This window comes from Streptomyces sp. NPDC054834 (genome assembly GCF_053611185.1).
The window spans coordinates 56,581-111,808 of the sequence record NZ_JBSGZV010000019.1 but is presented as its reverse complement, the minus strand read 5'-3'; the positions used below and the strand labels follow the sequence as shown (position 1 = coordinate 111,808).

General features: G+C 72.4%; 49 protein-coding genes and 1 pseudogene (2 of these 50 running past the window's edge). 23 read left to right on the top strand and 27 right to left on the bottom strand.

Features of this window, described 5'->3' with window-relative positions; genetic code table 11:
- Together ACWGJM_RS25190 and ACWGJM_RS25185 are read right to left on the bottom strand one after the other, a co-directional pair.
- Positions 1-258, bottom strand: partial view of a lysylphosphatidylglycerol synthase domain-containing protein gene (locus ACWGJM_RS25190; RefSeq protein ID WP_453413954.1) — the 5' portion only. The gene continues 690 nt to the left of window position 1, outside the view; only the first 258 of its 948 coding nucleotides appear in the window; the start codon lies at positions 256-258; its stop codon lies off the left edge, out of view.
- Positions 255-1,742: a hypothetical protein gene (locus tag ACWGJM_RS25185; protein WP_453413953.1), complete on the bottom strand. Its 1,488-nt coding sequence runs from the start codon at positions 1,740-1,742 to the stop codon at positions 255-257. Before ACWGJM_RS25185 ends, ACWGJM_RS25190 begins: the two co-directional genes overlap by 4 nt.
- A 176-nt stretch (positions 1,743-1,918) precedes the next feature.
- On the opposite strand from ACWGJM_RS25185, the gene ACWGJM_RS25180 reads away from it, so the two are divergent.
- Positions 1,919-2,302, top strand: coding sequence for a BlaI/MecI/CopY family transcriptional regulator (locus tag ACWGJM_RS25180; RefSeq protein ID WP_453413952.1), 384 nt, complete (start codon positions 1,919-1,921; stop codon positions 2,300-2,302).
- A complete protein-coding gene (locus ACWGJM_RS25175; protein WP_453413951.1) occupies positions 2,299-3,192 on the top strand; it encodes a M48 family metalloprotease in 894 nt (297 codons plus the stop codon). The genes ACWGJM_RS25180 and ACWGJM_RS25175 overlap by 4 nt, the downstream gene beginning before the upstream one ends.
- A gap of 12 nt (positions 3,193-3,204) precedes the next feature.
- On the opposite strand, the gene ACWGJM_RS25170 is transcribed toward ACWGJM_RS25175, so the two are convergent.
- Both ACWGJM_RS25170 and ACWGJM_RS25165 read right to left on the bottom strand, forming a co-directional pair.
- Entirely contained in the window at positions 3,205-5,547 is a 2,343-nt protein-coding gene (locus ACWGJM_RS25170) for a glycoside hydrolase family 65 protein (RefSeq protein ID WP_453413950.1), read from the bottom strand.
- The gene (locus ACWGJM_RS25165) at positions 5,544-6,284 is read right to left on the bottom strand and encodes an HAD family hydrolase (RefSeq protein ID WP_453413949.1); all 741 of its coding nucleotides are present in this window, start codon (positions 6,282-6,284) and stop codon (positions 5,544-5,546) included. Before ACWGJM_RS25165 ends, ACWGJM_RS25170 begins: the two co-directional genes overlap by 4 nt.
- Positions 6,285-6,369: 85 nt before the next feature.
- Between ACWGJM_RS25165 and ACWGJM_RS25160 the strand changes: the two genes are divergently transcribed.
- Complete coding sequence (locus ACWGJM_RS25160; protein WP_453413948.1) at positions 6,370-7,029, top strand: nucleoside/nucleotide kinase family protein; 660 nt, start codon at positions 6,370-6,372, stop codon at positions 7,027-7,029.
- A gap of 79 nt (positions 7,030-7,108) precedes the next feature.
- On the opposite strand, the gene ACWGJM_RS25155 is transcribed toward ACWGJM_RS25160, so the two are convergent.
- The 5 genes from ACWGJM_RS25155 to ACWGJM_RS25135 form a co-directional block, all read right to left on the bottom strand.
- Positions 7,109-8,833 (bottom strand): hypothetical protein, encoded by a 1,725-nt coding sequence (locus tag ACWGJM_RS25155; RefSeq protein WP_453413947.1) that lies wholly within the window; start codon positions 8,831-8,833, stop codon positions 7,109-7,111.
- Positions 8,834-8,835: 2 nt separating this feature from the next.
- Complete coding sequence (locus tag ACWGJM_RS25150; RefSeq protein WP_453413946.1) at positions 8,836-9,738, bottom strand: carbohydrate ABC transporter permease; 903 nt, start codon at positions 9,736-9,738, stop codon at positions 8,836-8,838.
- A complete protein-coding gene (locus ACWGJM_RS25145; RefSeq protein WP_453413945.1) occupies positions 9,735-10,646 on the bottom strand; it encodes a carbohydrate ABC transporter permease in 912 nt (303 codons plus the stop codon). The genes ACWGJM_RS25150 and ACWGJM_RS25145 overlap by 4 nt, the downstream gene beginning before the upstream one ends.
- A gap of 124 nt (positions 10,647-10,770) precedes the next feature.
- Positions 10,771-12,093 carry an ABC transporter substrate-binding protein gene (locus ACWGJM_RS25140; protein WP_453413944.1) on the bottom strand — a complete coding sequence of 441 codons (1,323 nt, stop codon included), beginning with the start codon at positions 12,091-12,093 and terminating at the stop codon, positions 10,771-10,773.
- A 275-nt stretch (positions 12,094-12,368) separates the two neighbouring features.
- Entirely contained in the window at positions 12,369-13,490 is a 1,122-nt protein-coding gene (locus ACWGJM_RS25135; RefSeq protein WP_453413943.1) for an ROK family protein, read from the bottom strand.
- A 235-nt stretch (positions 13,491-13,725) separates the two neighbouring features.
- Between ACWGJM_RS25135 and ACWGJM_RS25130 the strand changes: the two genes are divergently transcribed.
- The 6 genes from ACWGJM_RS25130 (at position 13,726) to ACWGJM_RS25105 (ending at position 23,087) form a co-directional block, all read left to right on the top strand.
- Positions 13,726-14,634 carry an N-acetylglucosamine kinase gene (locus ACWGJM_RS25130; RefSeq protein WP_453413942.1) on the top strand — a complete coding sequence of 303 codons (909 nt, stop codon included), beginning with the start codon at positions 13,726-13,728 and terminating at the stop codon, positions 14,632-14,634.
- A gap of 229 nt (positions 14,635-14,863) precedes the next feature.
- Positions 14,864-16,798: a phosphatase PAP2 family protein gene (locus ACWGJM_RS25125; protein ID WP_453413941.1), complete on the top strand. Its 1,935-nt coding sequence runs from the start codon at positions 14,864-14,866 to the stop codon at positions 16,796-16,798.
- 96 nt (positions 16,799-16,894) lie between these two features.
- Complete coding sequence (locus tag ACWGJM_RS25120; protein WP_453413940.1) at positions 16,895-18,598, top strand: phospholipid carrier-dependent glycosyltransferase; 1,704 nt, start codon at positions 16,895-16,897, stop codon at positions 18,596-18,598.
- A 134-nt stretch (positions 18,599-18,732) separates the two neighbouring features.
- Positions 18,733-19,656 (top strand): MurR/RpiR family transcriptional regulator, encoded by a 924-nt coding sequence (locus ACWGJM_RS25115; protein WP_453413939.1) that lies wholly within the window; start codon positions 18,733-18,735, stop codon positions 19,654-19,656.
- Between the two features lie 407 nt (positions 19,657-20,063).
- A complete protein-coding gene (locus ACWGJM_RS25110) occupies positions 20,064-20,444 on the top strand; it encodes a hypothetical protein (protein ID WP_453413938.1) in 381 nt (126 codons plus the stop codon).
- Between the two features lie 192 nt (positions 20,445-20,636).
- The gene (locus tag ACWGJM_RS25105) at positions 20,637-23,087 is read left to right on the top strand and encodes a SpoIIE family protein phosphatase (RefSeq protein WP_453413937.1); all 2,451 of its coding nucleotides are present in this window, start codon (positions 20,637-20,639) and stop codon (positions 23,085-23,087) included.
- 204 nt (positions 23,088-23,291) lie between these two features.
- Here the strand turns inward: ACWGJM_RS25105 and ACWGJM_RS25100 are convergent, their stop codons facing one another.
- The 3 genes from ACWGJM_RS25100 to ACWGJM_RS25090 form a co-directional block, all read right to left on the bottom strand.
- The gene (locus ACWGJM_RS25100; RefSeq protein WP_453413936.1) at positions 23,292-23,927 is read right to left on the bottom strand and encodes a LuxR C-terminal-related transcriptional regulator; all 636 of its coding nucleotides are present in this window, start codon (positions 23,925-23,927) and stop codon (positions 23,292-23,294) included.
- Between the two features lie 371 nt (positions 23,928-24,298).
- A complete protein-coding gene (locus ACWGJM_RS25095; RefSeq protein ID WP_453413935.1) occupies positions 24,299-24,781 on the bottom strand; it encodes a flavin reductase family protein in 483 nt (160 codons plus the stop codon).
- Between the two features lie 75 nt (positions 24,782-24,856).
- Positions 24,857-25,645 (bottom strand): peptidoglycan-binding protein, encoded by a 789-nt coding sequence (locus tag ACWGJM_RS25090; RefSeq protein WP_453413934.1) that lies wholly within the window; start codon positions 25,643-25,645, stop codon positions 24,857-24,859.
- Positions 25,646-25,769: 124 nt separating this feature from the next.
- Between ACWGJM_RS25090 and ACWGJM_RS25085 the strand changes: the two genes are divergently transcribed.
- The 3 genes from ACWGJM_RS25085 to ACWGJM_RS25075 all read left to right on the top strand — a co-directional run bounded on the left by ACWGJM_RS25085 (position 25,770) and on the right by ACWGJM_RS25075 (position 29,990).
- Positions 25,770-26,480 (top strand): TetR family transcriptional regulator, encoded by a 711-nt coding sequence (locus tag ACWGJM_RS25085; RefSeq protein WP_453413933.1) that lies wholly within the window; start codon positions 25,770-25,772, stop codon positions 26,478-26,480.
- A gap of 173 nt (positions 26,481-26,653) precedes the next feature.
- A complete protein-coding gene (locus tag ACWGJM_RS25080) occupies positions 26,654-27,067 on the top strand; it encodes a Zn-ribbon domain-containing OB-fold protein (protein ID WP_453413932.1) in 414 nt (137 codons plus the stop codon).
- 148 nt (positions 27,068-27,215) lie between these two features.
- Positions 27,216-29,990, top strand: coding sequence for a hypothetical protein (locus ACWGJM_RS25075; protein ID WP_453413931.1), 2,775 nt, complete (start codon positions 27,216-27,218; stop codon positions 29,988-29,990).
- Between the two features lie 83 nt (positions 29,991-30,073).
- Here ACWGJM_RS25075 and ACWGJM_RS25070 read toward each other — a convergent pair whose 3' ends face one another.
- From ACWGJM_RS25070 to ACWGJM_RS25060, 3 genes are read right to left on the bottom strand one after another with little or no spacing between them, the layout of a single operon-like run.
- Entirely contained in the window at positions 30,074-30,460 is a 387-nt protein-coding gene (locus ACWGJM_RS25070; RefSeq protein ID WP_453413930.1) for a PPOX class F420-dependent oxidoreductase, read from the bottom strand.
- Positions 30,461-30,469: 9 nt separating this feature from the next.
- Positions 30,470-31,228: a type 1 glutamine amidotransferase domain-containing protein gene (locus ACWGJM_RS25065; RefSeq protein WP_453413929.1), complete on the bottom strand. Its 759-nt coding sequence runs from the start codon at positions 31,226-31,228 to the stop codon at positions 30,470-30,472.
- 59 nt (positions 31,229-31,287) lie between these two features.
- A complete protein-coding gene (locus ACWGJM_RS25060; RefSeq protein WP_453413928.1) occupies positions 31,288-32,466 on the bottom strand; it encodes a MalY/PatB family protein in 1,179 nt (392 codons plus the stop codon).
- Positions 32,467-32,619: 153 nt separating this feature from the next.
- Here ACWGJM_RS25060 and ACWGJM_RS25055 point away from each other — a divergent pair, with 153 nt between their 5' ends.
- Entirely contained in the window at positions 32,620-33,450 is an 831-nt protein-coding gene (locus ACWGJM_RS25055; RefSeq protein ID WP_453413927.1) for an SAM-dependent methyltransferase, read from the top strand.
- A gap of 128 nt (positions 33,451-33,578) precedes the next feature.
- Positions 33,579-34,955, top strand: coding sequence for a S1 family peptidase (locus ACWGJM_RS25050; RefSeq protein ID WP_453413926.1), 1,377 nt, complete (start codon positions 33,579-33,581; stop codon positions 34,953-34,955).
- A 97-nt stretch (positions 34,956-35,052) separates the two neighbouring features.
- On the opposite strand, the gene ACWGJM_RS25045 is transcribed toward ACWGJM_RS25050, so the two are convergent.
- Together ACWGJM_RS25045 and ACWGJM_RS25040 are read right to left on the bottom strand one after the other, a co-directional pair.
- Positions 35,053-35,238, bottom strand: coding sequence for a hypothetical protein (locus tag ACWGJM_RS25045; RefSeq protein ID WP_453413925.1), 186 nt, complete (start codon positions 35,236-35,238; stop codon positions 35,053-35,055).
- A gap of 110 nt (positions 35,239-35,348) precedes the next feature.
- Entirely contained in the window at positions 35,349-36,515 is a 1,167-nt protein-coding gene (locus ACWGJM_RS25040; RefSeq protein WP_453413924.1) for an ROK family transcriptional regulator, read from the bottom strand.
- 99 nt (positions 36,516-36,614) lie between these two features.
- Between ACWGJM_RS25040 and ACWGJM_RS25035 the strand changes: the two genes are divergently transcribed.
- Positions 36,615-37,826 (top strand): Gfo/Idh/MocA family protein, encoded by a 1,212-nt coding sequence (locus ACWGJM_RS25035; RefSeq protein WP_453413923.1) that lies wholly within the window; start codon positions 36,615-36,617, stop codon positions 37,824-37,826.
- 4 nt (positions 37,827-37,830) lie between these two features.
- Here the strand turns inward: ACWGJM_RS25035 and ACWGJM_RS25030 are convergent, their stop codons facing one another.
- Positions 37,831-38,526 carry a L,D-transpeptidase gene (locus tag ACWGJM_RS25030; RefSeq protein ID WP_453413922.1) on the bottom strand — a complete coding sequence of 232 codons (696 nt, stop codon included), beginning with the start codon at positions 38,524-38,526 and terminating at the stop codon, positions 37,831-37,833.
- 189 nt (positions 38,527-38,715) lie between these two features.
- Here ACWGJM_RS25030 and ACWGJM_RS25025 point away from each other — a divergent pair, with 189 nt between their 5' ends.
- Positions 38,716-40,104, top strand: a complete 1,389-nt coding sequence (locus ACWGJM_RS25025; protein WP_453413921.1) for a pyridoxal phosphate-dependent decarboxylase family protein — start codon at positions 38,716-38,718, stop codon at positions 40,102-40,104.
- A gap of 4 nt (positions 40,105-40,108) precedes the next feature.
- Here ACWGJM_RS25025 and ACWGJM_RS25020 read toward each other — a convergent pair whose 3' ends face one another.
- Positions 40,109-40,897: an SDR family NAD(P)-dependent oxidoreductase gene (locus tag ACWGJM_RS25020; RefSeq protein ID WP_453413920.1), complete on the bottom strand. Its 789-nt coding sequence runs from the start codon at positions 40,895-40,897 to the stop codon at positions 40,109-40,111.
- 50 nt (positions 40,898-40,947) lie between these two features.
- Between ACWGJM_RS25020 and ACWGJM_RS25015 the strand changes: the two genes are divergently transcribed.
- Positions 40,948-41,487, top strand: coding sequence for a hypothetical protein (locus ACWGJM_RS25015; protein ID WP_453413919.1), 540 nt, complete (start codon positions 40,948-40,950; stop codon positions 41,485-41,487).
- A 162-nt stretch (positions 41,488-41,649) separates the two neighbouring features.
- On the opposite strand, the gene ACWGJM_RS25010 is transcribed toward ACWGJM_RS25015, so the two are convergent.
- The 4 genes from ACWGJM_RS25010 to ACWGJM_RS24995 all read right to left on the bottom strand — a co-directional run bounded on the left by ACWGJM_RS25010 (position 41,650) and on the right by ACWGJM_RS24995 (position 44,776).
- Positions 41,650-42,564: an SDR family oxidoreductase gene (locus tag ACWGJM_RS25010; protein ID WP_453413918.1), complete on the bottom strand. Its 915-nt coding sequence runs from the start codon at positions 42,562-42,564 to the stop codon at positions 41,650-41,652.
- A 100-nt stretch (positions 42,565-42,664) separates the two neighbouring features.
- A complete protein-coding gene (locus ACWGJM_RS25005; protein ID WP_453413917.1) occupies positions 42,665-43,033 on the bottom strand; it encodes a DUF4180 domain-containing protein in 369 nt (122 codons plus the stop codon).
- A 28-nt stretch (positions 43,034-43,061) separates the two neighbouring features.
- A complete protein-coding gene (locus ACWGJM_RS25000) occupies positions 43,062-43,691 on the bottom strand; it encodes an MBL fold metallo-hydrolase (RefSeq protein ID WP_453413916.1) in 630 nt (209 codons plus the stop codon).
- On the bottom strand, positions 43,691-44,776 hold the full coding sequence (locus ACWGJM_RS24995; RefSeq protein WP_453413915.1) for an S-(hydroxymethyl)mycothiol dehydrogenase: 1,086 nt from the start codon (positions 44,774-44,776) through the stop codon (positions 43,691-43,693). Before ACWGJM_RS24995 ends, ACWGJM_RS25000 begins: the two co-directional genes overlap by 1 nt.
- A 157-nt stretch (positions 44,777-44,933) precedes the next feature.
- On the opposite strand from ACWGJM_RS24995, the pseudogene ACWGJM_RS24990 reads away from it, so the two are divergent.
- The 3 genes and pseudogenes from ACWGJM_RS24990 to ACWGJM_RS24980 all read left to right on the top strand — a co-directional run bounded on the left by ACWGJM_RS24990 (position 44,934) and on the right by ACWGJM_RS24980 (position 47,735).
- A pseudogene (locus ACWGJM_RS24990) lies at positions 44,934-46,718 on the top strand (ABC transporter ATP-binding protein).
- Positions 46,719-46,836: 118 nt separating this feature from the next.
- A complete protein-coding gene (locus ACWGJM_RS24985) occupies positions 46,837-47,199 on the top strand; it encodes a nuclear transport factor 2 family protein (protein ID WP_453413914.1) in 363 nt (120 codons plus the stop codon).
- Positions 47,200-47,591: 392 nt separating this feature from the next.
- Entirely contained in the window at positions 47,592-47,735 is a 144-nt protein-coding gene (locus tag ACWGJM_RS24980; protein ID WP_453413913.1) for a hypothetical protein, read from the top strand.
- Between the two features lie 30 nt (positions 47,736-47,765).
- On the opposite strand, the gene ACWGJM_RS24975 is transcribed toward ACWGJM_RS24980, so the two are convergent.
- A complete protein-coding gene (locus tag ACWGJM_RS24975; protein WP_453413912.1) occupies positions 47,766-48,740 on the bottom strand; it encodes a CU044_5270 family protein in 975 nt (324 codons plus the stop codon).
- On the bottom strand, positions 48,733-49,281 hold the full coding sequence (locus ACWGJM_RS24970) for an RNA polymerase sigma factor (RefSeq protein ID WP_453413911.1): 549 nt from the start codon (positions 49,279-49,281) through the stop codon (positions 48,733-48,735). Before ACWGJM_RS24970 ends, ACWGJM_RS24975 begins: the two co-directional genes overlap by 8 nt.
- Positions 49,282-49,387: 106 nt before the next feature.
- Here ACWGJM_RS24970 and ctaD point away from each other — a divergent pair, with 106 nt between their 5' ends.
- Entirely contained in the window at positions 49,388-51,013 is a 1,626-nt protein-coding gene (gene ctaD, locus ACWGJM_RS24965) for an aa3-type cytochrome oxidase subunit I (protein ID WP_453413910.1), read from the top strand.
- A gap of 5 nt (positions 51,014-51,018) precedes the next feature.
- Positions 51,019-51,339: a hypothetical protein gene (locus ACWGJM_RS24960; protein WP_453414004.1), complete on the top strand. Its 321-nt coding sequence runs from the start codon at positions 51,019-51,021 to the stop codon at positions 51,337-51,339.
- Positions 51,340-51,346: 7 nt separating this feature from the next.
- Here the strand turns inward: ACWGJM_RS24960 and ACWGJM_RS24955 are convergent, their stop codons facing one another.
- Positions 51,347-53,314: a ricin-type beta-trefoil lectin domain protein gene (locus ACWGJM_RS24955; protein ID WP_453413909.1), complete on the bottom strand. Its 1,968-nt coding sequence runs from the start codon at positions 53,312-53,314 to the stop codon at positions 51,347-51,349.
- A 228-nt stretch (positions 53,315-53,542) separates the two neighbouring features.
- Here ACWGJM_RS24955 and ACWGJM_RS24950 point away from each other — a divergent pair, with 228 nt between their 5' ends.
- The gene (locus ACWGJM_RS24950) at positions 53,543-54,772 is read left to right on the top strand and encodes a glycosyltransferase (RefSeq protein WP_453414003.1); all 1,230 of its coding nucleotides are present in this window, start codon (positions 53,543-53,545) and stop codon (positions 54,770-54,772) included.
- Between the two features lie 251 nt (positions 54,773-55,023).
- On the opposite strand, the gene ACWGJM_RS24945 is transcribed toward ACWGJM_RS24950, so the two are convergent.
- Positions 55,024-55,228 carry the final stretch of a TetR/AcrR family transcriptional regulator gene (locus ACWGJM_RS24945; protein ID WP_453413908.1) on the bottom strand. Its footprint extends 455 nt past the window's final position, so only the last 205 of its 660 coding nucleotides appear in the window; the start codon falls outside the window, past its right edge; the stop codon is at positions 55,024-55,026.

Genomic DNA, 55,228 nt, shown 5'->3' with positions numbered 1-55,228 from the left:
ACGCCCGCCGGGCAGCCGCCGGATGACCGCGCCCTGCTGGGCGAGCGCCGAGGCCGCCCAGGTCCCGACCGCCGCCGTCGCGCCCACCAGCAGCCAGCCCTGGTCGGCGACGGCGAGCCGCAGCGCGCCCGTCTCGAGGAGCGGCCAGTGCCGGCGGGCCAGATAGGCCGCACAGGTCAGGACGGCGAGGCAGACGGCGGTGTGCCCGTACGCCCGTCGGCGGCCGGCACCGGTGGCGAGGCCCGCCGGGGACGTCATCGGCGGCCGGCCGGTACGGCGTAGTGGATGCGCAGCCCGCCGAAGGGTACGGACGGCCAGTGCCGGGCGTACGCGGGTGGCCGGGATCCGGCGGTGACGAGCGTGGCGACCGGTGTGCGGTCGGCGGTCCGGGCGATGCCCTGCGCGGTGCTGTTGGCGTTGTGCCCGGCGGTCGCCGCGGAGGAGCAGCCGGCGTAGAACGCGACCGGGACGGACTCGTGCCCGGTGAGCAGACAGGGCGGGCGGACGCCGAGGCGGTGCAGCTCGGCGGCGGTACCGGACCAGGCTCGGTGGGAGGCGGTGGTGCGGTCGACGGTGTGCACCAGGACGGCCATCTGGACGGCGAGGTGCGCGGCCAGGCCGAGCGTCACCAGCGTCACGGCCACGGTCCGCCGGGTGCGGCCGGGGACGGTCACCAGGTGGACCAGCGCGCCGGCCACCGGGAGCGCCAGCAGGGCGTAGGCGGGCAGCAGGAACCGGGGCGCCGCGTATCCGATCATGAACAGGTACGGGAAGGCGGCCGTAGCCCCGCACATCAGCGGCACCAGGGTCGCCGACGTGCGCCGGGCCCGGAAAGCGGCGACGAGGCCGAGCACCGCGAGCAGCGGCAGGGCGAACCACCAGACGGTGAGCAGCGGGTCGGGCAGCGCGCCCGTACAGGGCCGGCACAGGGCCCGCCCGCCCAGGCTGCGCAACTGGTCGACGACGGCGACATGCCAGCCCAGGCCGCCCTGGATCGCGGAGCCGTCGGCCAGCCGCCGGGCGAGACCGCCGTAGCCGGCGTACGCCTCGATCACCCACTCCGCCGCCCCGGCCGCCAGTCCGGCCAGGAGCACTCCGAGGAGGCGCCAGTGGCGGCGCGACAGGGCGAGGAGCAGCAGGGGAAGGGTCGCCCAGACCGCGTCGGTGGGCCGCATCCAGGCCATCAGCGCCCCGCTCGCGGCCAGCCCCCACAGGGCGGCCCGGTCCGAGCGGTCGGCGCCGGCGCGCAGGAAGCAGGCGACGGCGGAGAGCGCGCCCACGGCGACCCAGTAGTTGGGCATGGCCTGCGGGCCGTAGAAGAGGGTCACCCACAGCGATGCGAACAGGGCGCCCGCCAGGGCCAGGACACGGACCGGGAAGAGCCCCCGCCAGGCGCGCAGCGCCAGGAACAGTGCCAGGCCGGACAGTACGGCCAGGTAGATCCGCAGCAGCGGGGTGGACGACGACCAGGCCGCGACGGGTGCGACGAGCAGGGAGACACCGCGGGCCCGGGGTGCGCTGAAGAAGGCCGCGGGGGCATGGGGACTGACCTGGCTGACGTACACGGTCTCGTCCCAGCCGAGGCCCATGCCGGGCCGGACGAGGAGGAGCTGGGCCAGGGTGAAGACGGCCGCGACAACCGCGAGGGGACCGTCGGCGCGGGCGCGCCGGGTGCCGCGGGGCACGGTCCACGGACCGCCGCGGCGGGTCCCGCCGAGTGTGGCGTGCGCGCTGCCTGACATCGTCCACCCTTCACCCCTACAGGTTGTAGGGTTCGTGTCACCCTACAACCTGTAGGGCCGTAGGTGCGAAAGCATGCAAAAACGGCTAAACAGAGCTAAATTAACCGGCCACAAGCCCGGCCGCAGGGCAAACACGGCCATCCGTTTGACGGCCCTACGCGCTGTAAGGTTGGGGCATGGCTGGCACAGGGTCCCCCGACAGAGCGGAGCGGCGCGGCGCGGGGGCGCTGGAGAGCGAGGTGCTGGCCACGCTGTGGGCCACGGAGCGACCGCTGACTCCGGCCGAGATCCAGACCGAGATCGGCGGCGGGCTGGCGTACAACACCGTGCACACCATCCTCAAGCGGCTGTTCGACAAGGGGCTCGTCCTGCGCGACGCGAACGGGCGGCGCGGCGCCTACCGGCCCGCGAAGAACGCGGCCGAGCTGACCGCCGAGGCGATGCACGACGCCCTCGACCGCGGTCCGGACCCCATCGCCGCGTTGCAGCAGTTCGTGTCCGGACTGAGCCCCGAGGAGGAGCGGGTCCTGCGCGATCTGCTCGGCGGAGGCGGCGCATGAGGATCGACGTCTACACCCCGCTGCTGCTGTCGCTGCTGCTGCGACTGGTAGGTCCGGTGCTCGGCCGGCGGGTGGCACCGGCGCTCGCCGCACGGGTGCTGACCTCCGCGGCCGTGCTCACCGCGGCGGCCACCACCTGGTCCCTGATACTGCTGGCGGCCGCGTTGGTGGGCGACGCTCCCCCCGTGGTCGCCGAGGCCCGGCAGGACGGGCACCGGCTGGCCGATCCGGTGCCGGGCGTCATCGGGATCGCCGCGTGCCTGGCCCTCGCCGTCGTCGCCCGTCGCGTGCACCGTGCGGTGCGCGCCGAGCGCGGCATCCGGCGGGCGCTGCGGCGGCTGTCGGCGGGGCATCCGGGGGACACCGAACTGATCGTCGCGGCCTCCGATGTGCCGCAGGCGTTCGCCATTCCCGGCCGGCCGGGCCGGATCCTGGTCACCTCCGCCATGCTGGGCGCCCTCGGACCGGCCGAGCGCCGGGTGCTGCTCGCCCACGAGCGGGCCCATCTCGCGCACCGGCACGGCCTCCTGGTGACCGCGGCCTCGCTCGCCGCGGCGGCCGACCCGTTGCTGATCCCGGTCCGCTCGACGGTGGGCTTCCTGGTGGAGCGCTGGGCGGACGAGCAGGCGGCGACCGCCGTCGGGGACCGTGCCACCACGGCCCGGGCCCTGGCCCGCGCCGCGCTCACCGCGGGCGGCGCCCGTACCGGCTGCGCGCTCACCTTCACGGACCGCGCCGTCACCCGCCGGATCGCGGCCCTGCAAACGGCCCCTCCCCCGCGCCTGCGGACCGCCGCCGCGGCCGTCCTCGCCCTCGGCGCCCTCCCCGCACTGGGCGCCGCCGACGCGACCGGCGACCTGCTCGGACTGCTGACCGGCGTGCTGAGCTGAGGCGGCCCCCGGTCAGCGGCTTTCGGGCCTGCGGTGTGGTGGTTGGTCCGGGGCCGGCCGCGGTTTCACCGGGGGTACGGCGCGGACGGCCGGCTCGTCGGGGTGCAGGGTGAGCCGATCGCCGTGGTGACCGATGGTCAGCGGGGGGCCGTCCAGCAAGGAGTACGTGGCCTTGTCGGCGTGCACCTCCACCCGCAGTCGGCGGTCGAGGTACCGCACGGTGAAGGCCAGGCGGCGGATCTTCTCCGGCAGCCGCGGCGCGAACCGCAGCCCGTCGTCGTCCCGGCGCATCCCGCCGAAGCCCGCCACCAGCGCCATCCAGGTGCCGGCCAGCGACGCGATGTGCAGTCCGTCGCGGGTGTTGTGCTCCAGGTCGGCCAGGTCCATCAGCGCGGCCTCGGCCGCGTAGTCGTAGGCGAGCGGCAGATGGCCCGCCTGGGCGGCGATGACGGCCTGGCAGCATGCCGACAGGGAGGAGTCCCGGACGGTGAGCGGCTCGTAGTAGGCGAAGTTGCGGGCGATCTGCTCGTCGTCGAAGTAGCCGTCGCAGGTGTACATCGCCAGCACCACGTCGGCCTGCTTGACGACCTGTTTGCGGTAGAGGTCGAAGTAGGGGAAGTTCAGCAGCAGCGGGTACTGGTCGGGGCGGGTGTTCGCGAAGTCCCACTGCTGGTAGCGGGTGAAGCCCGCGTGCTGCTCGTGCACGCCGAGTTCGTGGTTGTAGGGGATGTGCATGGCCTCGGCGGCGTCCCGCCAGGCGGCGCTCTCCTCGTCGTCGACGCCGAGCCGGGCCGCCGCGCGCGGATGGCGCTCGACGGCGTCCGCGGCGGCCAGCAGGTTCTCCCGGGCCATCAGGTTGGTGTACGTGTTGTCGTCGGCGACGGCGCTGTACTCGTCGGGTCCGGTGACCCCGTCGATGTGGAAGGCGCCGTGGTGGTCGTGGTGGCCGAGGGAGCGCCACAGGCGGGCGGTCTCCACCAGCAGTTCGACGCCGGTGTCCTGTTCGAAGCCGGTGTCCCCGGTGGCGGCGACGTAGCGCACCACGGCACTGGCTATGTCGGCGTTCACATGGAAGGCCGCGGTGCCGGCGGGCCAGTACGCCGAGCCCTCCGAGCCCTCGATGGTGCGCCACGGGAACGCGGCCCCCTCCAGGCCGAGTTGGGCCGCGCGTTCCCGTGCGGAGTCCAGTGTGTTGTACCGCCAGCGCAGCGCCTCGGCGACGGCCTCGGGCGCGGTGTAGGTCAGGAGGGGCAGCACGAACATCTCGGTGTCCCAGAACGCGTGCCCGTCGTAGCCGGAGCCGGTCAGCCCCTTCGCCGGGATCGCCCGCTGCTCGGCGCGGGCGCCGGCCTGGAGGACGTGGAAGAGGGCGAAGCGGACGGCCTGCTGGATCTCCTCGTCGCCGTCCACCTCGACGTCCGCGCACGCCCAGAAGTCGTCCAGGTAGGCGCGCTGTTCGTCGAGCAGGCCCTGCCAGCCGTCGTGCGCCGCGGCGGCCAGGGCCGCGTCGACCTGGTCGCTCATCGCGGGCAGCGAACGGGTGCCGGACCAGCCGTGGGCGACGAGCTTCTCCACCCGCAGCCGCTGGCCCGGCTCCAGGACGGAGGTGACCGTCAGACGGGCCACGTCCGGCCGGCTCTCGCTGCTCGTGATGGTCCGTTCGGGGCCGCTGACGACGTGGTCGGCGGCCGCGGCGACGCGCAGCCCGCTGCGGCGGGTGCGGTGCACCAGGCGCAGCCGCCCTCCCGAGGCGAAGTCCTCCTCCGGCTCCAGGGGCGACTGGAGGGCCATCGCCGCGCGCGGGTCGCCATTGGACCCCGGCAGCTGCTCGTTGGCGACCAGCTCGGACTGGATCACCACCCGGGCCCGCTTGCCGACGGGCTCCACCTCGTAGGCGACGGCGGCCACCGCGCGCTGCGTGAGCGAGACGAGCCGTGTCGAACGCACCCGTACCGTGGATCCGGTGGGCGAGGTCCACTCGCAGGTCCGCTCCAGCACGCCGCGCCGCAGGTCCAAAGTGCGCTCGTGGTGTACGAGCCTGCCGTAGCGCAGGTCGAACGGCTCGTCGTCGACCAGCAGCCTGAGGATCTTGCCGTTGGTGACGTTGATGACCGTCTGGCCCGACTCCGGATAGCCGTAGCCCGCCTCGGCGTACGGCAGCGGGTGCACCTCGTGCACGCCGTTGAGGTAGCTGCCGGGCAGGCCGTGCGGTTCGCCCTCGTCGAGGTTGCCGCGCCAGCCGACGTGGCCGTTGGACAGCGCGAACACGGACTCGCTCTGGGCCAGCACGTCGAGGCCCAGGTCGGTCTCGCGCACGGTCCACGGCTCGACGGCGTACGACCGCTGGGTGATCACTCCTTGCCTCCCAGTTCGGCGAGGTCCTCGACGACGATGTCGGCGCCGTGCGCGTACAGGGCATCGCTCTGCCCGACCCGGTCGACGCCGACGACGTACCCGAAGCCGCCGGAGCGGCCCGCGTCCATGCCGGCCAGCGCGTCCTCGAAGACGGCGGCCCGCCGGTACTCGACGCCGAGATCACGGGCGGCGGCCTGGAAGGTGTCGGGGTTGGGCTTGCCCGGCAGCCCCCGCTCGGCGGCGACCACGCCGTCCATCCGGACGTCGAAGAGCTGCTCGGCGTCGATGGAGCGCAGCACGTCGCGGGTGTTGGCGCTGGAGGAGACGATCGCTGTCTTCAGTCCGCTGGACCGGACCGCCTCGATGTAGCGCAGCGTGCCCTCGTAGGCCTCCACACCCTCGGTACGGATCTTCTCCAGGAGCAGTTCGTTCTTGCGGTTGCCCAGCCCCTGCACGGTCGGGGCGTCCGGCGGGTCGTCGGGGTCGCCCTCGGGCAGATCGATGCCCCGGGAGGCGAGGAAGGTGCGCACCCCGTCCGCGCGCGGCCGGCCGTCCACGTACTCGTCGTAGTCGGCGACCGCGTCGAACGGCCGGGCACGCTCGCCCTCGTATCCGCGCAGGAAGTCGTCGAACGTCTCCTTCCAGGCGGCCGCGTGCACGACGGCCGTCCTGGTGACGACCCCGTCGAGGTCGAAGAGACAGGCCTGGATGGTGTCGGGCAGACCGAGCTCACTCATACCCAGCACACTTCCCCACACGACGGATTCCAGTGGGTGGTACGCGCCACACTCCGCATGAACGGCAGATGACAGACTCTCCCCCGTGCACCTGACTTTCGACGACCTTCTCACCCGCGCCCGCGCCCTCGCCGAGAGCGGCCCGCGCGCCCTCCTCGGCATCACCGGCAGCCCCGGCGCCGGCAAGTCGACGCTCGCCGAGCACCTGGTGAGGGCGCTCAACGGCGCCGGGGAGCCCTGGGTGGCGCACGTCCCGATGGACGGCTTCCACCTCGCCGACGTCGAACTGGACCGTCTGGGCCGCCGGGACCGCAAGGGCGCGCCCGACACCTTCGACGCGGCCGGGTACGCGGCACTGCTCGGGCGGCTGCGCGAGGAGCGGGACGAGGTGGTGTACGCGCCGGGTTTTGAACGGGAGCTGGAGCAGCCGATCGCGGGCGCGGTCCCGGTGCCGCGGACGGCCCGGCTGGTGGTGACCGAGGGCAACTACCTGCTGCTCGGCACCGGCCCCTGGGCCCGGGTACGGCAGCAGTTGGACGAGGTGTGGTTCTGCGAACTCGACGAGCCGGAACGCGTCCGCCGGCTCGTCGCCCGCCACGAGGAGTTCGGCAAGGACCACGACACGGCGGTGGCGTGGGTCCTGGGCAGCGACCAGCGCAACGCGGACCTGGTGGCGGCGACCCGGGACCGGGCGGACCTGATCGTGCCGGTGACCGCGCTGCCGCCGGGCGCGTCCGCGGCGTGAGCCACGCGTGCGGGGTCCCGTCGAGCCGTTCCACGGCGAGCGTCACCCACACAAAGCGCTCCGTCGGTGACGTACCGCGTCACTCCGCGACACGCTCACGGGTCCGGCGAGCGCGCAGAGTGACACTCAGCGTGTGCGGGCCGAATCCCCCGAGGCGGACACGTGGCCCTGTCGTCGCGTCGGTCCCCCGCAGCAACGTGTAGTCCTGACCGGGGTCGTACCGCAGCAGGTCGCCTTGGTCCGGCCCCGCCAGCGGTTCGCCGCAGTGGACGCCGGCCTCGACCCGAATCTCGTCCTCGCCCACCCGGTACGCCATCGCCCTGGAATTGAGGCACCAGCGTCCTTCGCCCAGCGGTTCGGCGCCGTGCACGACGCCTCCCGGCCGGAAGGTCAGTTCGAGTGCCCACGGCACCCGCGGACCGGCCATGTCGAACCGGATGTCGGCACCGTCGTCCCGGAGTTCCACATCGACGCGGGTCGTCAGCGCGACATCGTCCCGCGGCCGCTGCCCGAACGACATCGCGGCCGAGAAGCGTCCCTCGTCCGCCATTTCATAGGCGCCGTCCGCCCGGTGCTCGGCCGGCGGAAGCGGCTGGTAGTAGGCGGCCGTGAGGGTTTCGGTGAGCCGGTACCGGCCGTCCCCGAGACTTGCCATGTCCGTGGCACGGAAGGGGCCCAGGTCGAAGAAGCCCCGCGACAGCCGCACGGCGTCGAGGACCGCGTCGCCGGCGAAGAGCCGCAGGAAGGTCGGATTGCAGGCGAGGCCCGAGCGGATGCGCCGGTGCTCGGGCACGTCCGAGCCGCCGTACACGACGGTGTGCGCGGTGGCGGAGGCACGTGAGGCAAGGCGCGCCGTGGCGATGTACCGGTCGCGGGGAAGAGTTTCCGGCGCCGGTGCCGGCAGCTCGCGGCACAGGTCGGGGGTCAGGATGGTCTCGGCGAGCAGATTCGCGTCGTCGATGCCGCAGGCTGCCGCCAGCCGCGCCGCCCGGCTGAAGTCGCCCCGGCCGGTACGGATCGCGAGCAGCCGGTAGGACGGCAGGTAGGGCGCCAAGGAGAACGTATGGTTCTGGTCCTGCCGCCGCGAGTGGACGGTCTCCACCGTGCCGTCCGGCCTGATGAGGTCCAGGGTCGCGGTGAGGTTGCGTTCGACGGCGTCCCGCAGATCGGTGCGGCCGAGGACGTCGGCCAGCAGCAGCAGCGACGGGTTGGACACGTGGGCCGCGTAGTTGGCGCTCCGCTCCGAGTACAGGCCCTCCGCGTCGATGTCGACGCCCTCGGCGAGCCACGCGTCGATACGGTCGAGCAGCCGGCCGTCCGGGAACGACCGGTGCAGCCGGGCCAGCGCCGCGCACAGTTCCCACCGGTGGTTCGGCGTGTGCACCCCGCCTGTCCGGAGGCTTTCCGAAGCCGCACCGGCGATCTCGGCGAGGGCTGCGGCGACCTCGCGCAGTTCCGGCCCCGCGCTCGCGGCAAGGACGTGTGCGTCGCACACGTCGTTGATGGTGAACGCGGAATCCGGGGGTGACTGCACGTTGTCGCCGCCGGCGAAGAGGCCGGAGGGGGTCTGCACGGCACGGAGAGCGGCGAGGTGGGTCATCGCGGCGGCGACGGCCGGCCCGCTGCCGTGCAGCGCCGAGTCCTGTGAACGGTACGCCGCGAGCAGTGTCTTCACCCGGTGCGCCAGACCGCGATGGGGCACGCCGGCTGGTTCTTCGTCCGGGCGGGGCGTCAGCGGGACAGCCAGCCGGTCGGCGGCGCTGGCCACCTCGCGGACGAATTCGTGGTCGAGCGGGGTGGGCATGGTCAGTCCTTCAGTCCTGCGTTGATGTCGGCGCCCATGACGTAGCGCTGGAAGACCAGGAAGATGACGATCAGGGGGATCATGGAGATGACCGATGCGCCGAGCAGTACCGACCAGTTGATGTTCTGCGCGCCGACGATGCTCTGGATGCCGATCTGCACGGTGAACTTGTCGGGGTCGTTGAGCATCAGAAGCGGCCAGATGTAGTCGTTCCACCGCCACTGGAAGGACAGGATGGCGAGGGTCAGCATGATGGGCCGGGAGAGCGGCACCATGATCCGCAGGAAGATCGACAGTTCGCGGGCGCCGTCGATGCGTGCGGCTTCCACGAGTTCGTCGGGAACCGTCAGGAAGAACTGGCGGAACATGAAGCATCCGGTCGCGGTGAGCACGGCCGGGAGGATGATGCCGCCGAACGAGTTGTAGAGGCCGAGGTTGCGGACCACCAGGAACTCGGGGGCGAGCATGACCTCGCTGGGCAGCATGGTGGTGGCCAGGATGCAGATGAAGAACGCCTTGAGCCACTTGTTGTCGTACTTGGCCAGCGCGTAGCCGGTGCAGCAGCTGGCTCCCACGGTGAGGATCGTCGTGATCACGCACACGATGGTCGTGTTGATGAAGTACTGGGAGAAGTTGGCACTGCGCCACGCCGTCAGGTAACCCGACAGGGTGGGGTGGTGCGGAACCAGCGTCAGCGGATAGGAGAACAGATCCCCGGCCGGTTTGAGGGAGCTGCAGATGAACCACAGCACCGGCAACCCGTAGAGGCAGGCCAGGATCCACAGGAGTGTCGTCGCGGGTACTGCCCGCCGGAGCCCACCAGTGGCCGCACCGCGGGGCCGCTTTTTGGCAACGGCTCTTCCGGGACCGGCGTCGACCGGGCGTGGCGTGTCTGTGGTTGTCATCGGTTCTCCACCCGCCGGTTGACGATCAGCTGGATGATCGCGACGGCCATCAGGATGAGCATGAGCACGAACGACGCAGCGCTCGCGTAGCCGATCTGGCCCCGTTTGAAGCCGGTCTCATAGATGTACTGGACAAGCAGGTTGTTCGACGTTCCGGGTCCGCCGTTGTTCAGGGCGACGAACAGCGGGTATTCCTTCATCGCGTTGATCGTGTTGAGCAGGATGACGATGAACGACGTGGGCGCGATGCTCGGCAGCGTGATGCTGATGAACTGGCGCCACGGACCGGCGCCGTCGAGCGAGGCCGCCTCGTAGTACGACACCGGTACGTTCTTGATCGCCGCGATGAACAACAGCATCGAGAAGCCCGTCCAGGCCCAGGATGCCGCGACCACCACCACCGCCAGCGACAGGTCCGCGTTCGACTGCCACGGAACGGCGTGCCCGCCGAACTTCTCGATGACGTAGTTGACCAGTCCGAAGTTCTCACCGAACAGCCACCGCCACAGGACACCCACGACGATGGGCGACAGCAGCCACGGAATGAAGAAGATGACTCGGGCGACGGACGCGCCCTTGGCGTGCTTGCTCACCAGCAGGTTGGCGGCGAGCAGCGAGAGCACGAAGTTCAGGGGAACGAAGAACACCGCGTACAGCAGCGTCCGGGTCAGCGCGTCGTAGAAGGCGGAGTCCCCGAACAGGTTGTGGTAGTTGTCCAGTCCGATGAACTGGAACGCCCCCACTCCCGTGTAGTTCGTGAAGGAGTAGACGAGCCCGATCACCGCAGGCCACGCGAAGAACAGCGCGAAGAGCACGACATTGGCCGCGATGAGGACGAGCGGCGCGATGGTGTAGGTGCTGCGTCTCCTGGGTGGCCTCACGGACACGTCCGCGGCGCTTTTTGTCATCTTCCTGACTTCCGTGCTGGTGGAGTGGATTGCTGTGGGCTCACGCCATGAGGCCGGCATCACGTGGACGCCCAGGGCCGGGCGGCGGGGTCGAGACACCGCCGCCCGGCCCACTGGCCTACGATCAGCCGCCGACCGCCTGGTTGTAGCCGTCCACGATGTTCTGCAGGGCCTTGTCGGCCGACTGCTGGCCGTTGATCGCCTTGCCGAGCTCCGTCTTGGTCGGGTCCTCGGTGAGGCTCTTGCCCTTCAGCACCCAGTTCGTCTGCGCGGTGTTGAAGTAGCCGGAGATCGGGGCGTAGAGCGGGATCTCCTCGTTGTACAGCTTGAACGCCGCCTGCGCCGCCTCGGAGGTGAAGGGGTACTTCGGGCTCAGGCCGCTCTCGACCGGGAGGAACCCGGAGGTCTCGACCAGCTCGGTGTACTGCTTCGGGTCGTACACCCAGGACATGAACTTCTTGGCGGCGGTGGCCGCGGCGCCGTTGTTGTTGAAGCCCACCATCATGCCGCCGCTGTTGACGTCACTGGCCTGCACCGGCTGGGCGGGGGTCGGGACGCTCGCCCAGCCGAACTTCTTGATGCTGTCCGAGAAGGCGGCTACCTGCCACACGCCGGACCAGTAGGCGACCACGTCACCGCTCTGGAACATGGCCGACGGGTCGGCGCCGCTGGTCCACACCGACTTCGGCATGACCTTGTCGTCGTTCAGGCCGACGAAGTACTTCACGGCCTTCTTGGTCGCGGCGTCCGCCGAGAACTTGCCGGAGGAGTCCGCGTGGACGTACTTCCCGCCCATCTCGTACACCATGGCGCGGAGCCGGGACGGCGACTGGTCGAACGTCAGGGAGTACTTGGCGCCGGTCTTCTGGCGGACCTTGTTCGCCGCCTTGATGAAGTCGGTCCACGTCCAGGTCTTCTGCGGCGAGGCCGGGAAGGAGACGCCGGCCTTCTTGAACAGCGTCTTGTTGATGAACAGGCCGGACGCGGTGACGTCCGAGGGTATGGACAGCACCTTCCCGGACGAGTCCTTGGCGAGGAAGTTGGCGTTGATGTGGTAGCTCTTGTTGTTGGCGATGGAGCTCAGGTCGATCAGCTTGTTCGACCAGATCGGGTCCAGCGCCGGCACGTCCGCGACGTCGGGCAGAGAGTTCGCCTGCGCGGCGTTGTGCAGCTTCGTCGGGTAGCCGTCGTAGGGGATGTTGACGAGCTTGACGTTGACGCCCGTTTCCTTCTTGTACTGCGCCACCAGCTTCTTCCAGCCCGCGTCCTGCCCCGGCACCGTGGAGATCCAGAACGTCAGCGACTTGGCGTTCCCGCCCGAGCCGGAGCCCGACCCGCAGGCGGAGAGCAGCAGGGCACCTGCCGAGGCCACGGCAGCGAGGGGAACCAGGCGGCGCATACCGCCGCGGCCGAGTCGGCGGGAGCGCCGCACACCCACAGTGGTCATCTTCGATCCCATTTCGTCGTAGGGACGGAGCACGGCGCCGGCTGAGGCGGCACGGGTGCATTTTGAAGGAAGGGTCACTTTCCGGAGGCGCGGCCTCGCCCGGCCACATCGTCCACGTGGGGCGAGATCCCCGGCCGTCCTGGCCGTCACCGCACGGGCACGCCCTCGTGCGGTTGCCGTACGTCGTGTACGGGCTGGGACGCTCACCCCAAGCCGGCGTCCCGGCCGACTTAGAAAGCGCTTGTCCGGACATTGGCAGACCAAGTCGGAGGCCGTCAATCCTTCGCCGCCGCGCGCCCGGTCACGTTTTGGACTCCCCGGGCGACCGCGAGCCGGGCGGCGCCCACGACGGTCCCGGAGTCCCCGACCGTACTGCTGACCACCTCGGTCGGCCAGCTCAGCCGGTCCAGTTCCGCCCGCACTCCGGGCACGACCTGCGGGTCCGCACCCGTGCTGCCGCCCAGCACGATCAGCCCCGGATCCAGCACGGCGGTCACCGCGGCGGCGATCCGGCCCACGTCGGCGGCGTGGTGGGCGACCACGGCGGCGGCCGTGGCGTGGCCTTCGCCGGCGAGGGCGAAGAGCCGGTCGGCGGTCCGGGGGCAGGGGCCGTCGGTGTCCCGCCAGGCCCGTCTGGTACGGCGCAGCAGGGAGCGCGCGCCGATCTGTTCCTCCAGCGCCTCGTAGCGCGGCTCGCGGCCCTCGTCCCAGGGGTAGGGCAGCCGTGCCACCTCTCCGGCGGCGCCGTTCGCGCCGCGCAGGACCTCGCCGCCGACGACGATGCCGAGGCCGACACCCACTCCGATCCGCAGATAGCCGAAGGTGCGGCGGCCGCGGGCGGCGCCCTCGTGCAGCTCCGCGAGGGCCGCGCAGTTGACGTTGTTCTCGAGGTGGACGGGAACACCGGGCGGCAGCGCGACGGCGATGGCGTCGAAGACGGGGCCGGCCTTGGCGGTCGCGGGGCGCATGCCGACGCCCTCCCGGTCCCGGGTGGTGACGTCGCCGACGGCGACGACGATGCTGCGCAACGGGGCGTCCGCGGGCAGCGCGGCGAGGGCCTTGCGCACGGCGGCGACGGCGTCCGCCCGGGAGCTGGTGGCCTCGGCGAGCAGGGTGCCGTCCAGGGCACAGCCGTGGACCCGGGTGAGCGCGGGGCCCAGATCGACGGCGAGCACGGCCCCGGCGGCCGGTCCGAGACGGTAGACGGCGGCGTTGCGGCCGGTGCCGCTGGAGGCGGTGCCGGAGTGGGCGGCGAGCCCGGCGGCCTCGAGTTCGGCCACGGCCGAGGAGACGGTCGGCTTGGACAGGCCCGCGCCGGCCGCCAGCTGGGGGCGGGTCGCGGTTCCCGCCGCGGCCAGTACGGCGAACACCGCGCGGGCACTTTCGCTCAGGTTCATGCTCTCCCCCAGATCGTGCCGCAGCGGTCTGCTCACAAGGGCCGGTCGGCACCGGGATTCCGTGCCTCTTGACGCACTCTACTTCGTTAGTAAACTTCCTAACGAATTCTGCGGCACACGCCCGCCGCATTCCGTTCAGAAGCCCGTCCCGGGGCTTCCCGAGGCCTTCAACTCCCTTTCCCTCAGGCACGGTTCGCCCGCCGTCGCAGCACAGCGCAACGACGAAAGAGGTTCCGTGCAGGACACCCCCTTCTCACGCCCTGTCGTGGTCGGCATCGACGTGGGCGGCACCAAGACCCATCTGCGCGCCTTCACGGGCGGGGGTCTGGTCGCCGACCACGTGCGCACCAGCGGCGGCTGGCGGCCGCACGACCCCGTGGCCGCCGCCGGCTGGCTGGCCGCACTGATCACGGACGCGCTGCCGACGGGCGCGCGCCCGTCCGCCGTGGCCGTGGGCGGGCACGCCTGCGAGACACCACGGCAGTGCGACCTGATACGTATCGCGCTGCACCGCCACTTCGACGCGCCCGCGCTGGTCGTCGGCGACGCCGCACTGCTCCCCCCGGCCGCCGGGCTGGACAAGGGTGTCGGCCTGGTCGCCGGCACCGGCTCGGTGGCCGTGGGTCGGCGCGCCGACGGCTCCGTCGTCCAGGTCGGCGGCTGGGGCGCGGTGCTCGGCGACGAGGGCGGATCGGCCGGGCTCGTGCGCGAGGCCGCGCGGGCCGTCTGGGCCGCGCACGATCGTGGCGAGGCCCCGGACGCACTGGCGTCGGCACTGGTCGAGGCGTTCGGCGTCGCGGAAGTACCGGCGCTCGGAGCGGCCCTGGAAGCCGCCTCCGACGTCTCCGCGGAGTGGGGCCGGCACGCCCCGGCCCTCTTCGCCGCCGCCGACGCGGGATCGCTCCTCGCCCAGGACGTGATCGCGGCCGGTGGCCGCTCTCTCGCCTCGCTCGTCGTCCGGCTCTCCGCACGCGGGGTCGCCGCCGACGACGTGGTGATCGCGGGCAGCACCGTCCTCGCGCAGCCCCGGCTGTACGACGCCTTCACCGCCGCACTCGCCGAAGCCCTCCCCGGTGCCCGGCCGCGCCCCCTCCAGGTGTCCCCGGTCGAGGGCGCGGTGGCCTTGGCGCGCTCGATCCTGTGAACCGCGCGGCCCGCGTTCACCCGCGGGCCATGTCCCGGTCGCCGGGCCCTCGCCGACGGGACACGGCTCCCTCATAGATCTTCGCTTGTTCAACTTTCTCCACGCGACCGGCACGTCCCACCCGCATCCGAGGCCGCCGGTCGTCAGGTCTCCCCGGCCGCAGGGCCGAACAACAGGCCACAGGCCGAACAACGGCCGCAGGGTCGCACAACACAAGAGAGGCACACGCATGCCGTCAACAGCCGGGCACCGCTCCCCCTCGCCGGTCCGCGAACGCGCCGTCGGCCGACGCGAGTTCCTCAAGACCTCGCTCGGCGCGTCGGCGGGCGTACTGGCGGCGCCGACGTTCGCCGGCTGGCTGGCCGCGGCCGACGCCAAGGCCGCGACCGCCCCCGCCGCGTTCGTCGACGACTACAAGAGCAACGTCCCGGGGAACCTCACCGCCGACACCAACGCGGTGGTCCGGATCCTCGGCGGCTTCGCCCAGGTGTGGAAGACCGGCTCGGCCTGGAACACCGGCACCGTGCTGCGCCCCGAGGTGCTGCGCGCCAACATGCGCTACTGCGCCCTGATCACCGCCACGCGTACGGACGCCGAGGCGAAGGAGGCGTTCGTCTACGACCGGCAGCACCAGAGCTACGCGATGATCGCGGGCCTCGGACCGCTCGCCGGCCTGTACAAGGCGGGCGCCAAGGCGGTCACCTCGATCACTTCCGCCCCCGACGGGACCCCGCCGGCCAAGGTCGACGACGCCGTGCCCGCCGACGCCCCGGCCGGCTCGGCGCTCGGCGCCGGCTCGCACGACTCCGCGCTGGGCAAGGTGGCCGAACTGGTCGACACCGTGCGCGGCCCGTACGCCTCGGGCAACCAGGGCAAGTACGCCTACCAGTACCCGCGCCCGTGGCGCATGAACGAGGACAGCGAGGTCGTCGACACGGGGAAGACCGATCCGCTCGGCTACCCCGTCTACGACTCCGAGGTGGTCGTCGCCCCGCAGCTGCTGCGCCAGCGCAGCACCTCCCCCACCGACGACGGCGGCTTCCCCAGCGGCCACACCAACGCCTTCCACCTGGCGGGCCTCGCGCTGGCGTACGCGGTCCCGGAACGCTTCCAGGAGCTGGTGACCCGTGCCTTCGAGCTGAGCCACACCCGGATCGTGGCGGGCATGCACTCCACCGTCGACGTGATCGGCGGCCGGATCATGGCCACCGCGCTGGCGGCCGCGACCCTCGCCGACCCGGCCAACGCGGCCCTCAAGCAGGCCGCCCGGGCCCAGGCGCTGGCCTGGTTCGAGCAGGGCACCGGGGCCACCGCCGACACCCTGTACGCCTACGCCCACGCGGCCGGCCCCGACACCGACCCGTACGCCGACCGGGGCGCCAACGCCCGCGCGGTCACGCCCCGGCTGACGTACGTCCTGACCCGGCAGGGCCACAGCGCGCCGCTGACCGTGCCCAAGGGCGCGGAGGTACTGCTGGAGACCCGGCTGCCGTACCTGGACGCGGCGCAGCGGCGCGAGGTGCTGCGCACCACCGGGCTGCCCGCCGGATACGTCCTGCTCGACGGTTTCGAGCAGTGGGGCCGGCTGAACCTGTTCGCGGCGGCGGACGGCTACGGCGCCTTCGACTCCGACGTGACCGTCACCCTCGACGCGGCCGCCGGGGGCTTCTCGGCAGCCGACAGCTGGCGCAACGACATAGACGGGCGCGGCGGTCTGACCAAGCGGGGCACCGGCACGCTCACCCTGACCGGCCGCAACCGGTACTCGGGCGGGACCGTGCTGGCGGCGGGCACGCTGGTCGCGGGGTCGCAGGACGCCCTCGGGCACGGTGACGTGCGGGTCGCCGACGGCACGCTGCGGGTGGACGGGCGGGTCCGGGTACGCGGGCAGTACGGCCAGGACGCCGGCACCCTCGAGGTCACCCTGCGCGCGGGCCGCAAGGCGCCGCTGACGGTGCAACGGCGCGCGGCGCTCGGCCGGGGCAGCGTGCTGTCGCTGCGGCTGGACGCCGAGCGGCCGCCCGCCGCGGGCAGCACGGTGCCGGTGATCGACGTATGCCGCCTGCGCGGCCAGTTCGACCGCGTCGAGGTGAACTCCGACCGGCTGCGCGCCGTACCGGTGTATACGGCAGACGGACTGTCGGTACGACTCGTGAGGCGGTGACGCGCCCGGTGGCGGGGGCGATGCGACAGTAGGGCCATGAGGCGGCCCTCCGATCGCTGCCGCCACCGGCCGGCGCGGGACACCGCGGGGCGGACGATGACACGCGAACAGCACTCGGTCCTCGAACCCGAGGTCCCCGACGCGGACGGCCCGGCGCCGCGGGCGGTACTGCCCGTCCGGGCGCGCCTGACCGCCGGGCTGCGCCGCCACCGACGGTGGCTGGTGCCGCTGCTGGTGGCGCTGCTGCTCGCGCAGATGGCCGGCGCGATGGTGACGACGGCCGCGCGGCAGACGCCCACGATCGACGAGCCGGTGTACGTGGCCACCGCCACCGACTACCTGCGCGAGCACCGCGTGCGCTACAACCCCGAGCACCCGCCGCTGGGCAAGCTGGTGATCATGGCGGGGATCGCGGTCGCCGGCCCGCGCTACGACGCCTCGTACCACGGCGACCAGGGCGAGGTGGGCCGCCATCTGCTCTACGAGTCTGGCAACGACCCCTGGCGGCTGATGCTGTGGGCCCGGCTGCCGGTGATCGTGCTGACCTTGCTGTTCGGGCTGGTCGTGTACGCCTTCGCCCGCGAGGTCGTCGGCACGGTGGGGGGCCTGGCGGCCCTCGCGCTGTATGCCTTCTCCCCCGACGTGATAGCGCACGGCTCGCTGGCCACACTCGATGTGCCGACCGCCGGGTTCGTGCTGACTTCGGCGTGGCTGGTGTGGCGGGCGCGGCGTAGGCCCCGGTTGTACCTGCCCCTCGCGGGGGCGGCGCTCGGAGCGGCCGTGGCGACCAAGATGAGCGCGCTGCCCGCGATACCGGTGCTGATGCTGCTGGCCGTCCTGTCCGTGTACCGGCGGGCCGGCACCGATCGCCGCCGGGCACTGGTGCGCGGACTGGCCGGAGCGGCCGTCGTGGCGCTCGCCGCGATCGCCGTCGTATGGGTGAGCTATCTGGCCGTCGATCCGCGGCTGCGCTTCTCGCCCGCCGACCCCGTACCGGTCGTCCACGGGCTGCGCGGGCGCCTGGCCGGGCTGCTGCCGTTCCCGCGCGCGTACCGGGACGGGATGCTCGTGCAGTTCGCCTTCGAGGACCGTCCGTGGCAGGGCTATCTGTTCGGGCGGCTCTACACCGGTTCACTGTGGTACTACCTCCCGGCCGCCCTGCTGGTGAAGACCCCGCTCGGCATGCTGGCGCTGTGGGCGGCCGGGACGGTGGCCGTCGTGCGGGTGCCCAGGCTGCGGCCCGCGGCGCCGTACCTGCTGCTCCCGCCGGCCGTGCTGCTGGCCGCGGCGATGACCGGCTCACGGGACTTCGGCACCCGCTACGCCGTGTTCGTGCCGATGTTCCTGGCGGTCGGCGCGGCCTGTCTGCTCGCGGTGCGATGGCGGTGGGCGCCCGTGGTGACGGGGGCGCTGGTGCTGTTCGTCGCGGTGAGTTCCGTCCGGACGTTCCCGTACTACCTGCCGTACTCCAACGAGGCGTTCGGCGGGCCGGCGAAGACGCATCTGCGGCTGCACGACTCCAACGTGGACTGGGGGCAGGACCTGGGCCGGCTCGCCGACCGGCTGGCGGACCGTTACCGGGGCGAGCGGGTCTGGCTCGTCTACAAGGGAGCCGCTGTGCCCTCGTACTACGGCATCCACGCCGCCGATCCGCGCCGGGTGCCGCCGAGCGAGGTGCACGGGCTGCTCGTGGTGTCCGACTCGTCGGTGGCCAAGGCACGCGGGCAACTGGCCGAACTGATCGACAGCAGCCGTCCCGTCGACGACGTCGGTCATTCGATCACCATCTACCGGCGGTGACCGCCGCCGGCGCCGGTCGTCCCGCGGGAGTTGTGTACTCACCGTGCGGGAGGGGCCGTTGTTCCCGCACAAGCCCTGGTCACCACGGTCCGTGAGCTATGTTGAGCTTCGTGGGAGACAAAGGAGGCGCACCGGTGCCATCGCCCCAGCAGGCACGCGCGCAGGCATCCGCGATCACCTCGGGCAAGGCCGTCCCGGAGGCCGACGCGTCCCCGACCTCCCGGCTCCGCGAACTCTTCGACGGCCCCCGGCTGTCGCCCGGGCAGCGCCGTATCGCCCAGTACCTCATCGAGAACATCACCGAAGCCGCGTTCCTGTCGATCACCGACCTCGCCGACCGGGTCGGCGTGAGCCAGCCGTCCGTGACGCGGTTCGCCGCCGCGGTCGGCTTCAGCGGCTACCCGGCGCTGCGGGAGAAGCTCCAGTCGATCGCGCTGGGCACCCTCGCCGGCGGCCCCGGCGCGGCCGAGGAGAACCGCAGCAACGAACTCCAGGCGGCCGTCGACGCCGAGATCCAGAACCTGGAGAACCTGCGGCGGGACTTCGCCGACCCCGGCCGGGTCATCCAGGTCGGGCGCGAGCTGTCCCGGTCCACGCCGCTGACCGTGGTGGGCATGCGCATCTCCGTCTCCCTGGCCGAGTACTTCGCCTACGCCGCACGCCGTATCCATCCCGACGTACGGCTGGTGACCCGGGGCGGCAGCGTCGCCTTCGACGCACTGCTCCAGTCACGCGAGGCCGGTGGGACATGGGTACTGGCCTTCGGCATGCCCCGGCACGCGCAGGAGACGCTGACGGCGATCCGGGTGGCGCGCGGTGCCGGCCTGAAGGTCGCCCTGATCACGGACCTCGCGCTCGGTCCGCTGGCCGACGAGGCCGACGTCGCCTTCGCCACCGGCACCGGCTCCCGGCTGGTCTTCGACTCCTACGCCGCCCCAGGTCTGCTGGCCGCCGCGCTGCTCCAGGCCATGACCGACGCCGATCCCGAGCGCACCCAGGCGCGGCTGGACGAGTACGAGCAGGTCGCCGACCAGCACCAGTTCTTCCTCAAGGACTGACGGGGGGTCCCCGCGACCGGGAATCGTAGAGGGATCATTCACCCCAAAGCGCGCATGAATGTTTTCATACGTCTTGCAAAGCCGTCGGCATATATAAATACTGCTCACGGACCGCACCCGGCCGACTCCGGGGACCGTTCCGTACCCAAGGACTCACCTCGCACGTGCCCCGAGAAAGCCGACGGACCGCCCATGCGCACGCAGCACCGCACGCCGCGCCGGCGGACCGACGCCCGGGGCCCCTGCACGGACACCCCCAGCCGCCGTCCCCTACCCGCGTCGGCGCCCGGGGGGTGTTCGATCGGGCGTCTCCTGCACGAGCGCCCCTGGCGGCCCCGGTCATCCCCTAGGCCGGGGCCGCCCACCCCCGTCGGACCACCCCTCACGACGCCGCACACCCGGAAGCGATGACCATGACCCTAACGACCACGCGCACCCGCCCGGACTGGCCCTGCCAGGTCAAGACGCCCGGCAGCTACGACTGGGAGCGCTCGGCGGCCAGGTGGCTGCGCGAGCTGGTCCCGGCCCGCTACGGCAGCTACCCGGCGCTGATCCGCCATCCCGTGCTGCTCGCCCGGCACGCCCAGATCCAGGTGCAGCACGAGATCCGGGTGGCCCGGACCGCACTCCAGACCGCGCGGGCCGAACTGCCCACGCTGGGCCTGCCCGAGTCGGTCATCGAGCACACGATCAAGATGTACGCGGCCGAGGTGCTCCAGCTCCAGCACATCGCCCGCAGCGTCCGGGCGGTCACCGAGGCGCTGGTCGGGCACAGCACCGGCCGCTGACCGGGCACAGCACCGGCCGCTGACCAGGCACAACGGCCGCGCCGACCCGTGCCGTGCCCTCGATCGCCCCCTCGATGCGCGGGTCACCGTCCGCCCCGGCACACCACCGCGCCCCAGCAGGCGCACAGGCGGAGGAAGTCCGGTCCGCCTCAGGTGTGATCGGACCGGCCCTGGTGTGCAATGCTCGTTCGCGTGACGAGCGAGCCCGCGCCTTCCCCGCAGACCGGCGGCGTCCCCGACCTGGCGGCGCTGGCCAGGGTCGTGGCGAGGCAGCGCGCGGAAATGGACCGGCTCCAGGAACTGGCGGCGACGTCGGCCGTCGTGGAGCGGGCCAAGGGCGCCCTGATGGCGCTCACCGGCTGCTCGCCGGACCATGCCCACGAGGAGCTCCTCCAGCGCGCCAAGGCCGGGAGCCGGACGCTCATCGAGGAGTGCTGGCTGACCCTGGGCGCCTTGATGCCGCCGCTGGACGACTTCGACGACGCGGCGCGCTCGGCCGGGCACACGGGGCCGCGCGCGGTGGCGGCCGAGGAGGACACGGCCCCCGTGGTCCGCGCGGTCACCGCGCCCCCCGTCCGGACCGGCACCGCCTTGCAGGCCGCCGGGCCCGACGACCATTCCGAGGCGCTGGGACGGCTCGGCAAGGCGCTGGTGCGGGTGGGCTCGCCGCAGGAGCTCGCGGTGTGCCTGCTCGACGGGCTCGGGCCGGAGGTGGGGGCCGACGCCGTTCTGCTCTTCAAGCGCCTGCCGGAGGGCGGGCTCGAACTGATCGGGCACGCCGGTGTGGGCGACCAGCTGGCCGCCCAGTGGCACCGGGTCCCGCCGCTCGCCGGAGTCGCCCCGCTGGACACCCTGGAGAACCGGGAGCCGTGCTGGCTGGAGGATCTGCCCGCGGACCGGTCGCGGTACCTGCTGATGGGGGATCCGCCCGAGCGGTGGCGGTCGCGTGCCTGGCTGCCCGTGTCGACCGGGCAGACGGCAGATGTGGCGCTCGGGGTGCTGCGCGGACGCGCCGGACCGTTCGCGCCCCGCACGCGCGCGTTCCTGCTGGCCGTGGCCCGGCTCTGCGCCGGCCGGCTGCGCACCTTCGACGCACCTCGGGAGCACCCCACCCCGAGCGTCGCCGAGGCCGTGCAGGCCGTGTTCGACGTGCTCCCGGGCACGGCGATCCTGCTCACCCCGCTGCGTTCCCCGTCGGGCGAGGTGGAGGACTACCGCATCGACGCCGCGACCCCGGACTCGATCGACGTCCTGGACCGCACCGGACGCGAGCTGATCGGCCTGCGCATCCTGGAGTGCTACCCCTCCGTCGCGGGCGAGCCCCTGTGGCAGGGGTACCTGACGGCGCTCACGACCGGGGAACCGTACGAGGGTGAGCCGTTCGCGTACCAGGAGATGACCGCCGAGGCGCCGCAGACGGTGACCTACTCGGTGCGGGCCGCGCGGCTGGGCGACGGGCTGGTGGTCAGCTGGATCCGGCACGACCCCTCCGACCGCCAGGAGCAGCGACTGGCGGACGTGCAGCGGCTCGGCAACCTCGGCTGGGCGAACTGGAACCTGGTGACGTCCGAGGCCCTGTGGTCGGTCCAGGCGTACTCCGTCCTCGGCCGGGATCCCGCGCGTGGCCCCGTCGCCCTGGAACACCTGCCGGATCTGGTGCTGCCGGACGACGCCCCCGCCGTCTCACGTGCCATCACCGACCTCGTCCGCTCCGGGCGGCCGTTCGACGTGCCGTTCCGGATCAGGACCGCGTTGGGAGTACGGCACCTGCGGGCGGTCGCGGAGGCGGTGGCGGACCAGGACGGCACGCCCGTCGAGGTGCACGGGTTCGTACAGGACCTCACCGCCCAGCGCAGCGCCGAACTGGCGCTGGTGGAGAGCGAGCGGGCAGTGCTGATGCAGCACGGCACCCTTCAGGCGGAGCGGGCGATGGCCGCCCGGCTCCAGCACGCGCTGCTGCCGCTGCCGAGCAAGCCGGTCCAGCTGGCCGGGCTGTGGGTCGACGTGGCCTATATGCCCGCCCAGTCGGAGATCCACGTCAGCGGCGACTGGTTCAGCGCCATCGAACTGCCCGACCACAACGCGCTGTTCGTGGTCGGCGACGTGGCGGGGCACGGCATCGGCGCCGTCGCCACCATGGCCCAGCTCCGCTTCACCGCGAAGGGCATGGTCAGCACGGGTTCGTCGCTGACCGGTGCGCTGGCCCGGCTGAACATGCTGCTGCTGCACTCACGGGACAGCCACGGCACCGCGACCATGGTCCTGGCCCGCTATGAGCCCGAGGGGCGCCGGCTGGCCTGGGCCCAGGCGGGTCATCCGCCGCCGCTCCTGCTGCGCGGGGGCGAGGCACGCTTCCTCGACCGGCCCGCCGGCATGCTGCTCGGGGCGTCCGCTTCGCCCGTCTACCACGCCGCCGAGTGCCGTCTGGAACCCGGCGACCGGCTGCTGCTGTACACCGACGGCCTGGTCGAACGCCCCGGCGAGGGTATCGACGCGGGCCTCGCCCGGCTGGCCGCGGCCGTCCTCGCCCAGAACACCGACGGACCCGGCGCCCTGGAGTCCCTGCTCACCGCGATGCTGGAGGGCGAACGGCGCGACGACGTGTGCGTACTGGACATACGGGTGCCGACCGACACAGCCTGAGGCTTGACGGACGGCGAGCCCGGCGTCAGCCCCGGACGCCCGAAGCGGGTCAGCCCCGGTCGCCCAGGCCGCGTCCGGGCGCCGGCCGGGCCAGGGCCGAACGGCCCGGGGAGAGCCTCGACACGGGCCTCGCCCGGCCGGCCGCGGCCGGCCTCGCCCAGGACACCCACGAGCCCGGCGCCCTGGGACGACCGGCATCGCGGGTCAGCCCCGGTCGGTCAGGCCGTGTTCGATCGCCAGGCGGGTCAGATCGAATCTGCGCCGGGACCCCGCCTTCTCGCCGATGCGGTCGAGGTGCGAGTGGACCGTGTGGGTGCTGATGGAGAGCCGGCGGGCGATCTCCTGGTCCGTCGCGCCGCCCGCGAGGAGGCCGAGCACCTCCCGCTCCCGGTCGGTGAAATGGGGGGACGGCCTGAGCAGGTGGCCGGCGGGCACGGACACATAGCCGCGGCCCGAGCCCACGCGCCGGATCGCCGTCAGCAGTTCCTCCCCCTCGGCCTGCCGGCTCAGATAGCCGCTGGCGCCGGCCCGGATCACCCGGACGGCGTCGATCTGCGGCGACGAGGACACGACGATGACGGCGTGCCCCCGCTCCCGCAGCTCCGCCACGGCCGCGGTGAGCGCCGCGGGGGGCTCCTGGAGGTCCATGAGGACCACTTCCGCGCCCCGCAGATCACCCTTCGCGACCTCGATCGAGGGCACGGTGACGACGAGCCGGAGATCGGGGGCGGTCGCCACCAGGTGGGAGACTCCGTGCCGGAAGACAGGACAGTCTCCGATGACCGCGATGCGCACGCGCGTGACCCGGCCTGCCCCCGCGGCCCGGAGGCCACCGCTCATGGGCATCTCCGATCTCGGCGCGGACGTCCTGCCCTCAGCGTGGGGCGGGACCGCGGAGCAGGCGCGCCGGACTGACCCGTCGGAGGGACGGGGACAGGCCCTAGCTAGTCGTCGTTGCGGTGACGCCAGTACCAGCACAGGCCGACGACAGCGGCCAGCAGGAACACGGCGGGCAGCACCAGGCCCGGGATGCGGGAGCCGGTCATGGGCATGGCCTTCGATCGTTCGGTGGTTCGGTGGTTCGACTGCGGGTGCGGGTGCGGGCGGCGGGAGCCGACCGCGAGGGGCTGCCATGGTGACCCAGGTCACCCCCGCACCGCCGGTTCTTTTCCCTGCCCCATGCCGGGCGTTCGACCGAGTACCGGGCCGGGTCAGTCCACCGGATGACCCGGTTCGATGGCAAGCGCGTCGCCGAGTCGCAGCAGGGTCCCCGCGCGCCGCTCGCCCCACTGCACGGGGTCGAGGAGGAAGCCGACGTGGTCCCCGCCGTCGACGCGCCCCACCACGGTGCCGACGAACCAGGCCGCCGCGTCCTGAAGGACGACCGACCCGCCGTGGCCCCGCGTCCAGGGCACGCGGGCGAACTTGTCGATCCGGTCGCCGGTCTCCCCGCCGAACAGGGCCGCCACCTCGTACTGCTCGCGGGTCAGCAGGTGGACGGCGAGGTACTCGGCGTCGAGGGCGACCCGGTAGGTGTGGTTGACCTTGGACAGCCACACCACGAACCGCACGGGCTCGAGGGAGCACTGCGAGGCGAACCCGACCAGACAGCCCGAGCGCTCCTCGCCCGCCGCGGCCGTGACCACGTACATGTCCGGGTCGAGCCGACGCGTGAACACATCGGGGTCGGCCATTCCCGCCTCACCTCCGTCGGCACGCCCGCCGCTCGGTGTCGTGTCACCCCACGGGTGCCCCCGGTCGCCCCCGCCTCACCCGGTGGCGAGGCTGGTACGGGACTCCAGGGAGCGGCGGGTGTCGTCGCCGTAGACGCCGGTCTCGTCGCCGCTGATGCCGTACCAGAGCTGGAAGCGGGCCACCGCCGCGGTGAGTTCGGCGTCGTAGCTGCCGCTGGTGGAGCCGTCGCGGTAGACGTCCGGGATGCGCAGCAGGCGCTCCTCCAGTTCGGTGACCTCGGGGCCGCTGTCGCCCTCGCGGAGCGTGCCGGCACCGTCGGGATCGGCGGTGGCGGCGGCGGTGGGCGCGGTGCCGGCCGACTTGGTGGGGGTGGCGGAGGTGGCCGGTGCGGAGGGCTGCGCGGCGGAGGCGGTGTCCTGGCGGCCGGGCAGCAGCAGGGCGCAGGCGAAGCCGACCAGTGCGGCCGCGGTGACGGCGACCACGACGGCTGCGCGGCGCAGCCCCGGGCCGAATCCGAAGGCGCCGGTGCGGCGCGCGGCGGGACGCGACCGCCCGGGCGGGCCATCGGAGACGCGCGGCAGTTCCTGGGTGTCGTCCTCGGCGGGCGGCCCAGCCCAGTCCTCCGGGCCGGACGGATCGGCGAAGGCGTCCGCGGCGGACGGGCGCGCGGAGGCATCGGTGGCCGACGGATCCGCGAAGGCATCCGAGCCGGACGGCCCCGGGGAAGTGTCCGGCCGGGCCGCGTCCTGCTCCATCTCCCGCATCAGCTCGGCGAGCGCGTCGAGGCGGCGGGGTCGCAGGACGCGGATGGGTTCGAGGACCGGGCCACGGCTCGGCCCACCCTGATCGTGCGGTGTCGACACAACGCTCTCCTTCCGTCCCCGAGCAGAGATACGCGAGCACCGCCCCCGGAGTTCAGAAAGCACTCAGTTCCCCTTAAGCCGCACTGAGTGCCATGAGATCCGGACGAGTGCTACGTTCACGTCCATGAGCTCCAGCAGCGCGGCGGCGGCCGCGAAGCCGCCCATGCGGGACGCCCTGGTGGCGGCGGCCTTCCGGCTGTTCCTGGAACGCGGCTACGAACAGACCACGGTGGACGACATCGTGGCCCTCGCGGGGGTCGGCCGGCGCTCGTTCTTCCGCTACTTCCCCTCCAAGGAGGACGTGGTCTTCCCCGACCACGAGCGCTGCCTGGCCGACATGACCGCCTTCCTCGCCGTCGGCGGCGAGGAGCACGAGCCGGTGCGGCGGGTCTGCGACGCGGCCCGGCTGGTGCTGCGGATGTACGCGGAGAACCCCGATTTCTCCGTGCAGCGCTACCGGCTCACCAAGAGGGTGCCGGGGCTGCGCGCGTACGAACTGTCGGTCGTCTGGCGCTACGAGCGGGCTCTCGTCGAGTACCTGCGCGGCCGCTTCGCCGGCCGGCCCGAGGGTGCGCTGCGGGCCGACGTGATCGCGGCGGCGGTGGTCGCGGCGCACAACAACGCGCTGCGCTCCTGGCTGCGTTCGGGCGGCGAGGGCGATGCGGGCGCGGCGGTGGACCATGCGCTGGGGTATGTGCAGTCCGCCTTCGGCCGTCCCTCCGTGCTGGTGCCGGGCGAGCAGCGGGCCGAGGACGTGATCGTGCTGGTCTCCCGGCGCGGGGCACCGCTGTGGCGGGTGGTGCAGGAGCTCGAGTCCGTGCTCGGCCGCGGCTGATCCGGCCCGTGCCGCGGATCGGCTGACGCAGATTTGGGGTACGGAGTGCCTTTACGAGTGGCACTGAGTGCCATACTCTGTCGGCGTGCACGGTGGCACGGTGAACCGGGCACGCGTCTGCGCGGCCCGTGCCGGGCACGCTGATTCCGTCCGAACGCAGGGAGTTGACCAGCGTGTACCACCTTTCAGGAAGCTCCGCTCGTCCGGCGGGCGGCTCCGCGACAGGCGTCCTCGACCCCCAGACCGCGGACTCGGGCGCCCTTGTCTTCCAGCGCTGCAACTGGTGCGGCACCGCCATGTACCACCGGCTGCTGTGTCCGGTCTGCCAGGGCAGCGACCTGCGCACCGAGCGCAGCGAGGGCGTGGGCACGGTCCGCCACTCCACCGTGGTGCACCGCAACACGCCCGCCGCGCGCAATGTGTCGCTGATCGAGATGGCCGAGGGCTTCGTCGTCCGCGGGCGGGTGATGGGACCGCCCGTCGGCATCCACAGCGGGGACCGGGTGCGGCTGTCCACGGCGAAGGACCCGGTACGCGGCGAACCCGTCTTCCAGCTGCTCGACGAGCCGTACCGCGCCTGGAGCTGACGGCTCCCCTCCAGGAACCAGGAATCCCCGCCGCGGGATTCGCCTCCGCCTCACAGGCAACCCGCAGTCGCCTCTTCCCGTCCTCCGGAACGCGAGGGGCCCCCGGGACGGCCGGGGTGTCCTAACTCGGCGTCGGAGGAGGGGAACAGTGGTCCGTGCCCGGCGAATATGGGTCACCGCCACGGTGTTACTCGCGGTGGCGGGAGGATCTCCAGGGCTGGCACAGGCGCAACAGCGGTCAGGCGCGCAGTCGTCGGTGAACGCGGCCGGCGAGAGGCTGCCACCGGGCTGGCACATCGCCGGCGCCCGCTCGGCACCGGAGCTGGTGTGGCGGTCGGCCGCGCGGGTGCCCATGGGCGATGCGCGCGTGGAGTTCCGAACGGCGGGGCGGTTGCTGGGCGTTCCGGCGCCGGGGAAGGACGGGCACAGCTTCCGGCTCGGCCTCGACGGTGCCCGGCCGGCCGATCTGAAGAATCTCCAAGTGTGGTCGGGAGGGCGGCGGCTGGACGCCGGGTCGGCCACCGCGTCACAGGACCGCGGCACGGCGGCGGCCCGGCTCCCGGCCCCGCTGCCCGCGAACGGCGTCGACCCCGGCAAGCCCGGCCGGTACCGGACAGTGACCGGCGAGTACACGCTCAAGTCGGTACGGCTCCCCGGCTTTTCGGAGCCGGTCGAGATGAAGGGCGTGGTCGTGGCGCCGTCCGGGGCCACCGGGCGCCGGCCGCTGGCGCTGTTCCTGCACGGACGTCACTACACCTGCTACGCCCCGAACGGCGACATCACCGACGACTGGCCCTGCAAGACGGGCGCCAAGCCGGTGCCCAGCCACCGCGGCTACCTGCGCGACCAGAAGCTGCTGGCCTCCCAGGGCTATGTGACGGTGTCGATCTCCGCCAACGGCGTCAACGCCCAGGACTCGGACGCCGAGGACGGGGGCGCGCAGGCCCGTTCCTCGCTGGTGCGGCTGCACCTGGCGCAGTGGGCCGACTGGGCCGAACACCCCGGTACCGCGCCGGCGGTGGTCCGTGACGCGCCGCGCGCCGATCTGTCCCGCGTCCTGCTGGTCGGGCACTCCCGGGGCGGCGAGGGCGTCAACCGGGCCGCGATGGACAGCCTCTACCCGCCGCCCGCGGACCAGGACGGCTACCACGGCCCGGTGCGCTGGCACATCAGCGGCACCGTACTGATCGGCCCCACCGTCTTCGGCCAGAACCCGGTGGCCGACGTGCCGTCGGTGTCGATCCTGCCCGGCTGCGACGGCGACGTCTCCGACCTCCAGGGCGAGGTGTACGTCGACGGCACCCGGAGCGTCAGCCGGGGCACCGCCCTGCACAGCGCCGTCTACGTGATCGGCGCCGACCACAACTTCTTCAACACCGAGTGGACGCCGGGGCAGGCGCAGGCTCCGGCCGAGGACGACTTCTGGGACGATCCGGACCACCCGGACCCGGTGTGCAAGAAGGGCGCGGCCACCCGGCTGACCGCGAACCAGCAGCACAAGGCGGGCTCCACCTACATCGCGGCCGCCGCCCGGCTGTTCGTCGCCGGGGACGACCGGGTGCGTCCGCTGCTCGACGGTTCGGGCCGGCGGGCCCCGTCGGCGGATCCGGCGCGGGTGCTCAGCCACGCGGTCGGCGCCAACCGGGGTGCCCGGTTCCTGCCGGACGACCCGGCCGGCAAGGTGTCCGTCTCCGGCGCCCGGCTGTGCGCCGCGGTCGACCCCGATCCGTCCGTCGCCTGCCTCGGCCGGAACGCCAAGGGCAGCTCGCCGCACTTCGCCACGTGGGAGACGGACAAGGAGGCCGGCCGGCACGCGATCGCGCTGCGCTGGACGTCGTCCGGTTCCCCGGCGCGGATCAGCACCGCCCGGCCCGTCTCCCTCGGCGGCGCCAAGGCGCTCGCACTGCGCGTCATCGTCCCGCCGAACACCTCCGGGACGCAGTTGGACGTGGCCCTCACCGACGCCTCCGGCCGCACCGCGACCCTCGGCCGGGTGCGGGTGGACGGACTGCCCGGCAGTGACCGGACCGCGTCGTACTGGGCGCGCGAACTGCACGTGCCGCTGGCGGCGGCCGGCCGGACCGGGCTCGACCTGCACCACGTCAAGTCCCTGCGGCTGACACCGCGTTCACGGTCGGGGCAGGCCTGGCTGATGGACGCCTGGGGCTGGCGGCCCGGAACCCCGGCGGCGGGCACGGCGAAGCTGCCGCGCGTGGACGTCGGCCGGACCACGGTCGACGAGGGCGACTCGGGCGTGCGCGCCTATCGGGTGCCGGTCCAGGTGTCCGGGCAGGGCAGCGGCCAGGTGCGCGTGTACGTCGTCGACCCGGCCACCGGGCAGGCGAAGGACCGGCTGGTGACGGTCCGGCCCGGCGGTCACGACATCGACGTACAGGTCAAGGTCGAGGGGAACACGCGGTACAGCGCCGACGTGCCGCACGACATCCTGGTCAAGGCGGTGAAGGGCACGGTCGTCGGCTCCTACCGCGGCGGGATCACCGTCCACAACGACGACCCCGCGCCCACGATCACCGTGACCCCGGTGGCCGGCCGGGTCGCCGAGGGACAGGCCCTGAAGTGGCGGGTCTCCCTGTCGGAGGCCGCCGACATGAACCTCGGGACGGCGTTCGCCGCGGTCCCGGTCTCCGGGACGGAGCTGTCCACCAAGGACGTCGACCCGGCGTGGCTCAGGGACACCGCGGGCGCGTCACCGGACCCGGAGCGGCCGCTGTCCACGGTGGACGGCCTCTACCTGTGGCTGGACATCCCGGCGGGCGCGCTGAGCACCGACGTGACCGTGCCCACGGTCAAGGACCGGGTCACCGAGTCCGAGGAGTCGGTGCGCTTCCAGCAGCTCGACGAGCAGGGCGACCCGCAGTCCGGCGGGCTGGTCCTGGACGGCACCGTGCTGGACGCCTCGTAGCGGCGTACGGCGCACGTACGGCACACCGGCGGGGTCGCGGCGCACGAGCCGCGGCCCCGCCGGGCCTTTTCCGGCCCTCGCCGTCAGGGTCCGAGGGTCACCGTGATGCCGACGGTCCCCTCCCGCCCCCGGCGCAGCCGGCTGCCCAGCAGCGTCAGGCGGCCGACGATGCCGTACTTGCGGGCGATGAGACCCCGGTAGCGCTCGGTCGTGGCCGCGTCGCCGATCTCCGCGGTGGCGGGAACCTGGTCGCCGCTCGGCCGGCCGCGCACGTCGCAGGGCCCGACGAGGACGTCCGGGCGGCGGCGGATGCGCTTGACCTTCCAGGATTCGGCGGCCGTCCAGACGCCGAGCGCGGCCCCGTCCCGTACCACCCAGACCGGGGTGGCGACCGGGGTGTCGTCCTTGCGGTAGCTGGTGACGAGCAGGTACTTGCCCGCGGAGAGCCGCTCCAGCGACGAGTCGTCCATACCCGCAGTCTAGGAGGACGCCCTCTGGCCGAGCAGGGCGAGGTAGCGGCGGGCGAAGAGGTAGGCGTCGCCCGGCCAGCGCGCCGACAGGTAGGTGCCGTCCTGGACGGCGAAGGCGTGCGTGTCGTCGTCCGCGGTGCCACGCCGGGTGAGCTCCCGGGGTCCGCGCTCGAACTGCCGGGCCGGGTCGTCGAGGGCGGAGCGTACCTCGTCCTCGACGTAGGCGGGATAGGTGCGGTAGTAGCGGCCCAGCCGCCAGGCGGTGGTCCAGTAGGCGGTGCGTTCCATGTACTTGGGCAGGCAGGTCGTGCGCCGGCCCGCGAGCACGCTGCGGCCGGTCGCCGGGTCCTCGGTGCGGGCCAGCACCAGGACGCCGTGGCAGATCGCCCCGACGGGACGGCCCAGCGCCCAGAACCGGGCGACCTGGGAACGCAGTCCGGCCGAGCCGAGGTACTGCCGCATGCCGGGTGCGTGTCCGCCTGGGAGCAGCAGGCCGTCGAAGCCGGCCACGTCCACGTCCGCCCAGCCCTGTGTGGCGGTGAACTCCGGTGCCGCGCACAGCTCTTCGTAGTGGCGTTTCGGCTCGTCCGCCGCGCCCAGCTGCCCGAACAGTACGCCGGTGAGCAGCCGGGGGTCGGCGGCGGGCCGGGTCCCGGCGTGCTCGGTGGCGAAGACGACCTCGTGCCCTGCGTGGGTCAGCAGCCGCCAGGGCACGGCCACCTCGGTCACGTCGAAGTCCCGGTCGGGGAGCGGCATCAGCACGCGCATGGCCCCATCATGTCAGGGCCGCGTCACCCGAGCGCCACCGGTCACCCGAACGCCACCCGTCACCCGAGCGCCGCCGCCATCCGCCGCACCCCCTCCGCGATCACCTCCGGTGAGGTGGCCAGGTTCAGCCGTACGTGCCCGGCACCGCCCGTGCCGAAGGGGATGCCGGAGCTGAGGGCGACCCGGCCGCGTTCCAGGAAGACCTCCGCCGGGTCGTCCCCCAGGCCGAGGGCCCGGCAGTCGAGCCAGGCCAGGTAGGTGGCCTCGGCGGGGCGGTGCCGGATCGCGGGCAGGTGCTCGGCCAGCAGCCGGGCGAGCAGCCGCCGGTTGTCGTCGAGGCCGGCCAGCAGGGCGTCCAGCCAGCCCGTGCCGTCCCGCAGGGCGGCCGTGTGGCCGATGACGCCGACATGGCTCGGGCCGTGGCTCACCTCCTCGGGCAGCCGGGCCAGGTCGGCGGCGGCCGACGGTCCGGCGACGGCCAGCGCGGCCTTGATCCCGGCCAGGTTCCAGGCCTTGGACGCCGACATCAGCGACAGTCCGTCCTCCCCGCCCGGCACACTCAGATACGGCACGAAGGCGGCGCCGGCGGCGACCACCGGGGCGTGGATCTCGTCGGCCACGACCCGCACGCCGTAGCGTCCGGCGAGCGCGGCGACGGCGGCCAGTTCCTCGGCGGTGTGCACGGTGCCGGTCGGATTGTGTGGGCTGCACAGCAGATACGCGGCCCGCCTGCCGCCCGCGACCGCCGCACGGAAGGCCTCCTCCAGGACACCGAGGTCGATCCGCAGCCCCGCACCGAGCGGGGCCTCGACCACGCGCCGGTCCATGTGCGTGACGAACTGGAAGAACGGCGGATAGACCGGCGGGTTGACCACCACCGGATCACCGGGCCCGGTGACCAGCTTGAGCATCTCGACGACGCCCAGCATCACGTCGGGCACGATCGCGGTGCGCTCCACGGCGAGCCCGCCCCAGCCCCACCGCTCGGCGGCGAACGCGGCCAGCGCCTCGGCGTAGGCGGTGCCCGCCGGATAGCCGGTGTCACCGCGTTCCAGCGCGTCCGTCACGGCGCGGACCACGGCCGGGGCGAGCGGCACGTCCATCTCGGCGACCCACATCGGCAGCACGTCCTCGGGATAGGTGCGCCATTTCATGCTCGTACGACGTCGGAGGCGGTCGAGGGTGAGCACGCGCAGGGGATCCGGTTCACCTGGTGTGCCGTGCGAGGTGCTGGTCATGGGGCCAAGATAGGCGCCGGGGGTGTGACCCGGTACGGGGCGGGGCCGCCGCGCGCCGTGGAAAACGCCGGACGACCGGCGGAGATCAACTCCGGCGTCTAGATTGCCTTTTGACCCCTGTACCACTCATCAGGCCCCCAGGAGCTGACCGAAGTGACCGAGAATCCGGCAGTCATCGACGACGTCGCCGTGTCGCTGCGCGCCCGCATCAACACCGACCAGCCGCACACGGCCAGGATCTGGAACTACTGGCTCGGCGGCAAGGACAACTACGAGGTCGACCGCGCGGCCGGCGACCAGATCCGCGCGCTGCACCCGGGGATCGGGGAGTACGCCCGCGCGGACCGGTTGTTCCTGGGGCGGGCCGTGCGCCACCTGGCCGGTGACGTCGGCATCCGCCAGTTCCTGGACATCGGCACCGGCCTGCCCACCGCCGACAACACGCACGAGGTCGCCCAGCGTGTCGCCCCCGAGAGCCGGATCGTGTACGTCGACAACGACCCGCTGGTACTCGCCCACGCGCGGGCCCTGCTCACCAGCACACCAGAGGGCCGCACCGACTATCTCGACGAGGACCTGCGCAACGTCGACGCGATCTTCGAGCACGCCGCGAAGGCCCTGGACTTCAGCGAGCCGGTCGCGCTGATGCTGCTCGGCGTGGTCATCTTCGTCGGCGACGACGAGGACCCGTACGGCCTGGTCCGGCGGCTGGTGGACCGGCTGCCCGCCGGCAGCCACCTGGTGCTGTCGCACACCGTCACCAGCCCGGCGATGCCGGACGTGGACGAGGCGGTGAAGTTCTGGAACGAGCACGGCACGCCGAAGCTCACCCAGCGCACCCCCGAGGACGTCGCCCGCTTCTTCGACGGCCTCGACCTGCTGGAGCCGGGCGTGGTGTCCTGCTCGCGCTGGCGCCCGGAGCACGCCCACGGGGCCGAGCCGGAGGAGGTGGCCATGTTCGGCGGGGTGGGCCGCAAGCGCTGAGCGAAGAAGATCACCGGTGCGGTGAACGCCCTCGCCCCGGGCCACGTATGAAGGACAGGGCGCTCAACGACCGGAGGGCCCCGCGGTGTTGTCGAGGCACCGCGCATTCGGGGTTCGGGAGCCATGCGATGAGGCACGCACGACGACGGGTCGTCCGGCGGGCGACACAGCTGGCGGCGGTCGGCGGACTCCTGCTGGGAGGCGTCATGGTCACCCAGGCCATGGCGAGCGAGACTCCCGGCACGTCCGCCGCGCCCTTCAGTACGGCGGAGCGGGCCGGGAACACCGGCACCGCGCTGGTGGCGAAGCTCGGCACCTCCCGCACGGCGGGCAGCTGGATCGGCACCGACGGGCGCCCGGTCGTCGCGGTCACCGACGACCGGGCGGCGGCCATGGTGAAGAAGGCGGGGGCCGAGCCGAAGGTCGTCCACCACAGCATGAACGAGCTGAAGTCGGCCACCACCGCACTGCGTTCGGCGCCCCGCGTGGCGGGCACGGCGTGGTCCCTGGACTACCGGACCAACCAGGTCGTGGTGCAGGCCGACAAGACCGTGTCGGCCGCCGACTGGAACCGGCTGTCCAAGGTGGCCAAGGGCATCGGCGGCTACGTGCGCATGGAGCGCACCCAGAACACCTTCACCACCCGCCTCAACGGGGCGCAGCCGATCCTGTCGACCACCGGCCGCTGCTCGGCGGGCTTCAACGTCACCAACGGACAGAGCGACTTCATCCTCACGGCCGGCCACTGCGGTCCCTCCGGATCCACCTGGTTCGCCGACAACCAGGGCAACCAGCAGCTGGGCACGACGGTCCAGAGCAACTTCCCGGGCAACGACTTCTCCCTCATCCAGTACTCGACCGGGAAGGCCGGGGACGGCGCCGACGTGGTCGCCATCGGCAACGGCAACGGCGTCCGGATCACCGGCGCGGCCGATCCCACGGTCGGGCAGCGGGTGTTCCGCAGCGGCAGCACGAGCGGGCTGCACGACGGGACGGTGACCGGGCTCAACGCGACCGTGAACTACCCCGAGGGCACCGTCACCGGACTCATCCAGACCAATGTGTGCGCCGAACCGGGCGACAGCGGCGGCCCCATGTTCTCGGAGGGCGTCGCACTGGGCGTGACCTCGGGCGGCAGCGGCGACTGCACGACGGGCGGTACGACCTTCTTCCAGCCGATAACGAAGGCCATGTCGGCGCTCGGCGTCCAGCTGATCGTGTCGGCGCAGAACGCCACGGGCGGCCAGAACGCCTCGTCCGCGCCTTCTTCCACGGCCACCCAGAGCGCCATCGCGCCCAGCGCGGCCTCCCCCGGCTCTTCCGCCCCGGCCACCGGCACCGCGGAGGGCACCACCTTCCTGTCCCGCCTCACCGACACCAGGAACGTCGGCCCCGGCCTGCTGGTGATCGCGGGCAGCCTGATCGCCCTGGTCGCGACGCGCTACTTCCGCTCGGAACAGGACCGCAGGGCGTACCAGCGGTACTACTCGGCGACCTGGGGCTGACGACCCGGCCCGAGACGGCCGATCCGGCCGGAGACGGCATTGAGAAGGGCACCCGTGCGCTCACGGGTGCCCTGGACGATGCTGCGGGGTCGGCGAATCAGGCCGCGTGGTCCGACGGAGGCGTGGCGGCGGCCCACTCCATCACGAGCCGCTGGTACTCCTCGCGCTGCTCGGTGGTCAGTGTCCCGCCCGACCGGAGCCACAGGGCCCGGATCTCCTCGTTGACCTCCGCGGCCGATCGCTCGGAGACGGCTTCAACAGTGGTGGACATGATGTGAAGCATATGCCGATCGGCGTGAAGGCACTGTGAGTAAGTACGAGGAATTCGGACATTGCGGACCGTGTTGCTCGTCACGTCAAGAGAGCTCAAGAGAGCGGAGAGCTACGGCGAGTTCAGCTCCCGACGGTGCCGAGCACCAGCACCTGGATCGCCAGCACGGCCGCCCCGCGCGCCCAGTCGTGGAAGTCGGAGACCTTCGTCTCCAGCCCGACCGGCGCGGCCAGCGGATGGCGGCCCGCCCTGATGCCCTCGTGCACCGCCGCGCCGGCCACGTCCATCAGGCCGACCCCTTCCCCGGCGAGCAGGATCTTCTGCGGCATCACGAAGTTGGCGATCTGGGCGACCAGCGTGCCGAGCGCCCGCGCCGCCTCGTCGATCACCCGCGCGGCCATCGGCTCCCCGTCGGCGGCGCGGGCGAGGATCTCCTCGTACGTCGCATCGTGGCCGGTGGCGGCCCGGATCTGGTAGCGGATGCTCGGGATCGTGAGAAGGGACACGGCGCTGCCGCGCGCGCCGTCCGGGGTCAGCGGGCCGTGGGGCTGGATGATCCAGTGGCGCCCGAAGCCGCGGTCCTCCTCGGCGTGGGGCACCCGCTTGCCGCCGAGCACCAGCCCGTAGCCGATGCCGGCCCCGATCGTCAGCACCACGAAGCGGTCGAGGCCGCGCCCCGCCCCGAACCAGGTCTCGGCCTCCACGAGGGCGGCGACGTCGTTCTCGACGACCACCGGCAGCCCGGTGCGCTCCCCCACCAGCCGGGCCAGGGGCACGTCCCGCCAGCCCAGGTAAGGGGACTCACCGACCACGGCGCGCTCCCGCACCAGGCCGCCCACACCGATGCCGATGCCCGCGAGCGGGGCGGGGGCGCCGGCGGCGAGCTCGGCCGTCATCGCCGCCAGCACGTCGGCCACCTCGCCGGGGTCATGACCGGTGAGCGGGCGGTCGAGCCGGGCGACGACCTCGCTGCGGAGGGTGGTGACGACGCCGTAGACCATGTCGCCGGTGACCTTGAACCCGAGGAAGGCCCGGGAGCCGGCCACGACGTCCAGGGGCTGCGAGGGACGCCCCTGCCGGGTCTGGGCCGAGGTGCCCGACTCGGGCACCTCGACCAGCAGACCGGACTCGATCAGCGGTTTGGTCAGCCGGGTGAGGCTGCCCGCCGATAGGTGCAGCCGCCGGGCGAGCTCGGTGCGCGAGAGGGGGCCGTGGACGAGCACCTCGATCGCCACCGAGCGCTCCGCGGGGCTCAGTGGGTGCCATCCGGGGCCGGGTTGTTTTTGCATCAGAAGTAAGTCTGCCACCCGCGCTGGGCAGGAGGAAGGACAAAACAAGAAGTTGCGGGACCCTTGACACCTAGATTCTTCTGCTTCAAAAGTAAAGCCATGGCACCCAAGACTTTTTCCCTCGGCATCGTCGGAGCCGGACAGTTCTCCGGCCAGTTCGCCACGCTGTTCCAGGCCCACCCGGGAGTCGGCGACGTGTTCGTCACCGACCTGCTGCCGGAGCGGGCCGAGCGGCTCGCCGCCGCGCAGGGGCTCGCGGGCACCTTCCCCTCGTACGAGGCCATGCTGGAGTCGCCGGCGGTGGACGCGGTCGCGATCTTCACGCAGCGCTGGACCCACGGCCCGCTGGTCCTGCGGGCGCTGAACGCCGGCAAGCACGTGTACAGCGCCGTGCCGATGGCGATCAGCACGGAGGAGATCGCGGCGATCATCGACGCGGTCCGGGCGACCGGACTGACCTACATGATGGGCGAGACGAGCCAGTACAACCCGGCGACCGTGCACGCCCGCAACCAGATCGCCGAGGGCGCCTTCGGGCGGCTGTTCTACGCCGAGGGCGACTACGTCCACGACATGGACCTGGGGTTCTACGAGGCGTACCAGTACAGCGGCGGCGAGAACTGGAAGGCGACCGCCAGCTATCCGCCGCTGCTGTATCCGACGCACTCGGTGGGCGGGGTGCTCGGCGCCTGGGGGACGCACGCGGTGAGCGTGTCGGCGATCGGCGTGGTCGACGAGCGCGGGGACGGCGTGTTCGACAAGGAGGTCAGCCAGTTCGGCAACGACTTCTCCAACGCGACCGCGCTGTTCGAGGTGGCGGGCGGCGGATCGTTCCGTACGAACGAGTTCCGGCGGGTCGGCTACCCGTCCCACATACGCGAATCGCGATTCCGGTTCTTCGGTACGGAGGCGAGCATGGAGCAGCTCGCCACGGTCGCGCTGTGGCAGGACAAGAAGGGTGTGAAGGACATCTCGGAGCTGCTGGAGCCCAAGCCCACGATGTCGCCGGACGACCCCTCGCTCCAGCACATCGCGCCGGAGCTGCGGGCGGCCTTCACCTCCGGGTCGGCGCCGGTGCACGACCGGTCCCGGCTGCCGAGGGAGTTCGACCACCTGCACAACGGCCACGAGGGCAGCCACCACTTCCTGGTGGACGACTTCGTGACCGCTGTGGGCAGCCGCACCCTGCCGTCGGTGAACGCCTGGGTCGCGGCCCGCTACACCCTGCCGGGCATCGTCGCGCACGAGTCCGCGCGGCAGGGCGGGGTCAGGCTGGAGATCCCGGACTTCGGGGACGCGCCCCAGGGATGACGGGTCAGGTGCCCGGCTTGCGGCCGTAGACGAAGACGTCGTCGCCGGTCTTCAGCAGCGACCAGTACTTCTTGGCGTCCTTGGTGGTCATGTTGACGCAACCGTGCGAGCCCGGCGGGTTCCACATGCTGAGATTCACCGAGTGGAAGGCCTGGCCGCCGTCGAAGAACTGGCTGTAGGGCATCGGGACGTCGTAGACGCTCGAGACGTGGTCGATGTCACGCCAGTAGATCTTCTTCAGGCCGGTGCGGGTCTCGAACCCGTTCCGGCCGGTGCGCACCGGCACCGGGCCGTAGACCAGCTTGTCGCCGTCCTGGACCCAGCTCAGCTGGAGGCTGAGGTTCACACAGGCGATGCGGCCCTTGTTCACCGGGCACTTGCCGTCCTTGTCGGGGTCGTCCCCGACGGCCTTCTGCTTGTTCATGAGGTCCATCACGCCCCAGGTGACGGGACCCGCGTAGCCGACGGCGGGCGTGATGCCGTGCTTGTTCTGGAAGGCCTGGATCGCCTTGCAGTCGGTGGAGGACTGCTTTCCGTCGACCGGACGGCCCAGGAACTTCTCCACCTGCTTCTGGTACGGCCCCGCCTGTGTCGTACAACTCGCCGCCTGCGCCGGAGCGGTACCCAGTGCGAGTGTGAGCGGAGCCACAATTCCGGTGATGCCCAGCGCCACAGCGCTTCGTCTGCGTATGTCCCCCATGCCTACCTTTCGCCCTTCTGTCCCGTGCATCGTTCCCACGATGCCCGACAACTAGACCGATGCCTGGTGATGACGGTTGTAGGAACAATCACTCTGTGACGAACCGGTGAATTTCGTCACCGTGTATCAGGCCAGTTTTCCCGAAGTGGACCGGGTGGCCCGCCTCCCGTCCCTCGTACGCTGCGGCTCATGCACCCCACACTCGCCGACGACCTCTCCCGGCTCCCCCAACTCCTGGAATCCACACGCGACTTCGCCGCCCGGGAACTGGGCGGCCTGGCCGAACGGCCGGTGGCCCACTCGGAAGCGGCGCCGGCAGGAGCGCCCCTGCCGGCCGAGGGCACGGGCACGCAGGGTGCCCTCGCGTGGTTCGCCGAGCGGTGGGCGCCGGGCTTCTCGGGCTCGGCGGGTCCTCGCTACCTGGGTTTCGTCACCGGCGGTGCGACGCCCGCCGCCGTCACCGGGGACTGGCTGACAGCCGCCTTCGACCAGAACGTCTCCGGCTCCGCCGGCTCCTGGGCGGCGGCTCTGGAACACGAGACGGTGGCCTGGCTGCGGGAGCTGTTCGGACTGGGTCAGGCGCACAGCGGGGCGTTCGTCACCGGGGCGAGCGTGTCGAACACGGTGGGCCTGGCCATCGCCCGGGAGTGGCTGGGCGAGCGGCTGGGCGTGGACGTCTCCCGGGACGGTGCCGCCGCGCTCGGCCCGGTCGACGTGCTCTCCGGCAGCCCGCACTCCAGCGTGCCCAAGGCGATGTCCGTCCTCGGCATCGGGCGCGGCCGGCTGCGGACCGTGCCGTCGCTGCCGGGCGGCCGCGAGGCCGTCGACGTGGCCGCGCTCGACGCCGCGCTGGCGGAGCTGGGCGGCCGGCCAGCGATCGTGGTGGCGAACGCGGGCACCGTGAACACCGTCGACTTCGACGATCTGCGGGCGATCGCCGCCCTGAAGGAGCGGTACGACTTCTGGCTGCACGTGGACGCGGCGTTCGGCGGCTTCGCCGCACTCTCCCCCGCGTACGCGCACCTCGTGGACGGGCTGGACGGGGCGGACTCGGTCTGCGTGGACCTGCACAAGTGGCTCAACGTCCCCTACGACGCCGCCGTCCAGTTCACCCGCCGCCGCGACCTCCAGGTGGCGGTGTTCCACAACGCCTCGCCCTATCTCGGCCTGCCGGGCGGCGAGCCCGACTTCCTGCACCTGACCCCGGAGAACTCCCGGCGGCTGCGTGCCCTGCCCGCCTGGTTCTCCCTGGTCGCCTACGGCCGCGAGGGCCACCGCGAGATCGTCGAGCGGAACGTCGACCTCGCCCGGCGGCTCGGCGCGGCCGTCGACGCCCTGCCGGGGCTGCGGCTGCTGGCCCCGGTCCGGCTCAACGTCGTGTGCTTCACCCTCGCCGACGATCCCACGCCGGAGCGGGTGGGCGCCCTGGCCCGGGCCGTCGCGGACTCCGGGGAGGCGTTCCTGACGCCGACGGTGTACGGCGGGGTGCCGGGGCTGCGGGCGGCGTTCTCCAACTGGCGTACCACCAAGGACGATACGCGGCGGGTACTGGACGTACTGGCGGCAACCGCGCCCTGAGCGCTCAGCGCTGATGGACCGCGGCATGGAACCCGGTGTGCACGGCGGTGAGTCCGCCGTCGACCACGAGGGTGGTGCCGGTGATCCACGCGGCGTCGCCGGAGGCGAGAAAGGCGACCGCGGCGGCGATGTCCGCCGGTTCACCGACCCGGCCCAGCGGGTACAGGGCGCGGACGGCGTCGAGGTCGTCGTCCCGCCCTTCCCAGGCAGAGGTGCGTACCGTGCCCGGCGCCACGAGGTTCACCCGGACACCACGGGCCGCCGCGTGCCCGGCGAGGGTCCGGGTGAGGGAGCCGAGGCCGGCCTTGGCGGCGCTGTAGGCGTGGTTGCCGAAGTCCCGCAGACCGTTGACGGAGCCCACGCTGACGATGGCACCGCGTCCGGAGGCGGCGAGGTGGGGCAGCGCGGCGCGGCAGCAGCGATAGGCCCCGGTGAGGGTGATGTCGAGGTCGCGGGCCCACGCCTCGTCGGGGTCGTCCTCGAAGAGCGGCACGTCCGGGCTGCAGTGGGCGGCGCAGTTCACCAGCACGTCGAGCGAGCCGAAGGCGCCGACGGCGTGCGCGACGGCCGCCTCCACGGACTCCCGGCCGGCGACGTCGCACGCGTACGCCTCCACCGCCAGCCCTTGCCGGCGCAGCCCGGCCGCGGTCCGCTCCGCCTCGGGCACATCCCGGTCGGTCGCCAGCACCCGTCCGCCCTCCTCGGCCAGGCGCCGGGCGACGGCCGCGCCGATACCTCGGGCGGCGCCCGTGACGAGAACTCCCTGTCCTGCGAAGCGCTTGAGATCGGTCATGGGACAGACGGTACGGGCGGGACGATCAACAGGGCAGGTAGCGTGCGCGCATGTCCGCGTTCATACAGCAACTCCCCGCCCTGATCGGCGTCGTGATCGGCGCGCTCGGCTCGTATCTGGCAGTGGTACGGGGAGACCAGGCACGGTTCCGGCGCGAGCAGGCGGCCCGCTGGGAGGAGCGGCGGCTGGCGGTGTACGCCGAGTATGCGCGCACGCTGAAGAAGGCGGTCACGCTGACGTACCGGGTCGCCGCCCACCTCGGCAACGACCCGCATCCGCATCCGCTGTCCCCGGAGGAGGCGGCACCCCTGCTGGCCGAGGCCGGCCTCGCCCGGGACCCCGCCGGGGAGGCGCTGCTCCTGCTGGGCAGCCCGGCGGTGGTGGAGAAGGCCCGGGTGTGGGTCGTGACGGCGATGGAGATGGAACGCTTCCTGCGGGAACGCACACGCGACCCCGAGGCCTGGCAGGAACTGCTGGACCGGCAGCGGGCCGGCCGCGAGGGCTACTACACGGCCGTCCGAGAGGACCTGGCACTCCCACCCGGCCACTCGGCCCGCTGGCCACTGCCGTCGGAGAGCGGTCAGCGGTAGCCGGTGGTGCCGGCCGGTACGTCGGCGTCCGGACCTCCGACCGACACCGCCATGCGTCCGGGCGGCCGCCGGTCACCGCGGAAGCGAACGCAGGACAGCCGAGGCCCAGCAGAAGCTGTGGGAGCGAGCGGGCCGGCCACGAGAACTGCCGCGTCCGCGCGGTCAGCGATAGCCCGCGGTGTCCGCCGGTTCGCCCGCGTCCTGGACCTCCACCAGGTACCGCCAGGCGTCCGGCCGGCTGCCGTCGAGGTCTGTGAAGCCGTACTCCTGGGCGAGGCCTCCGCTGGACAGGGACGTGCCGTTGAAGCGGGCCACGTCCGGGTCGGTGGCCAGGGCGGCGACGGCTCGGCCGATGTAGCGCGGGGTCTCGGAGATGGCGAACTGTGGCTCGCGGGCGACGGCGTCGCGCCAGTTGTCCTCCCGTACCCCGAAGGTGTCGAGCATGATCTCCGAGCGCAGCCAGCCCGGGGTCAGGGCCACGGCGGTGGCGCCGCGCGGGCCGAGTTCGTGGCCGAGGGCGAAGGCCATGCGCAGGACGGAGGCCTTGGCCAGGTCGTAGAAGAGGTTCACCCGGTAGGTGTCGCGGTTGTAGTCGGCGGTGCCGTCGGTGACCTCGACGACCAGCCCGCCCGGGCGGCGCAGCAGCAGCGGCAGGGCGTGGTGGCTGGTGATCGCGTGGGTCTCGACGGCGAGGCGGAGCAGCCTCAGGCCCTTGTCGAGGTCGTGCTCCCAGACCGGGGTGTCCCAGGCGAAGAGGTGCTCGGCGCCCCAGATGTCGTTGACCAGGACGTCGAGGCGCCCGGACTCCTGGGCGATCCGGTCCACGAGGGCGCGGACCTGTGCCGGGTCCAGGTGGTCGGCGGCTACGGGGATGCCCCGGCCGCCGGCCTCGCCGACCAGGTCGGCGGTGTCCTCGACGGTCTCGGGGCGGTCGTACTCCGAGCGCCGCGCGCGCGTGCTGCGTCCGGTGGCGTAGACGGTGGCGCCGGCCGCGCCGAGCTCCACGGCGATCCCCCGCCCCGCCCCGCGCGTCGCCCCCGCGACCAGTGCGACCTTGCCTTCCAGCGGACCCGGCATGTTTGGCCTCCCGTACCCGTACGACTGCTGTCACCGTCCAGGGTCGCCGGGAAGCCGGACACCTTCTGTCGCCTTTTACGGCGTCTCTTCAAGCGCCTTTTCAGTGGCGCAGCCTGTCCTCCAGGTGCTGGTCGCTGTCGACGAACCAGAGTTGGCGACCCTGGTTCGCCTCGTGGACGAAGTCCCGCAGGGCCGTGCTCACCGCCACGTGCCGGGAGAGGTCCCCGACGACGGCGAGCCGCAGCCGGTAGTTGGCGAACTTCTGCACGACCGCCCCGGCGACGCCCGACCGCAGCCGGAAGAACTCGTCCGCGACCCGCTCCACCGGCACGGCGACCAGCTCCGCGTCGTGTCCCATGGCATCGCCGATCAGGTCGAGCGCCGCGCCCTCGCCGTCGAGGGTCGGACCGTCGGAGGCGCAGCGCAGGACGCGGACGTCGTGGAGCGTTTCGAGCGTGTTGGTGGTCATGCCCGTGATCGTATGGCCGGAGCGGAGCTCAGTGGCCGCGTTCGATCCACTCCTCCAGGTGCGGTGCCTCGTCCCCGATGGTGGTCGGGTCGCCGTGGCCGGTGAGGACCTTGGTTTCCGGGGGCAGGGTGAGGAGGCGGTCGCGGATGGAGTCGATGATGGTCGGGAAGTGGGAGTAGGAGCGGCCGGTGGCGCCGGGGCCGCCCTGGAAGAGGGTGTCGCCGGTGAAGACGGCGCCCAGGCCGGGGTCGTACAGGCAGACCGCGCCGGGCGCGTGGCCGGGCGTGTGCAGCACCGTGAGGTCGGCGCCGGCCGCCTCGATGACCTGCCCGTCGGCCAGGTGGGCGTCGGGGTCCCGGCCGGGGTGGGTGAGCTTCCACAGGGAAAGGTCGTCGGGGTGCAGCCAGATCGTGGCGCCGGTGCGGTCGGCGAGGGCGGGCGCGGCGTCGATGTGGTCGTTGTGGGCGTGGGTGCAGACGATCGCCGTCAGCCGGCGGTCGCCGACGGCCTCGGCGATGGCGTCGGCGTCATGGGCCGCGTCGATGACGACGACCTCGTGGTCGTCGCCGACGATCCACACGTTGTTGTCGACATCCCAGGTGCCGCCGTCGAGGGTGAACTGCCCGGAGGTGACGAGGCGTTCGATGCGCGCGGTCATCACAGCACCACCACCGAGCGCAGCACGTCGCCATGGTGCATCCGCTCGAACGCCTTCTCCACCTCGTCGAGCTGGATGGTCTCCGTGACGAACTTCTCCAGCGGCAGCCGTCCCTGGAGGTGCAGGTCGATCAGCATGGGGAAGTCACGGCTCGGCAGGCAGTCGCCGTACCAGGAGGACTTCAGTGCCCCGCCGCGGCCGAACACGTCCAGCAGCGGAAGCTCGAGCTTCATCTCCGGGGTCGGCACGCCGACCAGGACGACCGTGCCGGCCAGGTCGCGGGCGTAGAAGGCCTGCTTGTACGTCTCCGGGCGGCCGACCGCCTCGATGACCACGTCGGCGCCGAAGCCACCGGTCAGCTCGCGGATCGCCTCGACCGGGTCGGTCTGCCGGGAGTTGACCGTGTGGGTGGCGCCCAGCTCCCGGGCCGTGTCCAGCTTGCGGTCGTCGATGTCCACCGCGATGATCTTCGCCGCGCCGGCCAGCTCGGACCCGGCGATCGCCGCGTCCCCGACGCCGCCGCAGCCGATGACGGCGACCGAGTCGCCGCGGCCGACGTTCCCGGTGTTGATCGCGGCACCGATGCCGGCCATCACGCCACAGCCCAGCAGCCCGGCCACCTGTGGGGAGACCGACGGGTCGACCTTGGTGCACTGCCCGGCCGCGACCAGCGTCTTCTCCGCGAAGGCGCCGATACCCAGGGCCGGGGACAGCTCGGTGCCGTCGGTCAGGGTCATCTTCTGCTTCGCGTTGTGCGTGTTGAAGCAGTACCAGGGCCGCCCGCGCAGACAGGCCCGGCACTGGCCGCACACCGCACGCCAGTTGAGGATCACGAAGTCCCCCGGCGCCACGTCGGTGACACCGGCGCCCACCGACTCCACCACACCCGCCGCCTCGTGCCCGAGCAGGAAGGGGAAGTCGTCACTGATGCCGCCCTGCTTGTAGTGCAGGTCGGTATGACAGACGCCGCAGGCCTGGACGCGTACCACGGCTTCCCCCGGTCCCGGGTCCGGTACGACGATCGTCTCGATCCGCACGGGCTGGTCCTTGCCCGGTGCGATCACGCCGCGTACTTCCTGCGCCATGGTGCCGGCTCCTTCCGTCGATGCTCCTGCACGACGACCCTACGCGTGACTGATCAGTACCGCAGGGAGCGGCATCGACCGGAGAAATGATTCTCCGTCCAGCTCACGACCGACTCAGCCTGGAGCATCCACCCACCTCCTGAGGACAGGGAGCCCCGTGAGCGACGCAGCGACGGACACGGATCGGCCGCCCGCGTGGCGCCTGCTTCTCGGCTACGTAAGACCCCACCGCTGGGCCCTGTTGGCGGGCGCGGTGCTCTCGCTGGTGACCGGGCTGCCGCTGCCGCTGGTGGCGCGGGGACTCATCGGCGACCTGGCGCACGACAGGCCGATCACCGGCCCGTTGCTGGGCATGGCGGGCCTGGTCGTCGCCAACGCGGTGGTGGGCGCGCTGGGTTCGTACGTGCTGCGGCGCACCGCGGAGTCGGTGGTGCTCGGCGCGCGGCGCACCCTGTCGTCGTACCTGCTGCGGCTGAGGATCACCGCCGTGGACCGCAGCGAGCCGGGCGACCTGATGGCCCGGATCACCTCCGACACCACCCTGCTGCGCGAGGTCACCACCGACTCGCTGGTCGCGCTCGGCACCGGCGGGCTCACGCTCGCCGCCACGGTGGTGATGATGGGCCTGGTCGACCCCGTACTGCCGGCCGTGACACTGGCGGTGGTGCTGGGCGCGGGCACGGTGCTCGGCGCGATCGTGCCGCGCATCAACCGGGCCGGCCGGCGGGCGCAGGACGCGGTCGGGGATTGGGGTACCCCCGCGCGAGCGTAGCCGAGCGTGGGGGAGGGCGCCTCGCTGGAGCGGGTCCTCGGCGCGCTGCGCACGGTGAAGGCGTCGGGCGCGGAGCACCGCGAGGAGGCCACGCTGCACGCGGCGGCCGAGGAGTCCTGGCGGCAGAGCGTGCGGGCCGCCAAGTGGTCGGCCGCGGCGGGCAACACGGCCGGGCCGGCCATGCAGATCGCCTTCATCACGGTCCTCGCGGTCGGCGGGGCGCGGGTGGCGACCGGCTCGATCGACGTGGGCACGCTGGTGGCGTTCCTGCTGTACGTCTTCTACCTGATGTCGCCGATCCAGCAGGTCGTCGGCGCGATCACCCAGTACCAGACGGGCGCGGGCGCGCTCGCCCATATCCAGGAGGCACTGCGGCTGTCGGCCGAACCGGCGTCCGGGCCCGTCCCGTTGCCGTCCGCCGGGGCCGAACCGGCCTCGCTCGCCTTCACGGACGTACGCTTCCGGTACGCCGACGACCTGCCGTACGTGCACCACGGGGTCAGCTTCGAGATACCGGCGCGCGGCATGACGGCCTTCGTCGGTCCGTCCGGCGCGGGCAAGACGACCGTGTTCTCGCTGATCGAGCGGTTCTACGACCCCGACTCCGGTGTCATCACCCTCGACGGCCGCGACCTCGCGGCCTGGGAGCTGCCCCGGCTGCGGTCCGCCATCGGGTACGTGGAGCAGGACGCGCCGGTGCTGTCCGGCTCCCTGCGGGACAACCTGCTGCTGGGCAATCCGGAGGCGGACGAGGACGCGGTGGCGCGGGTGGTGAAGACGACCCGGCTGGACGGACTGGCCGCCCGGCTGCCGCAGGGTCTGGACACGCTGGTCGGGCACCGCGGGACCAGGCTCTCGGGCGGCGAGCGCCAGCGGGTGGCGATCGCCCGGGCGCTGCTGCGCCGCCCGCGGCTGCTGCTCCTGGACGAGGCGACCTCGCAGCTGGACGCGGTGAACGAGGCGGCCCTGAGGGACACGGTCGCCGACGTGGCGCGGTCCACGACCGTCCTGGTGGTCGCGCACCGGCTGTCCACGGTCACCATGGCCGACCGGATCGTGGTCATGGACGCGGGGCGGGTGCGCGCGCTGGGCACGCACCGGGAACTGGCGACATCCGATCCGTTGTACGCGGAACTGGCGGCGACACAGTTCCTGGCGACGGCCGACTGACGCCGGGTGCGGAGCGCGCCCCCTGCGCTTGCCGAGGCCGCGGGGGCGGAGGAGTCTCGAAGGAGGGACCGGCGCGGCCCGCTCCGCCTCGGGTCGCGGGCCCTCGAAGGAGGTCATCATGGGCAGCGCGACAGGCTCCACCTTCGACACCACCACCCTGCGTCGAGGGATAGAGGGCGGCAAGAACACCCTGCTGTCGCTCTACACGGACGACGCGGAGGTCCGCATCATCGACCGCAACTCCCAGCCCAGTCACCCGAAGGTGCTGCACGGCCGCGGCGAGATCGCGGAGATGCTGGACGACGTGTACAGCCGCGACATGACGCACAAGCTGGACGGCTGCGTCGTGCAGGGCGAACGCGCCGCCTTCACCGAGTCCTGCGAGTACGCGGACGGCGTCCGGGTCCTCGCGGAGTCGATGATCACTCTGCGCGATGGGAAGATCGCCGAGCAGATCATGATCCAGGCATGGGACGAATAGGCAGCAGAACCGCGCGGGTCCAGGTCAGCTCCCGGCTGACCTGGACCTTCTCAGCCCGGGCGGCTCTGGGACAAGCGCGCCGCGCTCGGCCTCGGCGGCCAGGACCGGCTTCCGCAGCAGGCCGGACAGTGTCCGCCGCTCTTCTCCGGTCAGTGCTGCGAGCAGCGCGCCCTCGACCGCGTCCTCCGAGACGGCGTGCGCTTCGAAGGCGGCGCGCCCTTTCGCGGTGAGGCGCGGGCCTCTCGCGTGCTGGAGACGGCATCCTCCGACGAACCCGAGGCCCGTGCGCGCGTCGCGCGGGCGGCGGCCGAAGCCCCCCTGGAACAGGACCGGTTCCGGCCACCGCGCCGGCCGCCGGCCAGGGCGCCGTACCCGGCACGCTCTCCCAGCGGATGCTGCCGGCGGGGCCGGCCCGGGCCACCGGGGACGAGGCCGGGGCAAGGGCGCCGGCGGCGCAGGTCGCCCGCTGGGCGGAGGCCCCCGGCGCCGCCCGGCTCGCGGCACAGGCGACCTGGTTCCTCGCCGAGGGGGACTGAGCCGGGCGGGTCGAGGACACCGCCCTGGGGTCAGCGCATCCAGGCGCTGTACTCCATGACGTCGCCGGTCTTCAGGCCGTACTCGGGCTCGGCCGCGGTCACCATGAGCTCCAGGCCGAGGACGGTGCCGGTGGCCGGGTCCAGGATCAGCATGCGCCGGCTGCCCTTGCCGTCGTAGACGTACGCCTGGCCGGGCCGCCCGAGCCGGTCCGTCACCCGGCCGGCCGGACGCAGGTCCTCGGCGTCGGCCAGGAGCCGGACGAGCGCCGCGGACTCGCGGGCGCCGAGTGTCCAGTGGTCCAGCAACTCTGCGGTGGCGTCGAGGAGTTCGGGGGTCGTCAGGGACCCGGCGCGCGCGGTCTCCGTGAGGTAGGCGCGCAGGCGGGCGACCTGATGCGGGGGCCGTGCCTCGGGCGGGGCGTCGCTCCAGCTGGGCGGATACGTCTGCCTGCTGATGACGTGGCCGTCCTCGACCAGGTGCGGCTCGTCGCCCTCGTCGCTGAGCACCGGGCGGCCGGGGTGCAGCGGGTCGGTCGCGACGACGAGCTCCGTGTGGCTGTCGTCCGCCCGCCAGCGGACCACGCGTTCCTCGGGCAGGGTGACGGGCGGCTTGCCGTCGCTCATGCCCATGGCCCACGTCTGCACATGGGTGCCCTTGCGCGGGCCCGGGGAGCCGTCCGACGCGGCCGCCGCGGCCAGTTCGGCCAGCTGTTCCAGCGGTACGGGCCTGGAGCCGGCCTCGACCACCAGCGGACGGGGCGCGGCCACGGCGAGGGTGGGGCCGGGGCCGCCGAGCAGCACGGCCAGGGCGGTCGCCACGACGACGGCGGTGGCCGCGAGGCCCCACGCGAGCCGTGCGTACGGGCGGCACCGGCCGGGGTGGGAGTCGTGCAGCAGCCGGTTCAGGTGGCGTTCGGCGTGGTGGTCCAGAGGGCCGTCGCCGAAGTGGGGGCCGTCGGCGGGCACCGGGTTGGCGCCGCGCAGCAGTTCGAGTTCGTCAGCCATGGCGGTGTTCCTTGGTGGTTGTCGCCGCGGCGGCGCCGGCAAGTTGCGTTCGGTCGATCTCGGCTCTCAGCCGGCGGCGGGCCCGGTGCAGGCGCATCGCGGCGGCGCGTCTGCCGCAGCCGAGGGCGACGGCGACCTCGTCCACGCCGAGCTCCTCCCACGCGGTCAGCCGCAGCACCTCCTGATCGGCCGGGGAGAGCCGGGCCAGCGCGTCGTGCACCCAGGCGCCGGCGGCCTCGGCGTCGGGGCTGTCCACGATGTGCCTGCCGTGCGCGGTCTCGTCGTTGCCCAGCCGGTCCACCAGCCGGCGCCGGCGCCCGTATCCGCGTACCGCGTTCGCCAGGCAGTTGCGTGCCACGCCGTACAGCCAGGGCAGCGGTGACGGCGGCAGGTCCGCCCGGCGCCGCCAGGCGACCGTGAACACCTCCGCCACCACTTCCTCCACCTCGCTGGTCCGCCCGTCCAGTCGCCGCGCGACATAGCGGCTGACCGCCCAGTAGTGCTCGCGATAGGCAGCGGCGAAGGTCTCGTCGTTGCTCATGTTCGGTTCGTGTCCGGCACCCGCTCGATCGTCACACCTGTTTCCGTGATTCTCCTCGCGTCCCCGGGGTGTGACGCCGGGAGGGGGTCGCGGACACAGGCGGGGCGTGAAGAGGATCAGAGACATCAGGGCCGTCCGGTGGCTGACGACCACGGACCACAAGACGATCGGCACGCTGTACCTCGCGACGTCGTTCGCGTTCTTCTGCGTCGGTGGCGTACTGGCGCTGCTGATGCGCGCCGAGCTGGCCCGGCCGGGCCTTCAGATCATGTCGAACGAGCAGTTCAACCAGGCGTTCACGATGCACGGCACGATCATGCTGCTGATGTTCGCGACGCCGCTGTTCGCCGGCTTCGCCAACTGGATCATGCCGCTCCAGATCGGCGCGCCCGACGTGGCGTTCCCACGGCTGAACATGTTCGCCTACTGGCTGTACCTCTTCGGCTCGTCCATCGCCGTCGGCGGTTTCCTCACTCCGCAGGGTGCGGCCGACTTCGGCTGGTTCGCCTACACCCCGCTGTCGGACGCGATCCGCACCCCCGGCGTCGGCGCCGACATGTGGATCATGGGCCTCGCCTTCTCCGGCTTCGGCACCATCCTCGGCGCCGTCAACTTCATCACCACGATCATCTGCATGCGCGCCCCGGGCATGACCATGTTCCGCATGCCGATCTTCACCTGGAACGTGCTGCTGACCGGTGTCCTGGTCCTGCTGGCCTTCCCGGTCCTGGCCGCCGCACTGTTCGCCCTGGAGGCGGACCGCAAGTTCGGTGCCCACGTCTTCGACGCCGCCAACGGCGGATCACTACTGTGGCAACACCTCTTCTGGTTCTTCGGCCATCCGGAGGTGTACATCATCGCCCTGCCGTTCTTCGGCATCGTCAGCGAGATCATCCCGGTGTTCTCACGGAAGCCGATGTTCGGCTACACGGGTCTGATCGCCGCGACCGTCTCGATCGCCGGTCTGTCCGTGACGGTGTGGGCGCACCACATGTACGTCACCGGTGGCGTGCTCCTGCCGTTCTTCTCCTTCATGACCTTCCTGATCGCGGTCCCGACCGGGGTGAAGTTCTTCAACTGGATCGGCACCATGTGGCAGGGCAGCCTGTCCTTCGAGACCCCCATGCTCTGGGTGATGGGCTTCCTCGTCACCTTCGTCTTCGGCGGGCTCACCGGCGTCATGCTCGCCTCGCCGCCGCTCGACTTCGCGACCTCCGACTCGTACTTCGTGGTGGCCCACTTCCACTACGTCGTCTTCGGCACGGTCGTGTTCGCGATGTTCGCCGGATTCCACTTCTGGTGGCCGAAGTTCACCGGCAGGATGCTGGACGAACGCCTCGGCAAGATCACCTTCTGGACGCTGTTCGCCGGCTTCCACGGCACCTTCCTGGTCCAGCACTGGCTGGGCGTGAACGGCATGCAGCGCCGGATCCCCGACTACCTCGCGGTCGAGGGCCTGACGACGCTCAACACCGTCTCGACGGTCTTCTCCTTCCTGCTGGGCTCGTCCCTGCTGCCCTTCTTCTACAACGTCTGGAAGACCGCCAGGTACGGCGAGAAGATCGAGACCGACGACCCCTGGGGCTACGGCCGCTCCCTGGAGTGGGCGACCTCCTGCCCACCACCCCGCCACAACTTCGTCGCCCTTCCCCGCATCCGCAGCGAGTCCCCGGCCTTCGACCTGCACCACGCCCCGGCCCCCGCGCGGGACAGGGAGGTGACCTCCGCGTGAGCACCATGGACACCCGGGCGCTGATCAACGACATCGAGGGCCATCTGCTCCTCGCCGCCGCCCGCGAGGAGGGCCGCAGGGCCGCCGCGGACCTCAGCGCCCCGCTCCTCTGGCTGACGGACGGTCAGCGGGCGGAGCTGGAGCGCCGGTTCGAGGCGGAGTACCTCGCACTCGCCCGTGCCTCCTGGCAACGCACCGCCGAGCGTGCCGGGGAGTTGCGCAGCGAGTACGAGGAGACGTACCGCGGCCTGCGGCGCCGTCTGCTGGCCGGCTGGCTGCTGGCGTGTGCCGCGGCCGCGGGGTTCGTGCTGCTGGCCCTCGTCTAGCCGGTCACTACGTCAGCGACCACTGCTGGTTGGTCTGGCCGTTGCAGGACCACAGGTCCAGCCCGCTGCCGTTGGCCGTGGCGTTGTCGTACACGTCCAGGCAGAGACCGGCGTTGACGTTCGTGATCGTGCCGTCGCTGTTGACGTTCCACTGCTGGTTCGCCTGGCCGTTGCAGTCCCAGATGACGACCTTCGTGCCGTTGGTGGTGCCGAGGTTGTAGGCGTCCAGGCACTTGTTGCCGTACACCACGAGTTCCTTGCGGGAGGTGTACGTCCAGGACTGGTTCTGGCCGCCGTTGCAGTCCCACAGCTCGGCCTGGGTGCCGTTGGTGAGGGTGTTGTCGTAGATGTCGAGGCAGCGTCCCGACTGCTTGCCGACGACCAGGGTGCCGTTCGTGCCGGGCAGCGGTCTGACGGTGATGGAGTCGAGCGTCGGGGCGTTCGAGAAGGTGAGCTTGTTGGACGAGCCCTTGGACAGGGCGACCGCGACGGAGATCGTGCCCGCGCTCGAACCCGTGGGCGGGAAGGAGACCGTCGTGCTGCCCTGGCCGTTGACCTGGAGCGTGGCCGTGCGGGCGGTGGAGGCGGTGTTGGTGTAGGAGACGTCGACGGTCTTCACGCCGGTGCTGCCCGCGACCACCCCGGTGAAGCTCGACGTTCCCGAGTACGTGCTGCTCGATGCCTCGGTGCCACCGGTGACCGTGAGCATCACCGAGCCGCCCGCCGGGACGCTGGTCGTGTAGCTCGTGCCGTAACCGCCCACGTCGGACCGGGCCCACAGGTCACGGACGGTCGCGGAGGCGTTGGTCAGGCCGAGGTCGGACCAGCGCACCGTGATGTTCTTGGCCGCGGAGGTGCGGTTGAGGAGCACGACCGCGCGGTTGCCGCTTCCGGACAGCACCTTCCCGTACACCTGGAGCCCGGTGGTGTCCTCGGCGACCTTGACGCCCTGTAGCCCGCGGGCGTCCTGGTCGACGGCGATGACCTCGGGGTTCTTCAGGATGGCGGCGGTCTCCGAGGTCATGGTGGTCAGGTCGTTGCCCGCCAGGAGCGGGGCGCCCGAGACCGCCCACAGGTTCATGTGGGTGCGGTTCTGGGCGGCGGTGAAGCCGTCCATGCCGACCATCAGCATGTCCGGGTCGTTGTAGTAGCCGGTGTGCTGGGCCGTGGGGTGCAGGGTCTGGTCGAAGTTGGACAGCAGGTTCGTCATCGACGGCTTGTTGCCGTAGTAGATGATGTCGGTGCTGGTCCGCCACATCGGGGCCTGGCCCGGCGCCCAGTTCCAGGGGTTCTGATTGCCCCAGTTGCAGATCGAGAGGGTGAGCGGACGGCCGGTCGTCGACGCCGCCTTGGCGACCGAGTCGCTGATGGACTGGTACGTCGTCTTCGCGTCGAGGCCCTCGGCGTCACCGCCGCACCAGTCGACCTTGACGAAGTCGAAGCCCCACTTCGAGAACTGGAGCATGTCCTGGTCGTAGTGGCCCTCGCTGCCCGTGTTCGCGGCGGCGGGGCGGCCGGTCGGGTAGTAGTAACCGCAACCGTTCTTGCCCGCATCGGTGTAGATGCCGGCCTTGAGGCCCTTGCTGTGGATGTAGTCGGCGATGGCGCTCATCCCGCCGGGCCACTCGGACGTATCGACGGTGATGTTGCCGTCGCTGTCCCGGGTGCCCTGCCACCAGCCCTCGTCGATGTTGATGTACTTGTACCCGGCCGCCGGCAGTCCCGCGGCGACGAACGCGTCGACCTGCTTCTTGATGACGCTGTAGTCGATCTTGGAGGCGAAGCTGTTCCAGGAGGCCCAGCCCATGGGAGCGGTGGGGACGGATATCTGACGGGTCGTCGCGGCCTGCGCCGCGCCCGGCTGGGCGAAGAGCAGCGCGGCGGTCGCGGTCAGGGCCAGGGCGAGGGCGCGTACGGCCGCGGCTCTGCACCGTCGGACGAGGCTTTGGCGCGGGGTTCGGGGTGGGGGGTACATGCGGCTCCTCCGGGGGTTCACACTCTTCAGCGTGCACGATATTTCGAACACGGATCGGCAATCCGAACGCGTCGCGCGCCGACCGTAGAGCCGCCGGAGGGGCAAGTCAACGGATGCGACAGGAGTGACCGGGCGAGAGCCGAAGGCGTGAAGTCGACGCTCGCGCCGGGTCGTTCGTGCCGCTGCGGGTGCCGCGCCGCCATACTGGCCGTCGTGCGCGTAGCGATCATGACGGCGGGATCCCGGGGCGACGTGGCTCCGTACACCGGCCTGGGGCACGGCCTGAGCCGTGCCGGGCACGAGGTCACCCTGGTCACTCACGCCTGCTTCGGGCCACTGGTGGCGGGCTCCGGAGTGGGGTTCCGTCCGCTGCCCGTGGATCCGCGGGCGGAGCTGGAGTCCCCGCGAGGGCGTGGCCTGCACCGCAGTGCCAGTGGCGCGGGAAAGCTGCTGCGCGTGGTGGAGATGGCACGGCGGCTGGTCGGCCGGCTGACCGACGACCTGGTGGCCGCGGCCCGGGCCAGCGACGTGCTGCTGCTGTCCGGCTCACTGGGACCGCTCGGGCACGCCATCGCCGAGGGGCTGCGCCTGCCGAGCATGGGCGTGTATCTGCAACCGCTCACTCCGACACGGGAGTTCGCGCCGCCGGTGCTCGGGGGCGGCTCCTGGGGCGGGACCGGGAACCGGATCGCCGGGCACGGGGTGCTCCTGGCCGAGGGGCGGATCTTCGCCGCCGCCGTCCCGGCCGTGCGGGAACGGCTGGGGCTGCCGCCGGCGCGGGCCGCCGACGGGCGGCGGGCACGGGAGCGGCAGCGGTGGCCGGTGCACCACGGCTTCAGCCCGCTGGTGGTGGCGCGGCCCCGGGACTGGCGGACGGGACTCGGGGTCTGCGGCTACTGGTGGCCGTACGACGCTGACACCCGGCTCCCCGCCGAGCTGCGGGACTTCCTCGACGCGGGCCCGCCGCCGGTCTTCGTCGGCCTGGGCAGCGCCACGGTGCCCGACGCCGAGCGGGTGAGCGAGCAGGTCGTGACGGCGCTGCGGCGGGCCGGGCTGCGCGGGGTCGTCCAGCGGGGCTGGAGCGGGCTCGCGGCCGACGGGGACGACATGCTGACCATCGGCGAGGTCCCGCACTCCGCGCTGTTCCCCCGCATGGCCGCCGTGGTCCACCACGCGGGCGCGGGGACGACCGCCGCGGGGCTGCGGGCCGGGGTGCCTGCCGTGCCCGTCCCCGTCCAGTTCGACGAGGCCTTCTGGTCCGCCCGCCTGGCCTCCCTCGGCGTGGCCCCCACCGCCGTACCCCTGCGAGGCCTGACCACCGACGCCCTGACCACCGCCCTCGTCCAGGTGACCCGCGACCGCAGCTACACCGAACGGGCCCGGGCCCTCGGCACCCGCATCCGGGCGGAGGACGGGGTGGCACCGGTGGCGGAGGCGGTGGACCGGCTGACCGGCTGAGGAAACGGACCGCCGAACCGACGACCGAACTCATCACCCCGGCCCCAGCGACCACGCACGCCCCGCCCACCCTCACGCCCGCCTGGGCCACCCACGACCACGACTACGCAGGGCGAGCGCCGGCCCTCGGCACCTCTGGCGGAGGACGGGGGTGGCACCGGTGACGGAGGCGGTGGACCGGCTGACCGGATGACCGGATGACCGATGAGAGGGCGGGCGGCGCCCGGCCGCTGCTGCCCTGGCGACCGGACTCAGCGCTCCCGGTCCCAGCCCTCCGGCCGCAGGATTCCCAGGAGTTGCCGGGCCAGTTCGTCGACCACCTCGTCCAGGGTGGCGTCCACCCAGCCCGCGCTCCAGTCGTGGAGGAGGCCGTTGACGCTGCCGATGAACGCGGTCGCGGCGAGGCGGTAGTCGCGCAGGGCGGCATCCCCGTGTGCGGCGGCCGCGGTGGCCTCG

What these genes read in the sequence shown, in the direction of transcription:
- ACWGJM_RS25020 (WP_453413920.1), bottom strand. Translation starts at nt 40,897, where the DNA reads ATGACCGATCTCAAGCGCTTCGCAGGACAGGGAGTTCTCGTCACGGGC.
- ACWGJM_RS25175 (WP_453413951.1), top strand. Translation starts at nt 2,299, where the DNA reads ATGAGGATCGACGTCTACACCCCGCTGCTGCTGTCGCTGCTGCTGCGA.
- ACWGJM_RS25140 (WP_453413944.1), bottom strand. Translation starts at nt 12,093, where the DNA reads ATGACCACTGTGGGTGTGCGGCGCTCCCGCCGACTCGGCCGCGGCGGT.
- ACWGJM_RS25180 (WP_453413952.1), top strand. Translation starts at nt 1,919, where the DNA reads ATGGCTGGCACAGGGTCCCCCGACAGAGCGGAGCGGCGCGGCGCGGGG.
- ACWGJM_RS25085 (WP_453413933.1), top strand. Translation starts at nt 25,770, where the DNA reads ATGAGCTCCAGCAGCGCGGCGGCGGCCGCGAAGCCGCCCATGCGGGAC.
- ACWGJM_RS24985 (WP_453413914.1), top strand. Translation starts at nt 46,837, where the DNA reads ATGGGCAGCGCGACAGGCTCCACCTTCGACACCACCACCCTGCGTCGA.
- ACWGJM_RS25000 (WP_453413916.1), bottom strand. Translation starts at nt 43,691, where the DNA reads ATGACCGCGCGCATCGAACGCCTCGTCACCTCCGGGCAGTTCACCCTC.
- ACWGJM_RS25095 (WP_453413935.1), bottom strand. Translation starts at nt 24,781, where the DNA reads ATGGCCGACCCCGATGTGTTCACGCGTCGGCTCGACCCGGACATGTAC.
- ACWGJM_RS25110 (WP_453413938.1), top strand. Translation starts at nt 20,064, where the DNA reads ATGACCATGACCCTAACGACCACGCGCACCCGCCCGGACTGGCCCTGC.
- ACWGJM_RS25045 (WP_453413925.1), bottom strand. Translation starts at nt 35,238, where the DNA reads ATGCTTCACATCATGTCCACCACTGTTGAAGCCGTCTCCGAGCGATCG.
- ACWGJM_RS25050 (WP_453413926.1), top strand. Translation starts at nt 33,579, where the DNA reads ATGAGGCACGCACGACGACGGGTCGTCCGGCGGGCGACACAGCTGGCG.
- ACWGJM_RS25035 (WP_453413923.1), top strand. Translation starts at nt 36,615, where the DNA reads ATGGCACCCAAGACTTTTTCCCTCGGCATCGTCGGAGCCGGACAGTTC.
- ACWGJM_RS25015 (WP_453413919.1), top strand. Translation starts at nt 40,948, where the DNA reads ATGTCCGCGTTCATACAGCAACTCCCCGCCCTGATCGGCGTCGTGATC.
- ACWGJM_RS25030 (WP_453413922.1), bottom strand. Translation starts at nt 38,526, where the DNA reads ATGGGGGACATACGCAGACGAAGCGCTGTGGCGCTGGGCATCACCGGA.
- ACWGJM_RS24960 (WP_453414004.1), top strand. Translation starts at nt 51,019, where the DNA reads ATGGACACCCGGGCGCTGATCAACGACATCGAGGGCCATCTGCTCCTC.
- ACWGJM_RS25005 (WP_453413917.1), bottom strand. Translation starts at nt 43,033, where the DNA reads ATGACCACCAACACGCTCGAAACGCTCCACGACGTCCGCGTCCTGCGC.
- ACWGJM_RS24980 (WP_453413913.1), top strand. Translation starts at nt 47,592, where the DNA reads ATGCTGCCGGCGGGGCCGGCCCGGGCCACCGGGGACGAGGCCGGGGCA.
- ACWGJM_RS25025 (WP_453413921.1), top strand. Translation starts at nt 38,716, where the DNA reads ATGCACCCCACACTCGCCGACGACCTCTCCCGGCTCCCCCAACTCCTG.
- ACWGJM_RS25120 (WP_453413940.1), top strand. Translation starts at nt 16,895, where the DNA reads ATGACACGCGAACAGCACTCGGTCCTCGAACCCGAGGTCCCCGACGCG.
- ACWGJM_RS25100 (WP_453413936.1), bottom strand. Translation starts at nt 23,927, where the DNA reads ATGAGCGGTGGCCTCCGGGCCGCGGGGGCAGGCCGGGTCACGCGCGTG.
- ACWGJM_RS25065 (WP_453413929.1), bottom strand. Translation starts at nt 31,228, where the DNA reads ATGCGCGTGCTGATGCCGCTCCCCGACCGGGACTTCGACGTGACCGAG.
- ACWGJM_RS24975 (WP_453413912.1), bottom strand. Translation starts at nt 48,740, where the DNA reads ATGGCTGACGAACTCGAACTGCTGCGCGGCGCCAACCCGGTGCCCGCC.
- ACWGJM_RS25040 (WP_453413924.1), bottom strand. Translation starts at nt 36,515, where the DNA reads ATGCAAAAACAACCCGGCCCCGGATGGCACCCACTGAGCCCCGCGGAG.
- ACWGJM_RS25070 (WP_453413930.1), bottom strand. Translation starts at nt 30,460, where the DNA reads ATGGACGACTCGTCGCTGGAGCGGCTCTCCGCGGGCAAGTACCTGCTC.
- ACWGJM_RS24995 (WP_453413915.1), bottom strand. Translation starts at nt 44,776, where the DNA reads ATGGCGCAGGAAGTACGCGGCGTGATCGCACCGGGCAAGGACCAGCCC.
- ACWGJM_RS25135 (WP_453413943.1), bottom strand. Translation starts at nt 13,490, where the DNA reads ATGAACCTGAGCGAAAGTGCCCGCGCGGTGTTCGCCGTACTGGCCGCG.
- ACWGJM_RS25150 (WP_453413946.1), bottom strand. Translation starts at nt 9,738, where the DNA reads ATGACAACCACAGACACGCCACGCCCGGTCGACGCCGGTCCCGGAAGA.
- ACWGJM_RS25145 (WP_453413945.1), bottom strand. Translation starts at nt 10,646, where the DNA reads ATGACAAAAAGCGCCGCGGACGTGTCCGTGAGGCCACCCAGGAGACGC.
- ACWGJM_RS24955 (WP_453413909.1), bottom strand. Translation starts at nt 53,314, where the DNA reads ATGTACCCCCCACCCCGAACCCCGCGCCAAAGCCTCGTCCGACGGTGC.
- ACWGJM_RS25060 (WP_453413928.1), bottom strand. Translation starts at nt 32,466, where the DNA reads ATGACCAGCACCTCGCACGGCACACCAGGTGAACCGGATCCCCTGCGC.
- ACWGJM_RS24970 (WP_453413911.1), bottom strand. Translation starts at nt 49,281, where the DNA reads ATGAGCAACGACGAGACCTTCGCCGCTGCCTATCGCGAGCACTACTGG.
- ACWGJM_RS25165 (WP_453413949.1), bottom strand. Translation starts at nt 6,284, where the DNA reads ATGAGTGAGCTCGGTCTGCCCGACACCATCCAGGCCTGTCTCTTCGAC.
- ACWGJM_RS25155 (WP_453413947.1), bottom strand. Translation starts at nt 8,833, where the DNA reads ATGCCCACCCCGCTCGACCACGAATTCGTCCGCGAGGTGGCCAGCGCC.
- ACWGJM_RS25010 (WP_453413918.1), bottom strand. Translation starts at nt 42,564, where the DNA reads ATGCCGGGTCCGCTGGAAGGCAAGGTCGCACTGGTCGCGGGGGCGACG.
- ACWGJM_RS25185 (WP_453413953.1), bottom strand. Translation starts at nt 1,742, where the DNA reads ATGTCAGGCAGCGCGCACGCCACACTCGGCGGGACCCGCCGCGGCGGT.
- ACWGJM_RS24950 (WP_453414003.1), top strand. Translation starts at nt 53,543, where the DNA reads ATGACGGCGGGATCCCGGGGCGACGTGGCTCCGTACACCGGCCTGGGG.
- ACWGJM_RS25125 (WP_453413941.1), top strand. Translation starts at nt 14,864, where the DNA reads ATGCCGTCAACAGCCGGGCACCGCTCCCCCTCGCCGGTCCGCGAACGC.